The following is a 57,671-nucleotide window of genomic DNA, read 5'->3' on the forward strand; positions in this document are numbered from 1 at the left end:
GGCTGCTTTAGCTGCTTATGCCATTGAGCCATTAAAGCTGTCTGCAATTAAATTGCTTGCAAATTGCGCATAGAAAAACCCATTACTGGGGTTTTTGAAAATACTATGTCAGAATGTCGCTTTACAAACGAAGTGATCAGTTCAATTTTCAATTGAAGTGCCGTCACTGATTACTTTGCCGACACTTCCAAGACTTTTTAGCTTTCATAAGGGTCAAGCCAGACTAATTGAGGAATGCTTTATTATTTTAAACTCAATGTTGCTTGGGATATTGACTTTTCAACCAGCTTTTCTGAGGATGTTTTCAAGCCTAAAGTTTCTTGAATTAATATAACTAATTTCGCAATAAAGTAAAACAACCATTTATCATTATAATTATGCGACGATAAGGCTTTTCTTTGGCCTCCAGCGGTCATATATTCTGCAGTATCGTTCAATATTTCTTTTTTATAATTTTTAGCAGCCATAATTGGTTGGAGTTTATCATTCAAAAATTCAGTCAAAATACTACGGCACTCTTCCTCTGTTAAAGTATCGATATGGGCTTGAAGATGTTTGGCTTTTTCAGAGATGCTATAACTGACAGGCATATATTTCTTTAAATCGTCTCTTGAGTGAGTTAATATTAATTTCTCAGTGAATTTTAATAGATGTTCTATTACTACTTTTCTTGCTGTTATTTTTGTACAGTCATTATTTTTCTCTTCATGCGTCACAAAAAAGGGATGACTATTTAGAATAGAATCATAGGATTTGCTAAGTTTTCCTATCTCGTGATAAAAATTGTTTACTATCTCTTTTAAACATTCTTTCCCAGTTAAAGAGGACATAAGTGGTTCCTTCTCTAATAGATTGATAACATCAGTATAAGACAAAAAAATTAACATAATATTATGTTGATTTTATGAAAACATTATGTGTTTTGCCGCAAAAAACCATTAACACGAATTGCCGATGAAAGTCGGGGTGTTCTTGTTAAGGCTACGTCTGGATGCTTCCAATTAGCCTTAAGTTTTTCTTGACCCCGCAAAACCTACGCTCGCTTTTATTTTCCTTTATCTTCAATAGCTTATATAATTATTCGTGTGGAACTCTCAGGGACAGGCTGCGTTACATAAAGCTAATTGGAATCGACGACTTTTGTTGGCAATTCGGTACTTTGAATTTTTTGTCCGGCACAAAGACGTTCAGAGTAATAAAATCATAGATTAGCGTGACTACACGAATGAAAAGTAAAAAAATAAGCCAGTCTTTTATTTAACCTGTCAAGCTACCTTTTTTGCTCTAAAGGGTTGAATATAAGCTTCTTCAAAGGAGGCTAACCTTTTTTCCAGCTGCACTTGAAGTTTGGCTTTTTCGTTTTCTTTTATAAAGTGTTGACAACTTGTGGAGTTAAAATCCTGACAAACACTAAGGGGAATAGCTTTTAAAGTATCGGCCCATATACTTTTTCCTGCTAAAAAGCTATAAGTCAGGCTATTACGGGTAATCATCTTTAAGGTTGGGTAGTCAACACCATGATTGAGGGCAGCATCGACATACTGATGGGTTAAATCAGTTCTCAAGATGCCCTCATCGTCAGTTGACAGGACAACGGGAACTTTGTGAGCTAAATAATAAGTTAAGGGATGATTCTTTCCAGAAATATTCAGAATAGCTTTGTTGCTAATTAAATTAATTTCTACAGCAATTTGCTTTTTTGCCATATTCGCCAGTAATTCTTCAGCGTTGTCTTCAAATGCAATAGCAACGCCGTGGCCTATGCGTTGGGCTTGTCCTGTATGAATGGCATTATGAATATGAAAACGCAGGTTTTCAGGAATCACATCGGAGGGAGCCAGTTCACCTGCGTGCAAGGCTATATGAACAGTGGGATAAGCCTGGTGCAAAAAATTAAAAATTTGCATTTGTTTATCATAGTCGCGCAAAGCAATAATCCCATCCTCCGGCTGAACCAGATTAACACCAATAATATCCGGTGAGCGTGAAGCGGCTGCAAACCCATTTAAGGCTTGCGCAAAGACTTTCTCCAGAGGCTGTTCACGTAAAATATAATATTGGAATTTGACGGTTAGTTCGCACACTGCTTGTTGATTATTTTTTTCACAATCAAGATCCTGGCGGGCCTGTTTTAAAATGCGAGTCGCTTCATCAATTGTGAGTTGAATGTTATCCTGGAATGCGTTGTTAGTTAACAATTGTTGCTGAATCGCAGTAAAATTAGAAGGAATCACAGGTTGAGTTACAGAAAACAAGGTGGATTGAGCATTATCAGGCAGGATCATAATTTCCAGATAAAGTTCATTCTGATTCGCTGCACGTTGCATAATTTCAGCGAGAAGCGCTGGTCTGTAATCAATGATAACAGGCATAAATTTATTAAAACTTGCAAAAAAATGATCATGTCCTGATTCTTGTCCTGGAACAAAATTTTTCATCGACCAGGCGCGAATAGCTTCATTATAAAATGAAGGATATTGGGTTAATTCGCGGGCTTTTATTCCTGAACAATGTTCGACTGTTTTTGTAATGGCCCATGTTTTTTTGTCCAGACAATAATCATCTTGTGCTGCAAGTGCTAACATCGTTTCAGGATAGGCGCCTCCTGCTAGATGGTAGTGCAATTCACCCCCTTTAGGCATCTTTTTTAAAAAAGCATATAAGGCATTGGGATTCGTTTTAATACCATTAAAATAGCCAGTAACCGTTGAATAGGCAATTGATTGCCCGATAAGAAGAGCGAACAGGAGTCCTGTTTTGAAACGATACATAAAGTTCCAGAAGGTGTTAATTGCTGATATTATCCCATATTCATTAACCAAGACCTAGTTTTTTGCTGTAATGATGATAAATGCGAGAAACGTTTACTATTTATTTTTTATTTTGTTAAGCATTAATCAATCTATAGGTAGAAATTTTTATGCATATTTTAGAAAATGCTTTAAAGGAAACAATTATAAAAAATGATTCGGCGGTTGAAGACTTGATTGGACTTATTGGGCGCTCTTCTTCAATAACACTTTCTGCGACAGATGATGAAAATAAAAGCTTTCTTTATTGGGCATTATATTGTGATAATTTAAAAGCTTTTAAATTATTATTTACCCAGCTTAAAAATGATGAGGTAATATTTTCGCAAACTACCACAAATGAAACTTTATTTTCACTGGCTTCTGCTAAAAACAACATTGATTTACTGGATGAATTATTTACTTTGCAACCAAATGAAATAGCAGAGAAAAAGTTATGGTTATTGGTAAATAATGAAGGAAAGACACCACTCGATATTGCAATTCAAAATAATCACAAAGCTGCTACTCGATATTTACTACAAAAAATTAAAGAAGAACCTGATTATCTTAATATTATTAACCAGGTCAATAAAGAGGGTATGCGTGCATTGGACATGGCTCTTGAATCAGGTCATGTGGAGCTAGTCGAACTATTGCTTCAATATGGGGCTGATCCTTTTTTAGAAGATAGCCAAAATTGTGTTTCTTTGGCACGCTTTAAGAAATTACCTGATGGTAAAGGAAATGAACTTCTTATTGATTTGGTAAAAACGGGTGCTTTTATAGGAAAAAATATATCTAAAATTATAGCTGATGAACTGATTGCTCTTAGTGCCTTAGCTGATTTAGCGTTAATTGGGGTAACAGTCGAGAATAAACCTATAGCACACTATGAAAACGTAGGGCAATTAAGTGCTGTGCTCACTAATTTATCAGATGTTACCCGGCATTTTAATACCTTTGGCGAACATTTAAAGAACAAACTAATTGATTATTTTAAATCTAAACCGATTCACAATATGAGTGGTGCAGAGAAAGTTAGTCTTTATAACTTTCTTGCAGCATGTGGCAACTTAAGAGATGCATTAATTTTTTATATTGAAACGAATGTTTCAACCAAAGCTTTTTTTAATAAGCTTTCAGATGAAAAACTTCCTGAGGACATTTTAAGACTAATACCTCATTATTCAACCGCTTTATTAAAAGAGAGCAAAATCACTCCTGATGAATATGCTTTAGTCACGCAGAAGGAATTGGTTAATACACCACTATATTTGCAATTACAACAGGATCGAGCGTGTATTAATAAGTTGAGAGAAGACATTCAGCAATTTGCTAATCAACTGCAACAAACATTTCAGAGAAGTGTATCTTTAATCGCACTCAGTAGCGCACCCATATTACTAGGTTTAGCAGGAATGGGCATTCTATTAACATGGAGTCTCCTGAAAATGCTGAAAAATCAGGATTTAAAGAATGAAATTAATAAAAAGTGCTCCTATTCATTTACTCAGTGCGGAATCGCCCTTAAAAATTACGATGATCAGTTTTCCCACAGTGCCGAGTTCTTGGCACCGTTTGCAATAGTAGGAATAATAATAATGCTTACGGGATTAGGGCTATTTGGACATTTTCTTTATTCTACCAATAATGGATTAAAAAGAAGACTCAATAAAACCGAGCGTGCTGCATTAACCCATTTATTGGAACAACTTAATAGCATGTATACGGAATTAGAAGGTATTAATTTTGATCAAGGGTTCATTATTGAAAATCTACAACGTTTAACAAATAGCGTTGCATTACTTAGAAAGAATAAGCCAATTGATATAATTATTAATACCTTATCAAACACTTCAAATACACTGAATACGTTACAAGCAGAGATTAATAAAACCAATAAGCCAATTAGAGAATATAACGCTAATCGATTATTTGCAGCCTCCTCGCAATCACAAAGCCAGCGATTCTTTGCCCAAAAAGACAATGATTATTTAGCAAATGATAGTATGCCTTTACGTGAATTGGCCAACAGGGAAATAGTTATCTCTGTTAATGACGAGGATGATTCTGAAGAAGAGGTATTGCTGCGCTCTTATCGCTAAACAGATCGTGTTGAATTTGCTATTTTTCCTACGTGCCACGGACTACTGTGGCGCGCAGGATTTTGCGAGTGCCAGGTGAACTTAAGGCAGAGCAGACAGGTTTAGCGTTTTGCCACCGCCAAACCTTTTAAGATAGTCAATGCAGCATATAATTGATAGTCTTCATGCAGCAAGGCGTCATCGTCTTTAACTGCATGATTGGATGCTTTTGCATCGCTATTCTTATTATCCAAATGACCATTTAGACTCGCTTCGCTGAAACCGGCAAAGGCGTCTGTTTTGATGGCCGTTTTAGGAACATCTATTTCTTCTACTACGATGTCAGGTGTTATACCTTTGGCCTGAATCGATGTTCCAGAAGGTGTATAGTACAAGGCGGTTGTTAATTTGATGCCACGTTTATCATCTAATGGTAACACGGTTTGTACTGAACCTTTGCCAAAGCTTTGAGTACCAAGAATCAACGCTCGCTTATTGTCTTTTAGCGCCCCAGCAACAATTTCTGATGCAGAAGCTGATCCATTATTAATGAGTACCACCATCGGTGCATTATTCAAAATATCGTGAGTATTGGTTGATAAAGCAGTGAATTTGGAGCCTGGTAAACGTCCTTGAGTATAGACGATCGTTTCAGGTTTACCGTTTTTATCATTGGCAAGAAACGCATCCGAAACCTGAATGGCAGAATCCAAAAGACCACCAGGATTATTGCGTAAATCCAGAATAAGTCCTTTAAGATCACGACCTGATTGTTGTTTTAACTGAGCAATTGCTTTTTCCATATCCTGACCTGTCATCGCCTGAAACTGGGTCAAGCGAATGTAACCATACCCGTCGTCAAGCAATCGGCTCTTAACACTTTTAATCATGATTTTTTCACGCACCAGAGAAAAAGTAAGTGGTTTATTTTCACCTTTGCGCAAGATGGTTAAATCCAGCGTTGTGCCAACTTTACCTCGCATCATGTCAACAGCATCTTTCAGAGTGATACCTTGAACTGACTGAGAGCCGAGTTTGATAATATAATCGCCTGCCTTGATACCTGCTTTGAACGCGGGTGTATCTACCAAAGGAGTTACTACTTTAACGACGCCATCTTCCATAGTAACCTCAATACCAAGCCCACCAAATTCGCCGCTGGTTGAGGTTTGCAGTTCTTTAAAGGCATCCTCATCAAGATAAGTAGAATGAGGATCTAAACCACTTAGCATCCCGCGTATTGCATTGTCGAATAATTCTTTATCATCAACGGGCTTAACGTAATATTTTTTAATTTCACCAATCGCGTTAGAAAAGCGCTGTACATCTTCCATCGGAATTTGTTTGGTTTCCGCAGCTTGTGTGCCAGAATCTTCAGTCACGGAACTTTCTGTGGTAAATGCTTGTGCCGGGAACATTAAAGCGGTGGATAGCAATGTTACCATAACGCTAAAATAAAACCGTTTCTTGTGCATGCTGTTCTCCTTTGGTAAGTTTAGCGCGCAGCAAGCACGCTACCTCCCGTATCGTTTTCTATCTAGCAATATAAGTGCCAGAGGTGTTTAAGAAAGCCAATTGAGTGGAGGAATCGCTTTACCACGATGTCTTACTTCGAAGTATAGTCCGTTTTGTTTTAATCCGCCGCTATGGCCCACTGCGGCAATTTGCTCACCTTGAAGGACGGTTGCTCCTTTGGGTTTAAATAAAGATTGGTTGTGAGCATACAACGTCATAAAACCCTGGCCATGATCCAGTATTAATAACAAACCGTAACCATTTAACCAGTCACTAAAGACCACTTTTCCAGAATAAATAGCGGTCACAGGCGTTCCTTCAGCGGCAAAAAATGTCACGCCTTGATTCATTTTTTGTAAATTATCCTTTTTAGTATTTACCGGGTGTGGCAATTTTCGCTGCATTTGTGTAAACGATTGATTTGTATGAATAATACTTTGTGCGGCTAACGTTTTTAGTAATTGCGCAAGTTTTTTCTTATTGCGTTCATAGTCAGATAACGTGTGCTCTTTTGTTTGAATTTCATTATTAAGCGATTGAATCAAAGCCTTATGATACCGTTTGTTTTGTTCAAGCGCCTGTTGATGTTTATTCAGTTGTCGTTGTAATTGTTGCTGTTCATTCAATTCTTTTTTCAATGTTTCTTGATCAATCGTGAGATTCCGTTTGGTGTGGTCAATTTTGTCAATGATTTGTTGTCGGGAGCGAATTAAATACTGGTGAAAAGTTAATAAACGACTAATAGTGTAGGGATTATCCTGGTTTAATAACCATTTGAGAGGTTGATATTCTCCTGTTTTGTAACGGATGCGTACATGCTCGGCAAGCAACTGTTGTTGTGCGATAAGTTTCCTGTTTAATTCATTAATATGTTTCTGAACGTTTTGGATTTTCTTTTTTTTCTCATCCATGATTTGTTGTATCAACTGCAAATGATGGATGCCTTTTCCAATCTGTTTTTCCGTTTCAGCGAGTTCCTGATTTAACAAACCGCGCTTATCATTTGCGTTTAGCAATATTTTTTTTAATTGGGTAATTTGTCCATCCAGTTGTTTTAATTGGCTTTGGGTCTGAATTAAAGAAGGATTGTCAGCCCAGCTTATTGAAGAGAAAAACAATAGTACCAGGCTGATATATAGACCCGAACTGAATGAATGAACTGATTGCAAGGTCATGTATTTTTTACCAATAAGGATTTTCCAGTCATTTCAGCAGGTTGCTTAATATCAAGCAAAGCCAACAGGGTTGGAGCTACATCAATTAAACTGCCTGTTTCGCTATTGAAATGCCAACCACTTCCTATATATAAAAAGGGCACTGGTTGACAAGTATGAGCTGTATGAGCCTGATGCGTCAATTCATCATACATTGTCTCCGCGTTCCCATGATCTGCTGTAATCAATAAAGCGCCATGGGCGCTCGTTAACGCGTGCCCTACTTCACTCATACAGGCGTCCAGACATTCAATAGCTTTTATTGTCGCCGCAAAATTGCCGCTGTGGCCAACCATATCCGCATTGGCATAATTACAAATAATGACATCAAAAGCCTTACTGTGAATGGCGTCTACCAATGCCTGCGTCAGTTCAGGAGCACTCATTTCAGGACGTAAATCATAAGTAGCTACCGAAGGAGAGGGAATAAGAATTCGCTCTTCGTTGGGAAAAATCTGTTCGGAGCCTCCATTAAAGAAAAAAGTAACGTGGGCATACTTCTCTGTTTCAGCAATGCGCAATTGCCGAAGCCCTTTCCTGGCAAGAATTTCGCCCAGTGTATTCTGTAAATACAAAGGGGGAAAGGCATTTTCAGTCATTAAATCTTTTGCATACTGAGTCATGCTGACAAAATGAGCAAGAGAGGGTTGTTGAGGACGGCTAAAACCATTAAACGTTTTATCAATAAAGGCTTTCGTAAGTTGACGGGCGCGATCAGAGCGATAATTAAAGAAGAAGAGGGAGTCGCCTTCTGCAATGGCTTTGCCTTTACCAATGAGGGAAGGAGGTATAAATTCATCTGTCTTGTTTTCAGTATAAAAAAATTGAATGGCTTCCTCAGCCGTATTGAAATGATAGTCGCTCTTTGCTTCGGTTAATAAATAATACACCGGGGCGACCCGCTCCCAACGTTTATCGCGATCCATGGCAAAATAACGACCAGTAATGGACGCTATGGTTGCTCCCGGGTAATGTTTTAGATGCTGATTAAGTTTTTCTATACTGTGTAACGCACTTTGTGGCGGCGTATCACGGCCATCCAAAAAGAGATGCAGGTAGAGGCGATTAAAATTTTTCTTCGCGCACAGGGCGAGAAAGGCAAACAAATGATCTTCATGGCTGTGTACGCCACCGGCCGAAAGAAGCCCCATGATGTGGAGGTTTTTACCACTTGCCAGCATGTCATTAATGAGTGTATTTAATACCGGATTTTGGTTAAACTCACCTCTGATAATAGCGTCATTGATGCGGGTAAAATCCTGATTGATAATTCGGCCTGCCCCGATATGCATATGGCCTACTTCTGAATTGCCCATTTGTTCCTCGGGCAGACCTACCTGTTTTCCTGATGCGTCCAGAAGAATATGAGGGCGAGTACGCCACCATTCATCCCATTGAGGAGTATGAGCGGCGCTAATCGCATCATAGGGGCTGTTTTTCTGGTAGCCCCAGCCATCCAGGATGAGTAAGACGAGTGGCTTTTTGTTATTCATTGATGATCTCGAGCGATAAAATTCGATTATATACTTAATCAAACCAAAGTAGCGAAATCAAGTTTGAAAAAGCTTACGTTGCCTGTAAGCCAGTTTACGCGATGAATTACACCAAACTGTCTTGCAGTACTTAATATTTTTTCTTAAAGAGGTTAGACTATCTGCCATTTTATGATGTGGATGGATGCGTTGGACGAAATATTACCCCAGCATATTGCTATCGTAATGGATGGAAATGGCCGTTGGGCACAAAGTCGGGGCTTATTGCGCGTTGAAGGTCACCGTGCAGGAATTAACCCGGTAAAAACCGTGATTCGTTGCTGTCTCGAATGCCAGATTCCTGTACTCAGTTTGTTTGCTTTTAGTAGTGAAAACTGGTCCAGACCCGAAAAAGAAGTTGAGTTTCTTATGCAGCTTTTTATAGAAGCATTAGGAAAGGAAGTGCAAGAGCTGCATCAGCACGGGGTTCGTTTACGTTTTACTGGTAATAGAATTACTTTACCTCAACAGTTATGTGAGCAGATGCAACGTGCTGAAACGCTTACTGCCAGCAATAATAGTCTGATTTTGAATGTTGTGGTTAATTATGGCGGCAAATGGGATCTTGTTCAGGCAACCAGAACCCTGATAAAACAGGTTTGTTCGGGGGAGTTAGCTCTGGACGCCGTTGATGAAGCAGTTTTGTCGCAAGCACTTAGTACGTATGGTTTGCCCGATCCGGATTTATTTATTCGTACCAGTGGCGAACAACGGATTAGTAATTTTTTTCTTTGGCAGCTTGCCTACACTGAATTGTATTTTTCCGAAGTACCGTGGCCTGATTTCAATGCGACCGAGTTTCATAAGGCACTAGCTAATTATAGCCGACGTGAAAGGCGCTACGGTAAAACTTCTCAGCAACTAAGCGAGATCCCTGATGTTTAAACAACGGTTATTAACGACCTTAATATTGGTCCCTCTTGTTTTATTTGCCATTTATTATGCCAGTGACTGGTTTTTTACCAGCGTAATTCTGTTATTGTTATTTGCCTGTGCAATTGAATGGTCAGGTTTGATTCCTGTCAGGCAATTGGGACTGAAAGTAATTTTTATTATCAGTATATTCCTGTCATTCTGGCTAACGTATGATAATAGTCATTTTAACTATTGGTTAATTACGGGGATGTTAATCTGGGGGCTAATCTTTATTGCAATACTTGGCTTTCCTGTTTCACAACGGATATGGGGATATTCCTTTATTATTACAGGTGCTGGCCTTTTATTATTACCTTTATTTGCGCAATGCCTATTGCTGATTTATCATCAACCCCAGGGACCTGATTTAATCGTTTATCTCTTGTTTTTGGTTTGGGCTGCTGATATTGGCGCTTATCTGGTCGGGAGACAATGGGGAAAACATAAACTAATACCTTGGGTCAGTCCCGGAAAAACGGTAGAAGGAGCGCTTGGAGGTTTTATTCTGGCGTTGTTAATTGCTCTGGGCGGGTATTTTTATTTTCGGCCAGATGCCTCTCTTGGCTGGTTTTTGCTTGCTGTGATTACTACGTTGTTTTCCATGATGGGTGATTTATTCATTAGCATGCTTAAAAGAAGATCTAAAATTAAAGATACTGGCCATTTATTGCCTGGACATGGTGGTGTACTCGATCGTTTAGACAGTTTAATTGCTGCCTCATTTCTATTTTATTGTGGCCTCGCTTTTCTGGCTTTAGGATTATAATTATGCTTGCAACCCTGCTTTATTTTTTTCTTGCTCTGTTATTGTTGATAACAGTTCATGAATATGGACATTTTCTGGTCGCTCGTTTGTGCGGGGTGAAGGTTCTGCGTTTTTCCTTTGGCTTTGGTAAAATATTGGCTCGCTGGCATGATAAAAAAGGCACGGAATACGCCTGGTCACTGTTTCCCTTGGGCGGGTATGTGAAAATGCTGGATGAGACTGAGGGAGATGTTCCCTTAACCGAGCGGCACCTGGCTTTTAATAACAAATCCGTGTGGGTGCGTATTGCTATTGTGATTGCCGGTCCCTTATTTAACTTTCTGTTTGCCTTTTTAGTATTATGGCTGGTTTTGGTAATTGGCATTCAGTCTCTGGCTCCAATTGTTGACAATGTAAAACCAGGTAGTATTTCCGCTTTGGCGGGTTTAAAACCCAAACAGGAAATTATTGCCATAAATGGCAAAAAAATAACAAGCTGGCGTGATTTTCAATTTGCTCTAATGCCTTTTCTTGGTAGCAGTGAATCGGTGAATCTCGTGGTCCAATCGCTGGAAAACAAACAAAAAACAACGCTTTTTCTACCACTTTCCAATTGGAAACTGGATGTAAAAAAACCCGACCCGCTAAATAGTCTGGGAATAATACCCTTTATCCCTGCGATCCCCCCTGTAATTGGTGAAGTAATCCAGGATTCGCCAGCGCAAGCAGAAAACTTGCAGAAAGGTGATGTGATTACACAAATGAACGGAAAGCCTCTCCATGACTGGCTGGATTTGGTGGAATATGTAAAACTCCATCCGGATGAACAGTTGACGCTTGTTATTAACCGACAGGGGCAAATCATGACTTTTCATTTACATATGGGTACCAAACCTGGTACGAATGAAGGGTTTCTGGGGTTACGTTCTCAAAAGGTAGATTGGCCACATCAATGGTTACGACTGGAACGTCAAGACCCGCTCCAGGCCATAGGTACTGCGTTTAAACAAGTGGTTGACCTGAGCGGCGCTACTTTTTCCTTAATTGGTCGTTTTATTACGGGCAAACTGGCATTACAGACCATTAGTGGTCCTGTTGGTATCGCCCAGGGAGCAGGCGAATCTGCACGTAGTGGCTTAGCTTATTATTTATCTTTTTTAGCTTTGGTTAGTATTAGTTTAGGGGTATTGAATTTATTGCCCATTCCAATGCTTGACGGGGGACATTTACTTTATTGCCTTATCGAAATCATTCAGGGACGGCCTCTTTCGGAACCCGTGAAATCATTGGGTATTTATTTAGGATTAACTTTATTAATGGGATTAATGGTATTGGCTCTGAGTAACGATATATCACGTTTAACAAATTAGAATAACTATCAACCTGCTTGGCCAGGAGTTCAAGAGGAATAGAGAAGACGCTTATAGTTCAATTTGGTCAAAGAGATGTGACCACTTTATACAATTTCTTGACAGGGATAGCCTCTTCCTATAAAAGGATTGCAATTTTTTTTATTCTTGCTGGAGTTTCTGGCTCCTCAAGACGAGGATTATCCCGTAGTAGTGCTGGACGTAAAACAATAATGAAGAAAGTCAGTAAAAAATTTGTGTTAGGAATTTGCTGTTCAACAGCATTGATTTTTTCAATGCAGGTGCGCGCAGCAAATGATTTTATAGTACGAGACATTAAAGTAACCGGACTGCATAGAGTTAGTGTCGGTACGGTATTAAATTATCTACCTGTTCAAGTGGGAGAGGAAGTAGGTCCTTCTTCTACGGCCCAGATTATTCGAACCTTGTACGACACCGGTTTTTTTCAATCGGTAGAACTTGAAAGACAAGGAAATACCCTGATTGTTAATGTGGTTGAAAGGGCAACTATCGGTTCTATTACCGTGGTGGGTAATAAAGAAATTCCCAGCGATAAAATGAAGGAATTGCTGAAGCAATTAGGTTTGGTTAAAGGACGCGTTTTTCAACGTTCTTCATTAGAGTATCTGGAGAAGGAATTAAAACAGGCCTATAATGCGCGTGGAAAGTATAATGCTCATGTCGAAACCAGTGTAACTCAGTTAACTGAAAACCGTGTGGCAATTAATGCGACGATTTCTGAAGGTCGGGTTTCACGTATTAAAGAAATTAAATTTATTGGTAACCACGATTTCTCCAGTAGTGAATTAATGCCTGAAATGTCGTTGTCAACCACGAATGTTTTTACCTATTTTTCTAAAAAAGATCAGTATTCCAAAGCGTCGATGGACGCTTCTCTGGAAGCGTTGCGTTCTTTTTATCTTGATCGCGGCTATTTAAAATTTAATATTGTGTCCTCGCAAGTATTGTTATCACCTGATAAAAAAGATGTCTTTATTAATATCCATGTGGAAGAAGGCCCACAATACCGTTTTGCAGGTTATTCAGTGGTGGGCAACACTGTTTTACCTAAAGAACGAATTGATTCACTGATTCAGGTGAGGCAAGGCGATATTTTCTCACGTAAAAAAGTAACGGAAAGTATTTCTGCGGTAGGATTGGCATTAGGTGATGTTGGTTATGGTTTCCCTGCTATTAATGCTGAACCTCGTATTGATGAAAAGGATAAAACGGTATGGATAACTTTTATGGTTGAACCTGGTCGGCATGTGTATGTTCGACGTGTTAATTTTCATGGCAATACTAAAACGGGCGATTATGTATTGCGTAATGTTATCCGTCAGGATGAAGGTTCGCTGTTGTCGCTGCATAACATCAAAGAATCTGAAAGACAAATGCGTCTTTTAGGCTATTTAAAAAATGTTAATATAAAAACCACTCCGGTACCGGGTACAAATAATCAGGTTGATCTGGATGTTGAAGTGGAAGAGGCGCCTTCTGCTGAAGCTTCAGCTTCATTAGGATATGGTACCAATGGTCCTCAATTCAATGCTTCTTTTAATCAGCATAATTTTATGGGTACAGGTCGTTCCGTAGGACTGGGTTTCAATGCCAGTTATTGGGGACAGGATTATTCGTTTAATTATTATAATCCTTTTTATACCAAAACAGGTGTGGGACGGGGCTTGTCGCTTTATTATTCGAGGATTGATCCAAAGCGGTTCAAGGATCTCAGTGCGTATTCGGCTGATCGTTTTGGGGGCGATGTAAGCTATAGTATCCTCCTCAGTGAATATAGCAGTATGCAACTCGGGTATGGCTACCAGGATCTGCGTATTAAATCGGCGGGTATTGTGCAGCAGATTCAAAACTTTGTTACTGTCTATGGTCGCGATTTTCATCAGGTTCGCCTGACTTCGGGCTGGAGCCGTAATACTTATGATCAATTGCCTTATCCCAACAGAGGTTGGAATCAACAGGCTAGCGCCATGGTTGCTTTGCCCGCATCATCCCGTTCTTTATCGTATTACAAAGCCTCTTATATGACACGATTTTATCAGCCTCTGACTCATGGCTTTATTTTTACTGTTCTGGGTAATATTGGTTATGGTGATTCTTTCAATGATAAGGGTTTACCTTTTTTTGAAAATTTTTATGCGGGCGGTATAGCGTCTCCTGGCCAGGTACGCGGGTTTGATAGTTTTACCTTAGGTCCCAAAGATAATAATTATAATGCGTTAGGTGGAAACTTTTTAGCAAATGGAAGCCTGGGGCTTGTCTTGCCTTATCCTTTAAGTCGCGACACTATTCGAACAACTATTTTTACAGATTTTGGTAATGTTTTTGATCGCGGTATTCCTTTTCTTTTTAGAGGAACTGATGCAGGACCTATTCGTTATTCTGCGGGTGTTTCTTTTGAATGGCGTTCACCCTTTGGGCCATTGGCATTTAGTTTGGCCAAGCCTTTAAATAAACAGCCTTTTGATGAAGAGCAACTATTTCAATTTACCTTATCATCCGGGTTTTAATGAGTCTAATAGGTTAATTGAGGATTTTTGATTAGCAGTTAATGAAATTATCGCAACCGATAATGAAGTATGTTAGCATCAAAGACTTTTAACTAGGAGAGTAACAAATGAAGCGTCTGAGTGGGATTTTAATTGCATTTGTATTAAGTGCATGCGGTTTTAATGCAGTTGCTTATAATGCAGTTACAGAGGGAGTGAAAATCGGTGTAGTAGATTTGCAGAAAATTATGCAAACCTCTCCTCAAATGAAAGCAATACAACAGAAATTGGAAAAAGATTTTAAACCTCGTCGTGACAAGCTGGTAGCTATGGAAGAAGGCTTAAAACAAGATATGGAAAAATTCAAGCGTGACAGTGCGGTTATGAGTGACACGCAAAAGAAAGATTTAGAAAAAAAAATTATGACTACTCAGCAAACATTTGAAAGAGAAGGTCAGCAATATCAGCAGGAACTGAGCACAGCCCACAATGAAGCGATGGAAGATCTGTATGGCAAAATCCGTAAAGCGATTGCTAATGTTGCTCAAACTGATAAATATGACATTGTTCTTCAGAAAGATGCGGCTCCTTTCAGTTCAGATAAGCTGGATATAACTGATAGCGTGATAAAACAAATTAGTTGATTCATGAGGAAAATATATACCCTCGCTGAATTGACACATCATCTGAATGGAGAATTGCACGGTGATGCGATGCATTCCATTCAGGCAGTCGCCTCCCTAGGGTGTGCTGGTAGCAATGAATTAGCTTATTTTGATAATCCTGCATTGATAGGATTATTAACGAATACTAAAGCCGGGGCTGTGTTACTAACAGCCAACCATGTTGAGTTTTGTCCAGTTAATTCGCTTGTTGTTACTAATCCTTTAGCCAGCATGGCAACTGTTGCAGAAATGCTGAATCAACCTGCTGTACAGACAGGAGGGATTCATTCCCAGGCATCTGTCGCTCCTTCTGCAACGCTTGGAAGACAAGTTGCTGTGGGAATTAATACAATTATTGGTGAAGGAGTCTGCCTTGGTGACAAAGTCACTATTGCTGAAAATTGTGTCATTGATGCGGGAGTAATAATAGGCGATCAAACGGTAATCGCCAGTGGAGCTTGTATCCAGAAAGGTTCTCGAATAGGTAATAAAGTAATGATCGGCAGTGGGGCTGTCGTTGGCGCTCCACCTTTTAATAGTGAAAAAATACAGGGACAATGGCATGCGGGTTGGGCATTAGGCGGAGTATTCATTGAAAACAATGTTCGTATAGGTGCCAATACAGTAATAAGTAAAGGTGCTTTAGGTGATACTGTAATTAGTGAAGGTGTCCATATCGATGATTTGGTGCAAATAGCCCATGAGGTCATTATTGGCGCTCACACGGCTATTGCCAGTTGTGCTACACTGGGCGCTTATGCCAGGATTGGGTCTCATTGTATTATTGGTGGTGCCAGTTGTGTAACTGCTCATGTAACTCTTGCCGATGATGTGGTGATTACGGCTATGTCTACAGTCAATAAGAGCATAGCCAGAGCAGGGATTTATTCCTCCGGTACGGCGATAAGTGAGCATCAGAGATGGCGTCGCAATGTAGCGCGTTTTCGCCGGCTTGATGATTATATTATGCGAATTATAAGATTGGAGAGGGAAAAACAGGTTAACCAATAGGTTGAATTTCTTGTAGATTAAAGCAGAAACTATCCGAAGAGCAAATAATAATTGCAGGTTGATGAATTTAGTGGGAATTAACGTATGAGTGAATCGCTTGACATAATTAAAATTCTTAATTTATTACCCCATAGATATCCATTTATTCTGGTTGACCGGGTTTTGGATTATAAGGCATTTGATTATTTAGTCGCTATTAAAAATGTAACTATTAACGAACCTTTTTTTACGGGTCATTTTCCTGGAAATCCAATTATGCCGGGTGTGTTGATGCTTGAAGCATTGGCTCAGACAGGGGCTATTTTATCTAATTTATCGCGCTCACCCAAAGAAGGGTATGAGTTTTTATATTTTTTTGCCGGCATTGATAATGCAAAATTTAAGCAGGTAGTAACACCTGGTGATCAATTGCGCCTGGAAGTGAAACTGGTAGGTCAAAAACGTGATTTTTGGCGCATGCATGGTGAAGTTTTCGTTGGCGATAAGCTTGCCTGCTCTGCGGATTTAATGAGTGCAGCAAAGGAAACAAAAAGTGATAGATGAGCGTGCAATGATCCACCCTTCGGCTAAATTGGCTGCTGGAGTAACGGTAGGTGCGGGTAGTGTAATAGGCGCAGATGTGGAAATTGGAGAGAATACCTGGATTGCTCCCCATGTGGTTATTCAGGGACCGACCGTTATAGGAAAAAACAATAAAATTTTTCAATTTTCTTCAATAGGCGATGAACCGCAGGATATCACTTATAAAGGTGAACCTACTCGTTTGGAAATTGGTGACAATAATATCATTCGAGAATATTGCATGATAAACCGAGGCACAGTAAAAGGAGGCGGCCTTACTCGTATCGGTAATAATAATTATTTGATGGCTTACTCTCATATTGGTCATGATTGTATGATTGGTAACCAGATTATTATGATTAATTATTCAGCCTTATCGGGTCATGTTACTGTGAATGATTATGCAACGATTGGAGGATACGCTGCCGTCCACCAATTCTGTCATGTTGGAGCCTATGCTTTTATTGCACGAGCGACTTATGTAAGTAAAGATGTATTACCTTATGTCATGATTGCAGGTCATGCAACTTCTGCTTGTGGACTTAATACAGTAGGCTTACGCCGCCGAGGATTTTCTGCCCCCACCATCGATCAATTACGACGGGCCTACAAAATTATTTTTCGCAAGGGTTTAACGGTCCAACAGGCAATTGCTGAACTGGAAGTCATGCAAGCGGATTGTCCTGAAATAATTCTTATGATTGATGCCTTAAACCAATCAACTCGAGGTATTGTAAGATAAGGGTGCTACGTTTAGTTAACTGTTAACGATCCAACTTATCGTGGTTTGTCTGAGGTATGTGGCATGCTGCCAGCCTTTTGCTGCCGTGGACAGCCACGGCACGCAGACTTTGTGGGTGCCAAGTGAAACTTAAGGCTGATTGAAAGACCGAAAGTTTGTGCGTCTAAGGTCAATACCTACGTCCGCAGCTTGACTGCGGAATCCAGAACATACGTTAATTCCGGGTTCCTCGAACAACCCTGTAGGACTTGGATAATGCAGAATCGCTCTTAAGTCAACCCCCTTATCTGCCTCACTTTCATCTTCACGTTTAAATTAGTCTATATTTATAAGAACTGTATTTAGTTTTATAAATATTAATTCTGAAAAATTATTAATGTACTTTCACGCACTGAAGAGGAGTTAAATAATGAAGAAAATGGAGCTACTCAGACTTGCTACCCCTAGTGACCTGGATGTGAAAGATCGTCGTGCTATTGCACGAGTCATTAATCCTCTCGTAGCGGATTCTTTTGCTTTGTTTGTTAAAACAAAAAACTTTCATTGGCATATGTCAGGAAGTCATTATCGCGATTATCATCTTTTATTGGACGAGCATGCTGAGCAACTTTTTGCTATGATTGATGTTCTGGCAGAACGCGTTCGTAAACTGGGCGAAAAAACCATTCATTCTATTGGCCAGATTAAAGAACTACAAAGTATACAAGATGTTAATGATACGTTGTCTGCGGATGAAATGTTAGATGATCTTTTGCAAGAGAATAAAGGTTTTCTACTCCGCATGCGAGCTGCTCATGAAGTGTGTAGTAACGGGAACGATGTGGCAACAACAAGTATCCTGGAAAACTATATTGATGAAACAGAAAGACGGATCTGGTTCTTGTTTGAGACATTAGCCAAGTAATAGAAAACCTCTTATTTTAATGAAAGAGGATCTATATTAACCTTGCTCTCAATTTTCAACAAAATATTGAGAGCAGTTCGTATAATTAAGAAAAATCCTTGTAGAATCATCATTTTATGCCTCTATTTATTGACTATTTTCAGCTTTAAGTTTTACTTGACTTTTAATGATGCCTACGTCCGTGGCTTGTTCGCGTTACCTGGGGATTTTGGCAGGAAATCTGCCTTTTCCTGTCGTGGACAATCCACCCACATGGATTTTGCAAGTGTCAAGTGAAACTTAAGGCTAATTGGACGAGTCGGCATTCATAGGGATTTTTAATAAGACATTGGATGCCGACTTTCGTCGGCAATTCGGTACTCTTTGAATTGTTTGTCAAGTACAAAGTCAATGCTGCTATAATAGCTGTTTTTATTATTAGAATAAGACTTATGTTTGTTAATTTATTGAATAAATTTGATCAGTTAATGGAAAAGGAAGTGAATAGCTATTTAGCTGTTGCTAATACGTTATTAGTACAAAAACAGCTTAGGCAGGCTCGGCATGCGTTATCTCTCGCGCACAAGGGTTTTATGAAAATAGTACTAATAGTCATACGCTTAGAGGAAAAACTTCCTAAAGATAAGGTTCTCTCTGTATTGTGGGAGGAAATTAAAAAGAGAGTTACCGAAGGTGAACATAATTTTTTGACGATTCAGGAAAATTTTAATTTTTCAGGCGCTCGGTATTTATTAAATAAATATCGGCTCGCTGTTAAAAATAACCGGATGGATGAAGCGACTTGTTATGGAAAAAAAATAAAGAATTATATGAACTGGGTGGTAGAAAACCATCAGTCAGCGATTAGTGAAGGACTGGAAGCTAGTATTAGGTATAGGGATTTTTATGAACAATACAAACAAATTGAAAAAAAACACATAAAAAAGATCACCGAGAATCTGCATTTTAAACCATTAAATTGTTCACTCCTTAACAGTGCATTTTTTCCATTACAATCACAGGGAAAACGTCTTAATCAAGCAGGAGATTCTTTGAATACTTTTCAGAAGAGTTTCTAGTTTCCAATAAGATATCACATCATTTAAATTTGGTCGGAGTGACAGGAATTGAACCTGCGACCCCTGCCTCCCGAAGGCAGTGCTCTACCAGACTGAGCTACACTCCGATTAATGATTGCGAATAAGAGCAAAATGCGCGAGATCTTCTAATGCTTTTTTGTATATTGTATCGGGCAATACGTGTAAAGCTGTTAGAGCCTGATCAACTTCCCGGGCTGCATAATTGCGGGTGAATTCAATAGATTGTGTGGCTTCAATTATTTCAAGTATATCGGCCAGGTTATGTAAACTTCCGTTTTTTAGACTGGTTTTAATTAACTGCTGTTGTGCTGTTGTACCGTGCTTCATTGCATGAAGTAAGGGAAGAGTTGCTTTTCCATCCGCCAAATCATCACCTATGTTTTTGCCAGTTGTCTTTGCATCGGAGCAATAGTCTAAAGCATCGTCAATTAACTGAAATGCATTACCTAAGTGAAGCCCATAAGCATATAGGTTTTTTTCTATTGTTTTATTACTGTGGCTTAAGAGGGCACCAATTGAAGCCGAAGCTGCAAATAGTAAAGCTGTCTTGGCACGAATGACCTCAAAATAATCCTCAATATTTAACGAATCGTTATGTCGATGGGTTAATTGCTTTACTTCACCGCAACTTATTTGATGAGAGGTATCTGCTAATAGATGAAGGATCGGTGTATGGTTTACATTTACCATTAATTGTACCGATTGAGTAAAAAGGTAGTCACCTACTAAAATACTTGCCTTCGACCCCCAGATTTCATTGGCAGTTTCACGCCCACGTCTTAGAGTAGATTCATCAACAACATCATCATGTAACAGAGTAGCAGTATGAAAGAACTCTACCATTGCGGCCAGTGTGATATGATCTTTTCCCTGATAATTACAGGCATGGCTGGCTAAAAGTACTAGGAGAGGACGCAAACGCTTGCCACCGCTTTGAACAATATGATGAGCCAAATCATCAATCAGACCAACCTGAGATTGAATTTTGTCAACAATCAGAGCATTAACTGCATCAAAATCGTCACTAACCAGCGCCTTTAAACGCTCAACCGTCATTTTTTATCCCCGAATTAATATCTTTCAGAATTAAAATACTGTTCTGAATAGTACATGCATGCTAAGGGTGGGGCGAGTTAATGTCAAGATTGCTTGCCAGTGATTTAATAAAAGAGAGTCTGATTAAGAAAAATTATGACGTTATTTATCCTCAGCAAGTTCCTTGTAATGTTTTTAACTCGGTTGATTTATACATTAAAACGAAAATGCATGACATCACCATCACAAACTACGTAGTCTTTTCCTTCCAGGCGTAACTTTCCTGCTTCTTTTGCGCCCTGCTCTCCACGATGAGTGATAAACGCATCATAAGCGATGACTTCAGCACGGATAAAACCCTTTTCAAAATCAGTATGAATGACTGAAGCTGCTTGAGGTGCAGTAGCGCCTTTGCGTATAGTCCAGGCTCGTACTTCTTTAACACCGGCAGTAAAATAAGTTTGTAGCCCTAAAAGTTCATAACCAGCACGGATAACTCGATGCAAACCTGGCTCTTCCAGTCCCAAATCCAGCATAAACTCCAGTCGATCGGCGTCATCCAACTCGACAAGTTCTGCTTCTGTGGCAGCACAAAGGGCAACAATAGATGCATTTTCCTTTTTAGCCAGTGCAGTTACTTTGTCTAGTAGAGGATTGTCTTTATAACCATTATCGTCTACGTTTGCGATATAAAGTACAGGCTTTGCGGTTAGAAGAAATAAATGCCGAATAATTAATTCTTCTTCTTGAGTAAGTGGTAGAGTCCGTACTGGCGAACCTGCATCCAGATGGATTTTAACTTTTTCAAGTGTTTGTTTTTCAAACAAGGCTTCTTTATTACCACTTTTACTATTTTTATTGGCCTTGTTTAAGGCTTTTTCAACACTATCCATGTCGGCTAATGCTAATTCGGTATTAATGACTTCAATATCACTGAGCGGGTCAACGCGTCCTTCAACATGAATCACATCGGAATTATCGAAACAGCGAACAACATGCGCAATAGCATCGGTTTCTCTGATGTTAGCTAAAAATTGATTACCAAGTCCTTCGCCGCTGGATGCACCTTTTACGAGTCCGGCAATGTCAACAAACTGCATGGTTGCAGGGACTGCTTGCTGTGGTTTTACAATCTCACTGAGTGCATTAAGACGAGGATCAGGTACAGTAACGATGCCTATATTTGGTTCAATCGTGCAAAAGGGATAATTGGCGGCCTCAATGCCTGCTTTGGTTAATGCATTGAATAATGTGGATTTTCCCACATTTGGTAAACCGACTATTCCACATTTAAATCCCATAAGTCACCTCTTAACCATTTAATAAATTCATAGCCGCCGCAATATTTCCTGTTAATAGAGTAGGGAGGATTGCGATACCTCGATCGATGGCATCAAACATTAATTGTTTATCTTGTTGAGAGGGTTTCCCTAACACAAAATTTAAAACCAGATCTTTATGCCCCGGGTGCCCAATGCCAATGCGTAAACGATGAAAATCCGAACTGCCTAATTGGCTAATAATATCTCGCAGACCATTGTGTCCTCCATGGCCACCACCCGTTTTTATTTTTATACGGCCAGGAGGTAAATCAAGCTCATCATGTGCTACCAGAATTTCATCAGGGTTAATACGGTAAAATTGGCTTACTTCTCGGACTGGCAAACCGCTATGATTCATAAAAGTCAATGGCAATAACGTTTTGCAAACCTGTCTGTTAATATCGAAACTGGCTATTTCACTATGCAATTTCTTATCTATTTTAAAGTGCGCATTATAGTGTTGAGTTAATGTTTCTATAAACCATCCGCCAGCATTGTGCCTTGTATATTCATAAGCAGAACCAGGATTGCGCAGCCCAATAATAAGTTTAATTGCCATAATATACGAGAAGTTAATAAGACATCATTCAAAAACAATCGGGTTGTAAAAAATCAGAAGAACAAGACACTGCTTGAAAGCTACCATTCAGAACAGTGAACTTGTTCCTTCATTAAAAAAAGTTATTGAAATAAGTTTAGTCTTATTCAGTGTCTTTTTCTTCTTCAACAGGTTCAGGCGTTGAAGTTGCAGACTCTTCTTCAGTCATACCAGTTTTTGGCGTATGAATACTAACAACGGGTAAATTATGGCTATCATCTTTTAAATCTACAGTTAATTGTACACCCTTTGGCAGTTTCAGATCAGAGAGATGTACTACATCCCCGATGTCCACATGAGCCATATCAACTTCAATAAATTCGGGTAGATTTTTTACCTGGCAACGTACTTCAACCTGGGTCATGGCATGATTGATGATTCCGCCCGCTTTAACCCCTTTTGCTGTATCTTCATTAATAAAATGAACAGGAATATTTTTTATCAGCACGTCTTTTGCAGAAACCCGTTGCAGATCCATATGCAGGATAACCGGCTTATAAGGGTGGCGTTGCAAGTCTTTTAAAATAACGTGTTCAATTTTGCCATCAAGATGTAAATCAAATACGCTCGAATAAATACTCTCGCTTTCCAGCGCTTTAACTACTTTATTATGCAGTAAGTGAATTGATAGCGGTTTTTTATCGCCGCCATATAAAACAGCAGGCACTTTATTTTCAAGACGACGCAGGCGGCGGCTCGCACCTTTCCCTATATCTTGTCTTGTTTGAGCTTCTAAAACGATTGTTGACATGAGTAGTCTCCATAAAAAAGTAAAACCCTTCGCTTCGCCCGCGACCAGGACAAAGATCCAACATTGGAAAGGGTGGGGCAGTATACAACAGAGTCTATTGACATTTCTACTATTTTGTTCAGATAGCTTAACGTACTTCTTTCATTAGGGGTAGAATGAGCGATAAAATGGAGGTTTTTGAGTGCAAACTGATAAATGTCAATAGGTTTAATTAAAATCAACTTGAAGTCATTGCTGTAATTTCATAGAATACGTCACTTTATTGAATTTGTGAAGCCATCAGGCGAGTTGGAGAATAGCTATGTATGCTGTAATTAAGACGGGCGGTAAGCAATACCGCGTAAAAAAAGGCGATGTTATCAAATTGGAACTGCTGTCCGATGATGTTGGCAATGAAGTAACATTCTCTGAAGTACTTATGCTTGCTGATGGTGACAAGATTACTTGCGGTACGCCTCTTATTGACAAGGCAATTGTCAAAGCAGAGATTATGGAGCATGGTCGTCATAAAAAAGTTAAAATTATTAAATTTCGTCGTCGTAAGCACCACATGAAACAAATGGGTCATCGACAATATTATACGCAGGTAAAAATTACTGCGATTGGTAAGTAAGAGGGGAAAGAAATGGCTCATAAGAAAGCAGGTGGTAGTACTCGTAACGGCCGCGACTCGAATCCCAAGTATCTTGGTGTAAAGCGATATGGTGGCCAAATAGTTGGCGCAGGTGAAATTCTTGTTCGTCAACGCGGTACTCAATTTCATGCCGGTGAAGGAGTTGGTTGTGGTCGAGATCATACTCTTTATGCGTTGGTTGCTGGTATTGTAAAGTTCACTATCAAAGGTGCAAAAAAACGCAGATACGTTACAATTACTGCAGTAGAAAGAGAAAGTTAATTTAATTTGTCCGATCATGGCCCCGTTATTCGGGGCTTTTTTGTAAGTGCTCAGCCTCTTTCAGGAAATAGTTCCAGATGAATTTGAGTAGTGAATGACGTCAACTTAAAGCCAATGACTGTGTTTTGCAGTTTGATCGGAGGCTTATTTATAAAGGATAGCCTTTAAGTGGATGTCATACTCGTTCTATTTTCCCGTGAAACCTGAGCGGTTACTTTTTTTGCCTGAGTGATATAAATCATGAAATTCGTCGATGAAGCGGTCATTAAAGTAGAAGCTGGGAATGGTGGAGCTGGCTGTTTAAGTTTTAGACGCGAGAAATTTGTGCCTCGCGGGGGTCCCGATGGCGGTGATGGGGGCGATGGAGGAAGTGTTTTTCTTGAGGCCAATTCCGATCTTAATACTTTGGTTGATTTTCGTTATCAGCGCCATTATAAAGCGGAGAATGGTCAACCAGGTATGGGGGGTAATTGCACGGGTAAAAAAGGTGATGATTTAATTATCCAGGTTCCGGTGGGTACCATGGTTTATGATATAGATTCAGATGAGTTGCTGGGTGATATCAATCAAGCGGGAGAGCGTTTGCTGATTGCTCAAGGTGGTTTTCATGGTTTAGGAAACACGCGTTATAAAAGCAGTATCAATCGTGCGCCCCGTCAGACCAGCCCAGGTACACCAGGAGAATCACGTCAAATACGGCTTGAGTTACGTGTGTTAGCTGATGTGGGCTTGCTGGGTTTGCCAAATGCCGGAAAATCAACCTTGATTCGTGCCGTCTCCAGTGCCAAACCTAAAGTTGCTGATTATCCTTTTACAACCTTGCATCCTGGTTTGGGGGTTGTCAGTGTTTCTTCACATAAAAGCTTTGTGATGGCGGACATTCCGGGATTAATCGAAGGAGCTGCAAGTGGTGCGGGTCTTGGTCATCGCTTTTTAAAACATTTATCGCGTACCTGTGTATTATTACACGTGGTCGATATGGCACCTCTGGATGGCACTGATCCTGTCGATTCAGCAAAGGCAATTATTCATGAACTGGAAGTTTATGATCCTGAATTACTTGATAAACCACGTTGGCTCGTATTGAATAAAATGGACATGTTGCCCGATGAAAAGACAAGGCAGGATGCTGCACAGGCCATTGTGAGTGGTTTACAATGGCAAGGTAAAGTATTTATTATTTCTGCTATTAGTGGAGAAGGTACACAACAGCTTTGCTTCTCATTGATGCAGCTGATTGATGAGATGAAAGAGGCGGAAGCTTAACCATTCCGCAGCAGAATATATAACAAGAGGGCTACGATAAGGAATCTTGTGGGTTTCTTTGCCCTCACTATTACTATTACGATATTCAATTGTTATTTCAGTTAATCCTCTTTTACCTGATTGCAGCCAATACTCATTAAGACCACGAAGATGAAAGAGAAGAGAGGGTCGATTATCATTATAAAATTTTACCCAGGGAAAACTGGCAGGTTTTTGAATGAGTGTTTGCAAAATGCCACCAGTGACTTCATCAATAATTGTAACGGGTTTTTTCAATTCAAGAATAGTTTCATATAAACGTTCAGAGGCTTTTTGCTCCGGACTTGCAATGATATAAGGAGCTATTACCGGTTCAAGAAGTTGCTGTACAGTTTGGCATAAATCTTTTTTACAACTCACCTTACATTCAATATAGGGGATGTCCAGACGATAACCTGTTTTACAATTCAGACCTGCTGATGTCAGGGTTTCATCAATTTGCTGAGCTATCTGACTTTCTGCGATACCAAATAGACGCCATTTTAGTAATTGCTTCTCACTGTGCTGTAATGTTCGCAATAAAGGGAGAGCATGGTTATTAAACATAGGCAAACATTCACGCGGAGGGCCAGGGAGCAAAATAAATAATTTATTTTGTTGGCGGTAATAGCAACCTGTGGCAGTGCCATTAGGGTTGGGGAGAAGAGTTGTTCCCACAGGGAAAAGTGCTTGTTGTCGATTACCCGCATTCAACTCTTTTTCAGTGAGTTGCAGATAGTTTTGCACATGTTGGAGTGCCTGTGGAAATTCAACGAGTTCGATATTAAGAAAACGTCCTAAAGCAAAACGGGTTCGATCATCTGATGTGGGACCCAGCCCGCCTGTAATAATGATGATGTCATGATTGCTGGCAAGAAAACGAATGCATTCATAAAGCTCATTTTCCTTATCGCTACAAACAAGCTGCAAACCTAATGGTAAGCCTTCGGAACCGAGTATCTGAGCCAGATTATAACTATTCGTATTAAGCGTATCGCCATGAATAATTTCATCACCGGTGGCAAGCAATGCTACAGTCATTGATTTCTTCCAAGGTTATAAAACTCAAAATGTTAATATACGGCTGAACAGGCAAAAATTGAAGGCCCCATAAAGCAATAACGGGTTGAAAGCCTGTAAGAAAACGCCCATCAGCAAGGGTCAGGGGATTTTGTTTTACCAGAATCAGGTAACCATCGGTAAACCAGTTGAAAAGGGAGAAATTATAGGATAATTGGGGTGATTGGGTGACATAAGAAGGCAATTCAGCTGAAGTGAAAAGTGGAAAGATTGCAATAGGAGTCACTTTACTTTTCTGCGTTAAAGGCGTGTTAATGGTCATAATACGTAATAAATGATTATCTTTTGCAGCGACACGCCAGTGAGTCGAACTGTATGACATGGGAAATGCACGCAAGGAAGTAATCGGCCAGTGTTGTTTTTTATTATAAGCTTGCGCCGTTGAAACCGCACGGTGGTGTTGTACTGTATTAAAAATTAGAAATAACCCGGCAAGAAGAAGCCCGATGATAGCTCCCCGCGGTTCCTTATGAAAAAAAGTCCAGCTAACACCTAAAACGAGCGGAACAGTAAAAAAAGGGTTAATGATTGCTATTATATCCCAACTAATTCGCCTGTCAGAAAAAGGCCAGAGCAACAGTGTGCCATAGTTAGTACACGCATCAAGCAAACCGTGTGTTGCATAGCCAATCATTGCAGCCAGTAAAGTAATTTTCCATGTATGCCGAAAACGCTTAAACAGTAATAAAAATAAACCAACCAGCAAGCCACCTGGCAGAATAAAACTTAAAGAGTGAGTAAAATGACGATGATAAAGTAGCGTTGCCAGGGGATTGGAATTATCGCGAATAAAAATATCCAGATCGGGCGCCAGCGCGGCCAGGGCACCAACCAGCCAGGCGTTGGATTGATCCTGTTTATATAATACAATTTGCGCACAGGCAGCACCTAAAGCAGCATGAGTAATAGGATCCATACACTACACTCGGTTAGTAATTATTGAGGTTTTGATAAACAAAATACATGATCTAAGGCTTTATTCGAATAGATAAAATAGCTGAAAGTCATTATTTCTCCTTATCTTGGTAATGAGCAAGCAATATTTAAAGCTCTGGAATCAATTCCTTACAATGCCGCATGGCGCGCTGATGCTCGGGTGGCAGCGTCCAATAATCACCATATTGTTGTCTTAAAATGACATCAGACCGGTTTATAATATTAAACTGACCCGTTTCAAAGGGCGCGCGTTTTAAAGGGTAAATATCGTCATAATGTAAAAGATTTTGACCCACGCAGTTATAACCTCTGCCAAGATAAGGACTATTACTTGAGTTTGCTTTGTGAGTGATGCCCTGAAGCCAACGTTCTAATAGGGATTTGGATAAAAAATGTCCTAAAAATCGATAAAAAGCACTATGATGGCCGGTTGCCGTAGCGCTGTATTTTGTACTTAATAAACGAGAGAGTTTTTTAGCAACGAATTTATAGAATTTTCGCTGATTGATAGGAGCTGGCATGCTATCGTAAACAAAGACATCAATAAATATCCCTTGAACATAAGATTCGTTACCTGACTCATGTTTTTCAATATAACGACTGCTGCGATCTCTTATTTTAAGGGGAGTTGCTAAATTGTAATAACCAGGGTCAGTGTGGGCTGTTTGTAACCACATGTTCTCTGGCAATTCAGAAGGAGCAACACGAAGAAAAGTTTCATAGCTCGCTCGAGGCATGGCAATATCCATGTCGTCATCCCAGGGAATAAACCCTTGGTGACGAATAGCGCCTAAAAGAGTGCCTGCATCAAGCCAATAATCTAAGTCATGTTTGAGGCAAATTGCATCGACAACCTCGAGCATTGCCAACATTTTTAGCTGAGCCTGCCTTAATCTGCCATCTTGTTGAGCAGTGGCGGCTAAATAATGATTAATAGAGTTTTGCTGACTCACTTAAAACCCGTTATAAGAACGATGCGTTATACTATACCTTATTTAATAAATAGAATCTGCTTATAGGAGATCATTTCCCAAGGTGAACCTTATTCAGGATTTGCTCTGATATTAGCATTATGGGAAACGGGGTATATTTCTTTAAGAGAGGCAATGGTATTATCCAGACTTTTTCTATCCTGTATATTGCTCTTTTTTAATATCCCATAAATAGCATTGGTCTGATTGTCAGCTCAATACCAGTTTTAAAGAGTTGACGAGATAAAAGTTTAGTATCCATTAGTTTAAGACCAATAAAATATCATTTAGATTATAATTTTATCATTTTTTTTTGGCAATATCAAAGGATATGGAATAAATAGATTTTACTGAAAAGTTTTATTGAAAATTAAGACTCGTTTTGAGCATAGTAAACAACAATTTATTGTGAAAAAGATTTTTATTAATTTTGAAAATATACTTCCTGAATAATAGCCGCTACTGAAATAATGGTTTAAGGCTAAATACTTGTCTATCTATTCTTAAAACAGGAAATTTTATTAAGAAATAGGGAATGGGTTTTTAAGTGGGATATTGCAACCAGACAGGCATTACTTTTTCTAAATAGGTCATGAATTTCCATAAACCTACCTGCCACTCCAAGGTGCCGTATGGGTCGGCTTTCAGTTCAGGATAGGCAATGCCCAATCCAAATAAACCAGGGCCAATAATACCTGTTTGGGGATTATAATTAATAGATTCATAATCTCCAATAACAATATTGTTTCGCCGTTCAAAACCCACGGCATAAATTACTTTATTACATTCAGGAAGAAAACGGGCAATATTGGCCTCATTGACTGTATAACGTACAAGATTGTCCGGTAAAATACCATCTATATGCTGTCTTGCCCAACTCGCTGTTTGACCTTTAAGTCCGGTGTTATCAAATAGAATCCATTCACCCATATCAATAGCATAGCGACAAGGCGAACGATAAAAATTAATTATTTTTTTTACGCCTGACTCTACAAGATAACGAAGAATAATCATTGCTGAGTGAGAAGAACCGAAAACGCCATAGGTTTCCCCAGGATCAGCAATGTTTGCCAGCCGTTCCTTATCAATAGCAACCTCAAAAGGTACGACATTCACACCAGGGTAATTGAGACTGGATGGCACAGCTCCCGTTGCCAGAATAACATTTTTTGCTTGATAATTTTGTTCGCCAGTACATAAAGACCAGGCGCGTTGCGATAAAAGCAGGGTATGAACGGTGGTTTGCTGCGTCACTACTTTTTGCTGTAATTGCGTGGTGATCCATTGCAAAGGAGTAACAATTTCACTTAAAGTACAGGTCTTGTCGGGTGACAAATGATTTAATGGAAAATCGATAGAAGACTCTTTATAAGAAAAAGAACGAGCCGCCTGTAAAAAATCAATGAAGCGCCGTACTGTGGTGTTACTTGAAACATGAAACCACAACTGACCTAAATCACCAACATGAAAATGAGGGTCGAGCCATAAAATGTCAGCGGGTGGAATGTTCCAATCCAACAACTTTCCTACTGCCGCAATCCCGGCAGGTCCTGCGCCAATAACCGCCCATTGGAATAATTTTTGATCCATTTAATTTTATTGTGCTCAATGATAACGCCTATTTTAAAACTGAGAGCAGGTTTTAACAAGACGATTCGTACATGACACTAGGATGAAACAGGATTAATCGCTTTTTGTTCACTGCGCGTTTGCAGAAAATCAGTTAATGCTAACAGGTCATTCGATTGTTCGCCAAAAAAAAGAAGGGCTTTTTTTGCCTGATGGAAATGTTGATGAATAAGTGCGAGTAAGTCTGACTCATTATAAAACCGTGTAAAGGTAATTTTTTGATTCGCCAGATCAGAAGAGCGGCCTTTACCTAGCAAGTCAATTTTAGTATAGCGATCAAGATAATCATCCTGTATTTGAAAAACAAGACCCAGATGGGTAGCATACGTACACAAGCTCCTTGCTGCTTCTTGCTCGGGTTTACTGGCAGCAAGTACCATATTAATGCAGGCTAAAATTAATTTTCCTGTTTTGAGAGAGTGAATCGCTTTCAATTGCGATTCACTAATGGCTGGATTTATCAATTCAGAAAGATCAAGGCTCTGGCCACTGACCATACCTGCGGGGCCACAAGCATTAACCAGTTCGCGTGTTACTGCAATAGTCCGGGAGGCATCCAGATGCTGAGGCAAGTGCAAGAGCAATAACTCAATAGCCAAAGCCTGCATCCCATCGCCGGCTAAAATGGCAGTGGCCTCATCAAAGGCTTTGTGACAAGTGAGTTTACCACGGCGCAGATCATCATTATCCATAGCGGGCAGGTCGTCATGAACTAATGAATAACAATGGATCAGTTCAACAGCAGCCGCAATAATATCAAGGCAAGGAAGTGCTACGTCCAAAAGCTTGCCACACAAATAAACTAACAACGGGCGCAAGCGTTTTCCTCCTGGAAATAACGTATAATTAATAGCCTGTCTTATACGTTCAGCAGGAATAGTCGCTTCCGTTATTAAACGTTGTAAAACGGATTCATGATGAGCAATGTAATGAACGATAGTTGAATTAGTCATGTAATAAGTCATTACTCTCTGAGTCTGCTGTAGCGAGTATTTCGATTTTCTTTTCAGCACGCTTTAAAACGTCCTGACATTGACGGGCAAGCGTTATACCTTTTTCAAATTGTTTCAGTGAGTCTTCCAGGGGTAATTCGCCTTTCTCCAGCAGCATGACTATTTCTTCAAGTTCAGTCATGGATTTTTCAAAAGAAACTGACTTTGTCATTAGTAATCCTGATTTTAAATGTCAGAGTATACTGCTTAATTGTAAATTTGTCTTGCCTTAAGCCTGTTGACAAGGGCAAGGCTTCCTCCTAAGCTCAAGCTTTTAATTCTTCGGCTAATGAAAACAAAAACTCGATTTATTTGTAATCAATGTGCAGCTATTTTTTCCCAGTGGTCAGGTCACTGTACTCAATGCAGTGCCTGGAATTCTATCAGCGAAGAAGGTATTGTTGCGACTGGTCGAGGTGCGCGCGTAGGAAGTTATGCGAATCAACGCTCAAGCATTACCGCAGTCGATGATGTCGTGCTTCATAATGAAGCGCGTATGGATTGTGGATTGTCAGAATTAAACCGTGTTTTGGGTGGTGGACTTGTTGAAGGTTCGGTTGTTCTGATTGGTGGGGATCCAGGGATTGGTAAATCAACGTTATTGCTTCAGACTCTGGCCAATTTATCGCAAGCTCAAAACGTGTTATATGTGACCGGAGAAGAATCATTACAACAGGTAGCAATGCGCGCCAAACGTTTGCAGTTACCTACTACAAACTTGCGTTTACTGGCTGAAACACAGGTAGAAACCATCATTGCGCATGCTCAAAAAGACACGCCACGTATTATGGTTATTGATTCCATACAAACTATTTTTACAGAGACACTCAGTTCGGCGCCTGGCGGAGTAGGGCAGGTTCGTGAAGCGGCCGCTCAATTAGTCCGTTTCGCCAAAACGACTCAGACAGCTGTGTTTTTGGTCGGTCATGTAACGAAAGAAGGCGCTTTAGCCGGTCCTCGAGTTTTGGAGCACATGGTAGATAGTGTCTTGTATTTTGAAGGGCAGAGCGATAGTCGTTTTCGTGTGATTCGCGCCATAAAAAATCGTTTTGGGGCGGTTAATGAACTCGGTGTATTTGCGATGACAGACCGTGGTTTAAAAGAGGTGGCTAACCCATCAGCTATTTTTTTATCACGCCAACCAGAACCGACTCCTGGAAGTGCTGTAATGGTAACCTGGGAAGGCTCAAGACCTATGTTGGTTGAAGTCCAGGCATTAGTTGATGAAGCGCATGGCCAGCAAGCAAAGCGAGTGACCGCCGGGCTTGAACATAATCGCCTTGCTATCTTGTTGGCAGTGTTGCATCGCCATGGCGGTGTGGCAACGTTTGATCAGGATGTTTTTATTAATGTAGTAGGGGGGGTAAAAGTCACGGAAACGGGAAGCGATCTGGCTTTATTAGCGGCAGTGATATCCAGCTTGCGAAATCGTATTTTTGATCCGGAAACAATTATTTTTGGTGAAGTGGGGCTGGCAGGGGAAATACGGCCGGTGCAAAGTGGCCAAGAGCGCTTGCGAGAAGCAATCAAACACGGGTTTAAACGGGCTATTGTTCCTTTTGCCAATGCTCCAAAGCAGGGTGTTTTAGACATGCAGATAGAAGCAGTAAAGCATTTACATGAGGTATTGGAAAAAGTATAACGGCTAATGCTGTTCAAAATAATCGGGTGGAACACCATAAATAGAACAGGCCAGGGGCTTGCATGATTTCTTTTCCCATTCAGGATTATCAAGTACCTTCTTGGCATCTTTATAACCTGTTTCAAGACGGAGATTAACGGCTGAACGGACAAAATTATAATCTTTAAATGAATGTGCAAAAGGTGTCCCGCGGTAAATGATATGAACAACGCTAAAACGTTTTTCATGACCCAATTGCAAGATTTCTTGTATTTTCGGATCTTTTCTGGCTTCAGGCGTTAAATGTTGACCTAAAATAGTAATCGCTGTTTGTAAATTTTGGCGACTGGTGTAAACATTGGTTAACCGCCGTGAGTGACTGGCATAGCGAATATCTTTTTGCCGCTCTTCCAATTGATCCATGGTGTGGGGTAACGGGCCTTTTAAACTGAAACAATCAATGACAAAACAAAGGGTGTCCTGCTCTGGCAAGGCATCAAGCACGGTCACCAACGGTGTATTGGCGTAAATACCTCCATCCCAATAGTACTCTCCATCAATTTTAATAGCAGGAAAACCAGGGGGCAGTGCGCCACTCGCCATAACGTGTTCCGGAGTAATGGTTATCATTTGATTGTTAAAAAATATCATCTCGCCAGAAGCAACGTTTACTGCACCTAAACAAAGCGTCACTTCTTTTGAGTTAATACGATCAAAATCAATAAGTTTTTCCAACGTATTGCGTAATTCCGATGTATCGTAATAGCTTAAACGATCGGGTGTATCGTAAGTAAAACTGGTAGGGGGGAAAGGGCGTGGCTTAAAAAAACCATCCAGTCCAAAAAATAGAGCATGTAAAGCCCCCATACGATTGTGCATATGGTGAGTGATATCAAACGCATCCAGAGTGACAAATAAATCATTCCATAACCTGGGTACGATGGTATCCCAAAATTCCATTAATTTACTTACCTGATTTTCAGGTGCATTACCGGCAATAATAGCGCTGTTAATTGCACCGATTGATACACCTGCCAAATAATCAGGTTGATAACCCCGTTCATGAATGGCACGAAACGCGCCGACTTGATAAGCGCCTAATGCCCCTCCACCCTGGAATACACAGGCAATCCGTTCATAAGTCTGTTTCGCTTGAGTTGGTTTTTCAGGTTTATTGATTAAACATAACGCTTTTTTATGACATTTTGGATGCTTGTTGATTGGTTTTTTTGTTGCCATGCCCTCTGGTTCCAAGTGTTGTGTTTTTATAAGTATATATCTTTCCGATAGTTTTGCAGTTTAAACAAGATATCTATAAAAGTTTACTTTGATTAAATTGGTTGCAGGAAGGGAAACTGATGCTTAATTAATAAGTATTTAGTATTATTTATGCGATATTTTCTTCCTTTTTAAATCCTATGCAAACTGAAAAAACAATTTCTTCTATTCCCCATTAAAAAACGATAAAGAAGTGGCTCTCGCAGCACTTGCTGACAATGGATGGCTGCTTGAACACGCCTCAGGCGAATTAAAAGCCGATGTTGGGGTTGTTTTTACCGCACTAAAAGAAGATGGCGAGGCGCTAAAGTTTGTAGCACCTGAGTTAGTAGAAAACCCAATCATTCAACTTTTTGCGCAACGAAAACTTGGATACCATACGGCATTAAATCTAACCCAATTCACTTTATCCAGCACAGAGCCAGAAAAAGTGGCTCCTATTAAAGAGCAGGCAACACGTGTACTTAATAATACGTTAGCAATTAAAGCATTTGTTGATGAAATGAATAATATCGACGTATTGAATCGTCCGGTCGAGCAAAGCACAGGCAAGTTTTATCGAATTAGTTAAAAAAAGATCAACCCTTTCTGATGTCGCAGAGCAATGGTTATCAACCCCGATTTCGCGAATGCTTTCAGACATAGGCGGCAACAGCGGCCATTAATGTGAATCCAATAATAACAAAGCTAAAATCGCCTAAATTACAGCAACGTTTAACCATCACACACCGCTCAAGGCCATGTAAGGTCCCTAAATAGAGAAAAGTCCCGGCAGAAGCGGCAATTAGAATCGGATCAAATAAGGAGTTTGTTTCCACACCCTGATTGAAGTACCAACCAATAAAAATACCTATCGGTGTCATTAAGCTAAAGGTGAAGAAGAACCAAAAACTTTGTGAGGGACTTAGCGAGCTTTTATTAAGTTGTACTGCAATAGCAAAACTCTCGGCCCACTTATGGGTAATAATAGCAAGAAACAGCATAATTATCATTGAATTGTTGTGGTTTAATCCTAATGCTGCCCCTAACATAATGGAATGAATAGAGAGCATGGCCCACGCCATAATAGCAAAAGCCGGATGAGTTGCATTCTGATGGTGGTAGAGTTCTTTTCCTAAATGCTCAAACCATAAAAAAAACAAAAACACAGCCCCGGTAACAATATAGGCGAGGGGATAATGATAACCTTTTGCATTAAATAACAGGTTAGATTCCGGTAACATATGCAAGAGTGCTGCGCCCAGGAAAATGCCCGTTGCCAGTGTTTCGCCAATGGGAAAATCCACATGTTTATCGCTACTAACCCGTTTTTTGAAAGGGTACCAGCCTGCAAGCAGAATCACCAGAAAAGTGACAAGGGCAAAAACTATTTTTAAGGTGGTCGTACTCATAAGGTTTCTCTTCTTATCTTATGAAATCTAATAGAATAGATAAGCGTTCATGGGGGTCTTCTTTGGTAGACCTTGTTACATGACTATGTCTTTCCCGCAGGCGGGAAACCATCCATCGATTAGCATAATGCTTAATTTGTAGATTCCCGCCTGCGCGGAAAAAACATAGGAGTAAATAATTTCTTAACCTGTGAACACTTACTATAATATTGCTGGTTGGCAATCAAAGAAGTGAATAATATTTTCCCACATGCTATTTAGCAAGTATTTTTTCTATTTGATTATTTTGCCATAGACAATATGTTGCATTGGAGAGGGATTTAACCAGATCATTCCTGATAAAGAATACCCCATTGGTTTAATAAGCGTATCTGTCTGATGTTGTGGGAATGTTGTAAAAGATCCTGGCGAATGTGCTCATTGAGTTCTTGCATTTGTGAGAAATCTCCATCGCACTCCAGATCAATAAGTATTTTGCCATCCAGATAGTGGAGTGTCCAACGTTGCAGAGCAGGACAGGTTTTTTGCCAGGATAGAAGTAGTTCTTGTTCTATACGTTTACGATTGGGCAGATGAAGAGAGGGGCAAAATAATTCGTCATCTTCGGGATCAACATGAACAGTGACGTCTTTAACTGCGGGAATCTGGCTGACAAGCGCTTTATCCACGTGTTGGGCAATATAGTGTCCTTCAGATACGGATATAAAAGGCGACACCAGAAGATGGACATCCACCAGGATATCCCCACCCATTAAACGACTGCGTAATTGATGAATTTTTTTTACACCATCCACGGATTGAATAACCCGTTCGATTTGCGCTAATACATCGGGTTCTACGGCTGTGTCAACCAATTCCTTGACGCTATTCCAGCCATAATTCAGTCCCATTTTAATAATCAGGCAACCGACAATAATTGCTGCCAAAGCGTCAAGATAGGCGAAGCCAAATAAACTGCCCAGTAAACCCAGAGAAACGACAATTGAGGATGCTGCATCTGAGCGGTGATGCCAGGCATTGGCAATAACCAAAGCCGATTGAATACGTTGTCCTATATAGCGAGTATAATGAAATAAAAGTTCATTCGCAGCAATGGATAACAAAGCAATAGGGAAAGCAATCCAGCCGGGCTTATCAACGGCGGCATGAACGAGTTCATGAATTGAATCCCAGGCAATTCCGGCGCCAGCGAGAATCAATAGAACCGCCAATAGCAATGTTGCTGCTGTTTCAATGCGTTGATGCCCATAAGGATGATCCGCATCAGCGTCCTGACTGCCATATTTTGATGCGTAAACAACCATAATGTCAGTGATTAAGTCAGAAAAGGAATGTATGCCATCGGCAAACAAGGCATGAGAATGATAAATTATTCCTCCTGCCAGCTTAATACCCCCTAAAAGCGCATTAACTACTGCACCAAGTAAGGTAATTTTTTTGGCTTGCCAGTAACGCTCCTGTTGTGACATGGGCTATCCTTTTTTCAATTGCATCGTAATGTGGATTTCTTCATCAATTTCTTTTAATTCAATAAGCTTATGACCATTAATACGACACCAACAGGGTAAATCATGTTGTGCGCCTGGATCTGTCGCTATAATAGTTAATGTATCGCCATGTTGTAAATTCTTAACCCTGTTTTGTGTTTTAATGACAGGCATAGGGCACAACAGACGGCGTGCGTCTAATTCATAATGGGCCATATTCTACCTCACAAATACCAATCTTGCGGAATCTCTTCCGCGCGCATGGGGGGGCTTTTTAAAATGTGAGATTCACCATCAGGATAGTGTAAATCAACCTCAACTTCTGCTTCTTCCCGCCCCGAACAAAAACGTCCTGCGATCTGTGCGCAAGTTATAATATCCTCGGCGTTCGGTTGGCCTTCAATTAAAATCATCGGGCCACGATGTTCGCGTACTTGCATATGAATAAACTGCTTGCGATAGCCCATGAGAAAATTACTTTCGGCTTCGTCACGGGCAATAATCATTTTATAATAAGGCTTGGGACGTAAATGCCTGCCCGCTTTTAATAGAATGATATCTTCCATATCGTAGTCTCGTGAATTACGATGATCCCACATATCACGTAAACGGCGAGTATAGTTTTCATCGGTTAAAACACAACAGCCGCCCGAAGGTTGAGCAAACTCTTCAATGGACAGAGCAGTAGCCAGCCCTAATTGTGGTTTTCGGTTACGTCCCTGAAAATCATAAAGAGCCTCACGATTGACCCAACCTTCGCGTTCTGGTAGGGTGGGAGGCAAGAGTTTAGCGCATAAGGGACGTAACAGGCGATCTTCGGCTCCGGATTCTTTAGCGATGACAGGCATTGTGACTTTGCGTTGCGATTTGGGACGTTGACCAATGACTTCACCTGTAATGATAAAATCGAATCCTTGTTCCTGCATCCATTGATAAGCCTGCTGTACCATGAATATTTTACAATCCAGACAAGGATTTGCATGTTTGCCATAACCATGTTTCGGGTTTAATAACACTTCTTTATAGGGTTCAACAATATCAATAATGTGCAGAGGAATACCTAATTGCTCAGCTACCCATAAGGCATCATTTCGTAAAGGTTTTTCATTTTTTCGATTACGAATCGCTGAAGTATGGCCAGAATGACAAAAACCAGTATAAAAATTAATTCCTTCCACGTGAATGCCTTGTTCCTGGATAATTTTTACAGCCAGCATGGAATCCAAACCACCAGAAACCAGGGCAACTGCTTTGCGTTTTGTCATAAGAAAATCCTGATAATAAAATGACCAGTATTTTAATCATTCCTTTTCCTGGGTCAAGTGAGTCGATACAAGCAATGCTCCTCAATGCTGCAACCGGGTTTATAGCCTCTCATTTCACAAGGAGAAGCATTCAATTTACATCCTGTACACAGCTTTATCCACATATTTTGTGGATAAAATAATTTGGCAAAAAGTATAGAAAGCCAAGTATCATAAGCCTTGTATGAAATAATAAATAAAAAAAGTTTATTTTAATTCTATGAAAAGAAAAGTTATCCACAAGTAGATAATTTAGATAATTAGAGAAATAACCTGACCATCTTATCAAATAAAAAATGAAAAAACAGTCTTGACTTAAAAGTTTTTTATTATTTGTTGCTATCTCGCCACAGAATTACAATGTTAACCTTGAAGAAATTGCTCATAATTCCCTAACCAACGATTGGCAATCACTTGAGCCGTGGAAATGTTCGTGGGTATCAGTTTTTTTGCCATAGAAGCGACCAACGGTAAAAGTGCCTGATCACGTTGCAAATTGGCAATTTTAAATTGGCGATAGCCCGTTTGCCGAGTTCCCAAAATTTCTCCGGAACCACGTAACTGCAAGTCTTTTTCGGCGATAACAAAGCCGTCACACGTTGCTCGCATGACACGTAATCGTTCTGCTCCTGATGGTGATAAGGGTGCCTGATAAAGCAGGAGACAATGAGATTGAGTATTACCTCTTCCAACCCGTCCTCGTAACTGATGTAACTGAGACAAACCCAGGCGTTCGGCATTTTCTATGATCATTAAACTGGCGTTAGGTACATCGACTCCTACTTCAATAACCGTGGTTGCAACTAACAGATCGATTTCCCCTTGTTTAAAACCCGCCATTGTTGCCTCTTTTTCTATCGCTTTCATTCGACCATGAATTATACCGACGCGAACCTTTGGTAACAGTGCCTGCAAATTAGTGGCAGTGGCCGTTGCGGCCATGCATTGTAATTTTTCCGATTCTTCAATTAACGTACATACCCAATAAGCTTGCCGTCCACTGGCAATGGCTGCCTGGAGTCTGGCGATAACAGGTTCTCGTTTCTCCTGATTGATTACCGCAGTAGTGACAGGCGTTCTTCCCGGAGGTAGTTCGTCAATGATCGACAAATCCAAATGAGCAAACTGGGTCATTGCCAACGTTCGTGGAATAGGTGTTGCGGTCATTAATAATTGATGAGGAATCAACGTTGCCTGTTGTCCTTTTTGTTGTAGAAGCAAGCGTTGTTCTACACCAAAGCGGTGCTGTTCATCGATGATAACCAAACCCAAATTGGCGAACGAGACACTTTCCTGAAATAGCGCATGAGTGCCAATGAGCAACTGACATTCCTGACTCGCCAACAGCCGCAGGGTTTCTCTGCGTTCTTTCGTTTTCATTTTGCCGCTGAGCCTGCGACAGACGATACCTGAAGGACTTAACCAGCGTTGAAAATTAGTGGCATGTTGTTCACTTAATAAGTCGGTAGGTGCCATGAAGGCGACTTGATAACCACTGGCGATGGCCTGGAGAGCAGCCAGCGCGGCTACCACCGTTTTGCCAGAACCCACATCGCCTTGCACCAGGCGCAACATGGGTTTTTTTTGTGTCAAATCATGGGCTATTTCATTACTCACTCGTTGCTGGGCCGTAGTCAATGCAAAAGGCAATTGTTTGATAAAATTTTCGCAAAGAGGATTAGTCTGTGGAATACCTGGCGCATGCAAGTGACTACGATGCTCCCTGGCGAACTGCATACTAAGACGTTGCGCTAATAATTCATCAAAAACCAATCGTTTAAGAGCAGGATGGTTACCTTCTTCCAGCGCTTGCAGTGAGGTGTCGGGCGGGGGATTATGAAGAAAATGGAGTGCTTCTGCCAACGAGTAAAACTTATATTTCTGCAAGTCCTCTGGCTTCATCCATTCTAACTCCTGTAAAGTGGTCTGACAGGTTGCTAAAGCAAGTTTAACCATTTGTCGGAGGCGAGTCTGAGTTAAATTTCGAGTGGCAGGATAAATAGGCGTTAATGTTTCATCGACAATGCAAGGTTCTTCATTGACGAGTATTTGATATTCAGGATGAATCATTTCAAAACTATTGGCAAATTCACGTACTTCGCCAAAAACCCGTATCATCGCGCTTTCATTGAGGGTTTTAATCTGTTGCTTGTTAAAATGAAAAAAACGTAGTCTCAAGAGCGCAGTTTTGTCTTCCACATAGCAATAGAGCATTGGGCGTTTGCCATATTTGATCTCTGTTTTACATACTCGACCGGTAATAACCGCCCAATCGTTGACTCGTAAATCGCAGATAGGAGTGATGCGTGTTCTATCCTGATAGCGATAAGGAAGATGAAATAACAAATCGGCCAATGTATTGATTCCACATTGACTTAATTTAGCGCCAAGGACGGGACCTATACCTGGCAGAATGTGACAAGGTTGTTGAAGCACTGTTGGATCTTTAAGAAAAAAACTGATAATAGCAGAAAAATAGGATAGAGTTGATTGGTAAAAAAAAATCAGAGAGGGACGAATGAATCGCACCATTACCTTCACAGCCGGTTTGATTTTAGTGTGGATTATTGGTTATCTGCTTATTATTGGCCGAAGTTTGCTTATTCCCATAGTGATTGCCGTTTTTATTTGGCATTTACTTAATACAATTAATAATTCGGTGCAGCACATGCCATTTATTGGAGAGCGTTTACCCGGCTGGTTAAGTAAAATTTTAGCCTTTCTGGTGGTAGCTGGCCTTATTAAAATTTTGATTGATATCATTACCAACAATGTCAGTGACGTTATTGCTGCTTCACCGCGCTATCAGGAGAATTTAACGCCGCTTTTTAATAATATTGATCAACGTTTTCATATCAGGGCGCTTGCAACAGTGGATGAATTTGTTAAAAATTTTAGCGTGCAACGTATTTTAGTTAATATTTATTCTGTTTTTTCTTCCATAACAGGTTCGGCTGTTTTAATTATCTTATATATAGGTTTTTTATTTGTCGAACAGCATTTTTTCAGGCAAAAACTGAACGCCTTGTTTCCTCAGCCAGGTCATCGTCAGTTGGTCAATAATATCATCACCCACATTGTGAACGACACACAAACCTATTTGGGTATAAAGACCCTCTTAAGTTTAATTACTGCTACTGCGAGTTGGGTAATTATGAAGCTGGTAGGGCTTGATTTTGCCGAATTTTGGGCGTTGTTAATTTTTTTCTTAAATTTTATACCCAATATCGGTGCGATTATCGCCACTGTTTTTCCTGCATTACTTGCCTTGGTTCAATTTCAAAACTGGTGGCCTTTTATTGTGATTACTTCAGGTATCGTTATCATTCAGTTTGTGATTGGTAATCTGGTGGAACCCCGTTTTTTAGGTAAGTCGCTCAATCTGAGTGCATTGGTTATTCTCTTTGCTTTGGCATTATGGGGCGCTATTTGGGGAATTTTAGGTATGTTTCTCGCTGTCCCTATTACAGTGATGATGATGATTATCTTTGCCCATTTCGATGCGACTCGACCGATAGCGATTCTTTTGTCGCAGGATGGCTATATTAAAAACGCGTATGAAACCTTATAAATGATAATGAGAGACATGATGTTACTATTTAAAAAATTAAAAAAATTTTATAAAGCATCTCCTGAAAATAAACGGCAAATTCATGTTTTTTTGGGATTTCTTGTTATTCCAGTCATAGGAATGACTCTTTTATATCTTTATGTGGTCTTTTTTTGGTTATAAATATCTTAACTTTTTTAGATGATTTATCACAAACATTCCAGGAAGAGGTACAAAAATTTAGATGCGTTTACCCTGGGGCAATAATTGGGTTATTTGAGAAAAAAGATAATATTGTGTTACAATGTGCCAGTTGATAAGAGAGCTGGTAATTCAGTTCATTCCTCTAAAAGAGGGACGAGTGTGTGATGAGGTCTGATTCTCTTACAACGGAATGGAAGAGTATGAAGCGAATTTAAAGAGACATTTTTCTGGAACGATGTGTTTCTTTAAAATAATTAAGTCCTAACTTAACACTTTTAAAAGGGTCTTTTAATGAAAAAACTAGCATTAGTAATAGGTTGTGTTATTCCTTTCTTGTCATTTGCGGGTAACTTGAACAGCATTAATACAGCAGATACTTTTCAGGAGCTATGTGCCAAGGAAAAAGATCCGGTTAAACGACAACACTATTGCCACATGCTGGATAGACATAGTGAATCACAATCACACCTTGCTGATTTTCATAAAGATACTGTGACTGTGTAAGCTCTTTTTTAAGTATTTTCGATTATTTTTTTACATTATGTCATACGTCCCGCTTAAAGCGGGATTTTTTTGATTTTTATATACTCCCTCTGAGTTGATTTAGAGGAACGTGATGTAAAGTCTCATACATTAAAATTCTCCACGTTTTTAATTTCAGGTTTCTGATACTGCATTATAAAAAGAGGAGTTTCTTCGAGTACAGAAATAATATGATATTGATTTTTTTGTAAGCGGTAGAATTTTGCCAGCAGTTTAATATTCATAAGTACGATACAGGCCAGTGCAATCATGATAAGACAAGGAGAGCTTGGCAAGTGGGTTCTTCGAACAAGATAATCAGACAATAAAGGAGGTAATCCGGAAGCAAGGCTTGCTGCGATAGAAAACACGATTGACAAAACTGTGCAGCGAATTTGCAAGGGAAATAACTCAGTCAATAAAACAGAAGACACACTATAATAACAGGCGCAGGGAATAGAAATAGCTAATTGCATTAATAGATAATAATTTGCATTACCGTAATTAACGGCTTCCATTAAAGGATAAGATAAAACAAGAATACCAGTGGTTGCCCATGCCAACATTTTCAAGCGATCTTTTTTATCAGAGAACCAGCCAAAGACGGGAATGAGTGCGGTCACAAAAACTAAAGAACAAGTGTTTGCTGTAGTAATGAAAGAGTGCGATAACAGTGAATAATGCGTTGCATGCAAAGGGATGTAAAGATAAAAGAAAAATCCTGTGGCAACGGATAAAAAACTGGCGAAAAACGTGTAATTAAACATAAAGGGATATCGCTTTACAAAATCAAGGGATTGACGATAAATAGCCTGGGTCGATGGCTTTGCCCGTCCAGCATAGTGAATTACATAAGCCAGGCTTTCTGGCATCGTATAACGGACATAAACACCGACAATGGTGGTAAGAATCGCCAATAAAAAAGGAATTCGCCAAAGCCAATTCTCGCTTATAAAAAAAACGTTGCCTAAAATATGAGTGCATCCTATGACAATACAGGCAAGCAGATAACCTGCTTTTACACCAACGGAAGACCAGCAACCACGAAAACCTCGTTGCGTATTATCACCGCTTTCTACTAAAAAGGAGGCCGAATTTAAAAACTCAGAGCCTAAAGCCATGGTTTGGATGATACGTAACGTTAATAATAAACCCGCGGCAAAAAAACCAATTTGCTGGAAACCTGGGATTAAGCCAATAAGTGCCGTTGATAAACCCATAATGAGGATAGAGATCATCAGGACATTTTTCCTGCCATATAAATCAGAGAATAAACCAAGAAAAAAGGCACCTATTGGCTTGGCAAGATAAGCCAGGAACAAGAGTGCTAACATGACAGTATAATTTCCCTGTTTATTTCCTAACAAGAAACGTGCGAGTTCTGCGGAAAGAAAATAGCAGAGGGAGGTATCATAGGCTTCAACCACATTACCCATAAAACCACCTAAAATAATTTTAGTCTGGTACTTCATATTTAACCTGTGTTTGCAAGAGCTTATTGGTAATAAGCGTTCAAGGTCCATTCAAAAAACGAGTGTATTGGCACATACTGTGCACAAATACAACTATTCGCCACGATTCAAGCCTCCTCTGAACAGGCACTATAGTGCATAAAAAGAGGGCTTAACATATTGCTGCAATATTGGCCAATTTTATAAAAATTCTCATGCTGATTGGCAAATAGTTCCTCGGTATGTTTGCAAGAACGATTGCTTGCCAGCGAATAAATAAAAAAATCATCTTCCCATTTTGCAGCTAAGGAATAACCTATAGAATAACGATGTTTGAGTTGTTTTATGTAATAAAGTTCATCGTAACGTTCAGTGGCATATAAGGTTTGCCAGTTGGCCTGAGAACAATGACCAAACCAGTCAGGATGGTACGTTTTATCAAAAAGCCAAAGATTACTGTTAAATAAATTAAATTCGATAGCAGGAGTTGAAGAAAAAGTCAGTATTCCCGTTCTTTTATTTATTTGAGTAATAGCAATATGATTAATTTCATAGAGTCCCAGAACATCTCTAAAGACACTGGACACTTTTGATTTAAAGGCAAAGAGTGCTTCCAAAAATTGTGTATGCGGTACTGTACAGCGAATTTCCATAAGTATTTCTCAACTAATTCCCTATTTAATGGCTAAAGTGTTTTACAGACGATAGGGCCAAATCGATAATTTTTTTAGATTGTTCTTCATTCGTGTTGATATGACTAATGTCAGTAATCAGCTCCATTAGAAAACCGGGAATTTCTTCCTCAAGATGCGATGCATTATATAGACTCCTGGCGCGGGTGAAAATATAGTGAAGCAAATTCCTGGATATAATAATTTTGTCTTCAGAGATGCCAGTGTCGTTGTAACTGTCACCAAATAACAGCCACCCGGGTGAAACGTTTAATTTTGCTGCAATTTCGACTAGTTTGACTGGCTCAGGGATCGCTTCACCACGCAGATATTTTCGACATATTTGAACTGAATAACCGGTTATTTCAGCTAATTTATGAATACAAACGCCTGAAAGAGAACGCTGAGAGTTAAAACCGGCAGCAATCATAGCGTCTCGTAAACGGTAAGCAAACTGTTTTGTCAAGTCAACTTTTTCCATAAGGACGCTAAAAAACTATTAAGGTATATAAGAATTGTAACAAAGGGTTTTCTATCCTGCAAATTTCCCTTATTTTGGAAACTTTAAGTTTCTAATTGAAATAAATTGTTGACATTAGAAACCAATATGCAATAATAGTTCATGAAGCGATGGAAAAAGTTTCAAATAAGTCCAGCAAGGAAATGGTGAAATAATGGAACAGAATTTCACAAAAATCCTTAAGTAAGAAGGTGGTCTAACCATAGGAGGCAACCTCGCATATTTGGCTTGAATTGACATCAATCAATTCAAGCCTCTCTTAATTAAGGCAAACGGCGATTACCAGACTTTGTAATGGGAGACTTTTCTAACAGAACTTCATGTAAATTTCTAATAGCAGTTGCTTTGTAATATCAGCTTTTATATAATCAACGCCGTTCTTAAACATAGGCGAATAATAGGCACGTAGCTCAGTGGTAGAGCACCACCTTGACATGGTGGTGGTCGGTGGTTCGATCCCACTCGTGCCTACCAATCTAATCCTGCTGTGCAGGGGCTTTTTGTAAGTACCCACCTCCCTTTGAATCTAAATTCAGGATATAACTGAGCGATGATCAGGGGACGTTGAGCTATTAGTTATTTTCATGAAATAGTTGGTGTGGGTGCTTGCTGGCGTTGTATTCATCAGCGCAAAGCAAGATTTTTACCCAACGACTAACAGGTAGCCTGTCTGAATTTGTAATGTGCCTGAAGGATAAAAGGATAGTAATGCCAAATATTAAATTACCTGACGGAAGTGTCAAACATTTTGAGCGCCCTATAACTGTTCATGAGGTGGCGCAAAGCATTAGTCCCGGATTAGCCAAAGCTGCTCTTGTGGGGCGTGTTGATGGGCAGTTGGTAGATGTTAGTTATTTGCTCTCACGCGATTGTGAGTTGGTTATTCTTACGGAAAAACAAGCGGAAAACCAAACCATTATTCTCGATGTGATTCGTCATTCTACCGCTCATTTGTTGGCTCAGGCTGTCAAGTGTCTGTTTCCCGGCGCACAAATTACCATAGGTCCTGTTGTAGAAGACGGTTTTTATTATGATTTTGCTTTTAGTCGATCATTTACACCTGAAGATTTAGAGCAAATAGAAGAAAAAATGCACGAATTGGCAAATGCTGATTATCCTGTCAGTCGACGAGAAATGCCTCGCGAAGAAGCAATCGATTATTTCAGGAGTCTTGGAGAAGAATATAAAGCCAGGATTATTGCAGACATTCCTCAAGGAGAGATTATTTCTCTCTACAAACAAGGTGATTTTGAAGATCTTTGCCGTGGTCCTCATGTCCCTTCTACTGGCCGACTCAAAGCGTTTAAGTTAACTAAATTAGCCGGTGCTTATTGGCGCGGTGATGCACGCAATGAAATGTTGCAACGTATTTATGGAACTGCCTGGATAGATAAAAAAGCGCTGAATGACTATCTTCACCGCCTGGAAGAAGCGGAAAAACGTGATCACCGTAAACTGGGAAAAGCGCTGGATTTATTTCACTTTCAGGACATTGCGCCAGGTATGGTTTTTTGGCATCCTAATGGATGGATTGTGTATCAACTACTTGAGCAGTATATGCGCACCAGGTTGGCTGATTTTGGTTATCAGGAAATTAAAACACCTCAGTTGGTCGACAAGGTTTTATGGGAAAAATCGGGGCACTGGGAAAATTTTCGGGATGAAATGTTTATTACCGAGACAGAAAGCCGTCAGTACGCGGTTAAACCAATGAATTGTCCGTGCCACGTGCAAATTTATAATCAGGGTCTGCGTAGCTATCGGGAGCTTCCTTTACGCTTTTCTGAGTTTGGTAATTGTCATCGTTGTGAGCCATCCGGTTCTTTGCATGGACTGATGCGGGTTCGCAATATGGTGCAGGATGATGCGCACATTTTTTGTACTGAAGAGCAAATTCAGTCTGAAGTGGCGATGATGCTGGAATTAGTACAATCCGTGTATGCTGATTTTGGTTTTTCCGAGATTAAATACCGTCTGGCTTTACGTCCGGAAAAACGGGTAGGTAACGATGCCGTTTGGGACAAGGCAGAGACAGCCTTAAAAGATGCGATGCGAAGCAGACAAATTGACTGGATTGATGCCCCGGGTGAAGGAGCGTTCTATGGTCCTAAAATTGAATGTTCATTGGCCGATTGTTTAGGCCGAATCTGGCAATGTGGTACTATTCAGGTTGATTTTTCCATGCCTGACAGGTTGGAAGCCCAATATGTGGCAGAGGATGGCAGTAAAAAAACCCCTGTAATGTTACACCGTGCTATTTTAGGTTCTTTTGAGCGATTCATGGGAATTTTAATTGAGCATTATGCAGGACGATTCCCTCTCTGGTTAGCTCCAATACAAGCCGTAGTATTAACCATTAGTGAAAAACAGCATGATTTTGCGGCAAAAATGACTACTATTTTACAAAAACAGGGCATTCGAGCGAATTTTGACTTGAGAAATGAGAAGATAGGCTTTAAAATTCGCGAACATACTTTGCAAAAAGTTCCTTATTTATTAATTATTGGCGATAAGGAAGTTGAGAGCAATTCGGTTGCTGTGCGAACACGCGAAGGCACTGATTTGGGGATAAGAACGATTGATGCAATTTGCAACCTTTTGCATCAGGAAATAGCTGCAAAAAGGTCGCTTTTAAACCACTTGGAGGATTAAGCTATTAGTGCACCAAATAAGCGTGATAGTGATCGCGCGCGGATTAACGAACAGATCAATGTACCTGAAGTACGCTTAATTGATGTCGATGGCAATCAGGTGGGGATTGTATCAACGCAGGAAGCTTTACGTGCGGCAAGGGAAAGTGGTTATGAGTTGGTGGAAATTTCACCCTCTGCTAAGCCTCCTGTATGTCGTATTATGGATTATGGCAAATTTCTCTTTGAATTGAGTAAAAAACAGGCTGAAGCAAGAAAAAAGCAAAAGCAAATTCAAGTCAAGGAACTAAAATTCCGTCCAACAACGGAAGATGGAGATTATCAGGTCAAGCTACGCAACCTGATCCGTTTCCTGAATCATGGCGACAAAGTCAAGATAACACTGCGTTTTCGCGGTCGAGAAATGGCTCATCAGGATATTGGTATGCGCATCATGGAGCGTTTGTTGCAGGATACTGCAGAATATGCAGTGGTTGAACAGCAAGCAAAACGTGAGGGCCGCCAGTTGCTGATGGTTTTAGCGCCAAAGAAAAAATAGTAAATATATCATTGATTGTTTGTTGATCTATTGACGTATTTCAAGGGTAGTTGTTGAGATCCCTGAGTTGGTTTGATAATTTGATTCGATAATGTATTAGCTGTTCGAGCCTGTGCCAGGCAGTGAACATAACAGGAAATCGATGAAAAATTGAGAATTGGCCCTGAGAAAGCTGATTGAAACGCTACATTATTACTTAGTAGCAGAACAAATGCGGAGTAACATGTTATGCCAAAATTAAAGTCACATCGTGGAGCTGCAAAACGCTTCCGGAAGACAGCAAGTGGTGCTATCAAGCGTCGTGGCGCTTATAGAAACCATATCCTCACCAAGAAATCACCGAAGCAAAAACGTCATTTACGTGTTGCTTCAGGTACTTTGAAGCAATGTGATGCGCGTCTGGCTGCGCGTATGTTGCACGGTAGTTAAGGGGAGGATTGAACAATGCCAAGAGTTAAACGTGGTGTGACAGCTAAAGCTCGTCATAAGAAAATTTTAGAGCAGGCGAAGGGTTATTACGGCGCCCGTAGTCGGACTTATCGTGTTGCCAAGCAGGCAGTTATTAAAGCAGGTCAATACGCTTATCGTGATCGCCGTCAGAAAAAACGTCAGTTTCGTGCACTATGGATTACACGTATCAATGCCCAGGCACGTGAGTGTGGTCTGTCTTATAGCCGTCTCATTGACGGTTTGAAAAAGGCTGAGATTGAATTGGATCGTAAAGTACTGGCTGATATGGCAGTATATGATAAACAGGCTTTTGCAACAATTGCCGAAAAAGCGAAAGCAGCCTTGGCTTAAGTTGGATTTTGGAAGACTTCAGGAGGCTTTGCAGCCTCCTTTTTTATGTGTGAGTTAAGCATGCAAGATATTATTCTGTTGCAGCAACAAGCTGCTGATGCCATTTCACAAGCACAAGATATTGCTACTTTGGAAGCGATTCGTGTTGATTATTTGGGCAAAAAAGGACGATTGACTGAAATTCTTAAAGGTTTGGCAGGATTGCCAGCAGACGAAAGACCTAAAGCGGGTCAGTTGATTAATCAAGCCAAACGTGAAGTCAGTACCCAACTTGAAGAAAAGATGTTGTTTCTTAAAGAAATACAACTCCAGCAAAAATTGGCGGCAGAACGTATTGATGTAACATTAACTGGTCGGGACTCCAAATCCGGTTCGTTGCATCCTGTCACTCAGGTTAAACAGTACATCAATAGTTATTTTAGTCGTTTAGGATTTGATATAGTTGAAGGCCCTGAGATTGAAACAGAATTTTATAATTTCGAAGCGCTTAATATTCCTGATCATCATCCTGCACGTGCCATGCATGATACGTTCTATTTTGGTGATGGACATCTGTTGCGTACACACACATCACCTGTCCAGATACGAACAATGGAACAACGTAAACCTCCCCTGCGTTTAATTGCCCCCGGTCGGGTTTATCGTTGCGATTCTGATGTCACTCATACGCCCATGTTTCATCAGGTTGAAGGTTTATTAATCGACAAAACAGCAACGCTTGCTGGATTAAAAGGGTTATTAAATGAGTTTTTTGCTCATTTTTTTGGTCGAGAATTGGCTTTACGTTTCAGGCCGTCTTATTTCCCATTTACTGAACCCTCAGCAGAAGTCGATATTGAATGTACCCAGTGCATGGGGAAAGGTTGTCGTTCCTGCAAGTTTACAGGCTGGCTGGAAGTCCTGGGCTGTGGCATGGTTCATCCCAATGTATTAAAAGCAGTTGCTATCTCACCAGAGGAATATCAGGGCTGGGCGTTTGGTATGGGAATGGACAGGCTCGCCATGTTGTACTTTGGTATTGATGATTTACGCATGATGTTTGAAAATGATTTGACTTTTCTAAAACAATTTTAAATCAGTAAACCGGGATTAATTTCCGATTGTTTTTGTCAGCCCTGTAAAACAGGGCCAATCCGTTTGTAGTTTGAATGATTATTGCTGATATCAGACAGGTATTTTACGATGAAAGTTAGTGCGTTGTGGTTACGTGAATGGGTAAATCCCTCTTTAAATGAGCAGCAATTGGCTGAACTTTTAACAATGGCTGGGTTGGAAGTGGATGCGGTGAGTCCGGTTGCAGGTGATTTTAGTCAAGTCATTGTCGCTGAGGTTCTTGGCACAACACCACATCCTCAGGCGGACAAATTGACTTTATGTGAAGTAGATACGGGTAAGGGTAATCCAATAAAAGTGGTTTGTGGCGCGTCTAATGTGCGAGCCGGGCTAAAGGTCGCTCTCGCTCAGGTCGGTGCTCAGCTTCCCGGAGATCTGCTAATTAAAGAATCGATGTTACGAGGAGAGTTGTCACAGGGCATGCTTTGTTCAGTTGCTGAATTAGGGCTGGCTGATGTGTCTGATGGTATTATGGAATTGGAAGAAGATGCCCCTGTGGGAACTGACTTACGAAGCTACCTGGCGCTTAATGATCAGGTATTGGATATTGATTTAACACCGAATCGAGCTGATTGCTTTAGTGTTTCAGGTATTGCACGAGAGGTTGCTGTATTAACCCAATCCTCGCTTAAACCGCTGCCCAATAAGGCTAATGAGCCGGTAATTGACGAAGCCTTGACAATTAATATACAGGCATCAGAAGCTTGTCCCCAATATAGTGGCCGTATTATTCGTGGTCTTAATCCTGAAGCTCATACGCCGATATGGATGATCGAACGTTTACGGCGAGCAGGTCTTCGTTCCATACATCCAGTGGTAGACGTGACTAATTATGTCATGTTAGAGCTAGGGCAGCCCATGCACGCTTTTGATTTACAGCGTATTAAAAACAACCTCACTGTACGTTTTGCCCAGCCTGATGAAACGTTGAAGTTGCTTGATGGACAAACGATCGGTTTAAATGAATCGGTTCTGGTAATTGCTGATCATGAAAAAGTCCTGGCGATGGCTGGTGTCATGGGAGGGGAAGAAAGTGCGGTACAGGAGGGTACTACCGACATATTTCTGGAAAGCGCTTTTTTTAACCCTGTAACCATTGCGGGTGTTGCAAGAAATTATGGAATAGTCAGTGATTCATCTCAGCGTTTTGAACGAGGTGTTGATCCCGCTTTACAAGCGGTAGCTTTGGAGCGAGCTACTACCTTGCTGGTTGATATTGCAGGAGGGGCGGTTGGTCCGATATCTTTAATTTCAGAACCTTCTTTTTTACCTCCAGAGCGAAGTCTGTTATTTAATCCAGAAAAAGTGAAGCAAATAACAGGGTTAACAGTAGCAGAAAGCACCATGATTGAGATGTTGCAAGGTCTCGGCATGCGTGTTGATAAAAGTAACAAACTCTGGAAAGTCAGTGTACCTTCTTACCGGTTTGATATTCATTTTGATGTGGATCTGGTCGAAGAAATCAGCCGTTTGTATGGCTATGATAAAATGAAAGGCGATAAACAGGTCGCTGAAATTCAAGCTGGCACAATTAATCCTTTGGAAGCGCTTGCTACTCAAGTGAGCCACGTGTTTACTGCGCGTGGGTATCATGAAACCATTAGTTATAGTTTTGTCGACCCGGAATTACAACAACTGTTATACCCTGACAGACAAGCCATGCAATTGCTCAATCCTATTTCGTCTGAATTAGCACAGATGAGAACAGGAATGTGGCCTGGTTTGCTGGCATCCATGATTTATAATATTCATCGTCAGCAAACTGCTATCAAATTTTTTGAGGCCGGTGTCATTTTTGATTGGCAAAAGGGTTGTTTGCAAGAGCATTCATGTATTGCAGGATTACTGACGGGCGAGCAAGGGGCATTAAACTGGAGTGAAAAAACCAGAAAATTTGATTTTTATGATTTAAAAGGCGATTTGGAAGCGCTGTTCTCTACCTTACACTTAAGTAGCATCCGTTTTATACCTGCTGAGCATTCTGCGCTGCATCCTGGCAAATCCGCGGCTATCACGCTTCATGATCAACACATTGGCTGGTGTGGAGTATTACATCCCCGCCTGGCTGATGCACTTGATATACAGGACGAAGTCATGCTTTTTGAATTACGACTTAATGCATTCATTGAGAAATCCCCGGTACGGTACCAGCCTATTTCAAAATTTCCACAAATACGACGAGATTTATCACTGCTTGTAGCGAATGAAGTAACGGCTGCTCAAATTGAAGCGCTTGTTCGTAAAGTAGTAAATGCTGATTGGTTAAAAGCGTTTGATGTTTTTGATTTATATACGGGAGAAACTATCCCCGCCGGTAAAAAAAGTCTGGCTGTTGCATTGACTTTGCAAGACGATAGACGAACTCTCGTTGACACCGAGATTAATGCGATAATTGATGCTATAATTAAAAAACTAAAAGAAGAATTTGCTATTACATTGAGGGATTAATCGTGAACGCACTAAGTAAAGCAAGGATAGCGGATACCTTATGTGAAGAGTTGAATCTGGCTAAACCAGATGCCCGAGAAATGGTCGAGCAATTTTTTGAAACGTTAAGATACGCGCTGGAAAATGGTCAACATTTAAAATTATCGGGTTTTGGTAATTTTACCCTGCGAGATAAGCCCGAACGTCCAGGAAGAAATCCTAAAACGGGTAAAGAAATACCGGTTGTTGCTCGACGCGTAGTGACGTTTAAACCGGGGCTTAAATTAAAAACCAAAATCGAAGAGCGAGGTAAGTAAGCTTTTGGCGCATTACACAAAACATATCTTTTTATGTACTAATCAGAAGGCTCCTGGTAAACAGTGTTGTGCCAATACTGGTGGCGAGTCTTTTTTCAATTATATGAAAATGAAATTGGTAGAACTTGGACTACATGGTTCAGGTAAAATAAGAATGAGTAAATCAGGCTGCCTCGGACGCTGTAGCGAAGGCCCCTGTATTGTGATTTATCCCGAAGCAGTGTGGTATAATTATAAAAGCATGGCGGATATTGATGAAATTATAACCAGTCATTTGGTCGCGGGTCACATCGTTGAGCGTTTATTAATTCCTAATTAACCCTCATTTTTTAATTAATCTGCAAAAGCTGGCAAGAATTTATCGTATTTTACTTGTAGGTTATTTCAGTTTTAGTTAAAATCGCCCGTCCATGATAGAAAGATTGTGCTTGTTGCACTCATTATTAATGGGTGGTAATCAGTACTAAATTAAGGCGGTACGGAGTTATTTAATGAAAACATTTAGCGCCAAGACACACGAAGTCAAGCGTGACTGGTTTGTGATTGATGCCAGCGACAAAATTTTAGGTCGTCTTGCTACAGAGATTGCTCGTCGTTTACGGGGCAAACATAAGGCTGAGTATACCCCTCATGTTGATACAGGTGATTATATCATTGTAACTAATGCAGAGAAGGTAACGGTTACTGGCCGTAAATTTAAAGAAAAGATGTATTACCGTCATTCTGGTTTTCCAGGTGGTATTAAATCAATTTCTTTCGATAAGTTACAAGAAAAAAATCCTGTGCGTATTATCGAATTGGCGGTAAAGGGTATGCTTCCAAAGAATCCTTTAGGTAGAGAAATGTATCGTAAGCTAAAGGTATATGCTGGTAATGAGCATCCACATACCGCGCAGCAACCCAAGCAACTTGAGATTGAGGAATAAACTATTATGGCTGAAAAACAGCAATACTATGGCACCGGTCGTAGAAAAAGCTCGACGGCTCGAGTGTTTTTGCGCCCCGGTAAAGGCGATATAAAGATTAATAATCGTGCTTTGGAAGATTATTTTGGCCGTGAGACTTCTTGTATGGTTGTCCGTCAGCCTTTGGAAACTGTAGACGTCATGGGTAAATTTGATGTATATGCTACGGTAATCGGTGGCGGCATTTCTGGCCAGGCCGGTGCTATTCGTTTAGGCATCGCTCGTGCATTGGTTGCTTATGACGAACATGATCTGGTGGAAGACGTAGAACCTAATCCTGAGTCTTACCGCAGAAAATTGCGTGCACGTGGTTTACTCACGCGTGATTCACGTCGTGTAGAAAGGAAAAAGGTTGGTTTGCACAAAGCACGCCGTGCAACACAATACTCCAAACGTTAATTGCTATCTTTGTCAATATTAATGACTGCGTTCTGCTCATAAGGTTCATAACGTAGTCATTCTAAACGTTGATGACTCTTGATGTTATTCCCATCGGTCGAAACTCATTCAGAGCTAGACAGCCTTTCACCTTGGTAATCGTAAGTGTTCACGGAATAGGTAATTAAGAAGTATAACGTCAATGTCTTTCCCAGGCAGGCGGGAAATTATCTACAAATCAGACACAGTGCTAATTTTATGGGATGGATTCCCGCCTGCACGCGAAAAAGACAAGTCATGAACAAAGTCTGGAAGAGAAATTTGCATATCCTGTGAACGCTTACTGGTAATCTTGCTTGAACGATACGTTATATCTCGTTTCTCTTTCAGGAACTTCAAGTTTTTTATACTTTGCTTAATATCAACTACGCAGTGAGACCCCTCGCTGCGTTCGAGATATGTGTGAGTTACATTATTTACAAGCTATTCTTATTGATGTATTCACCTTGAATTAATAAAAATTAAATCCCAAAATAGGCGTTGCCTGGTTTTTACTGGATCGCGTAGTAATCTGTTGGGCTATATTCAATCCCTTGTCATCGGTTAAACGTACGTCCATAAAAATAAGGGTATATTTTTCCTGGTTCACTTGCTGAATGACAGAGCTGGCATCAGAAACGATATCCACCTGACAACCGGCTCGTTCAAAGACGCGATGGAGGATTTTAGCTGTTGGCTCGGTTTCAACGATTAGTACACGTTTTGCCTCTAGAGAAGGAAGTATATCGATGGTGAACTCATCGTCCAGTTCATTGAGCAAGCGTAGTCGTTCTTCTCGATGAATATCAAGCGAGAGATTAAGCATGCCTAAAACTTCTTGTTCCTTGTTCAGAATGGGGGATTTTAAACTCAAACTATTGACGACTTGACCCCCTGAAATAATATCTTCATCAATAATTCGTGTCTGCCCTTGAGACATCACTAACGTATCGTAACGTGAAAAACGGGGATGAGAGGCGAGTAATTGCAGGTCTGTTTTGCCCAGTACGTCACGACCACACTGACAACCTAACCGTTGAGCGTGGTAGTCGTTACAGCCTAAATAAACACCTTCGGTATTTTTCCAGTAAAAATAACCCGGCATATAACTTAGCAATGTTGTTAAAACCTCTTCAGAGGTCAATTGTTGTTGGATAGTCTTGCTTACCATCTTGTTTTCCTTGTTGAAAAATAAAAGAAACAAGGATGTACTCGCCACTGCTTTAAGGGGAAATATTAAAGACGCAGAGGGGGCTGAGCACAACCTGTGTGTTCATTCAATTGATTTGGGGACGCCATACGGCATCCCCTCCTCAACCCCCTCTGATTAGAATAATGTCCTCATTTTCCGTCTTCTCACTATTTCTCGCAAAGACCGACTCATGCCCAATGCCCACAAAAGCTCATGGTTGAACGAGGGTTTGCAACGGGCATAAGTCAACGGATCCAATTGTATGGATAAAAACAATTGAACTATCGTAACGAAGTGAAGAGTGATAAGACAGTGAAAATGGTTTTGCGCAGACGCGCAATATAGATTATCCTGTTCCTCAACCATGAGTAACCTCCTGGACTTAGGTTATTTGTGGCAGAACCTAAAGGTGTTGGTAGCACCTTTAACGTTCCGTGCAGGCAGGGTAACCCGCCTGCATGTTTATCTTACGCCAGATGAATTTTAAAAAGCAATTAATTTTTTAATAGACTGGGGCAAAATCCTGCTTTGCCTGTAATATACACCTATCGACAGGAGATCCTTCACTATGCTCAGGGTGACGGTAATTTGAGCGAAAATTACAGAAGTTTTTCTTTGAGATGGTGCGATCTTGCTGTGTTGTCACTACAGTGGGCTTAAAAAAGGTAGAGAACTAGTGATAGATAATAAATCATCCAATGATGACATCAATGCGGATAAAGAAGTCATTGACGAGCAACGACGCCAGTTCTTATTAACTGCAACCAAAGTACTTGGTGGTGTGAGTGCTGCTTGTATGCTGACTCCGCTGGTTTCTTCCTGGTTACCCAGTGCAAAGGCGCGAGCCGGTGGTGCGCCCGTACAAGTGGATTTAAGTCAGCTTGAACCTGGTCAACAGGTTACCGTGGAGTGGCGAGGAAAACCCGTATGGATAATTCGACGCACCAGGGAAATGCTACAACACCTTGCAGGACACGAGCAAACACTACGCGATCCTGATTCTCTTGTTGACCAACAGCCTGCTTATGCTAAAAATCGTTATCGTTCTATCAATCCCGAGTATCTGGTGTTAATTGGTATCTGCACCCATTTAGGCTGTGTGCCGAAATATACACCGGTAAAAGAGGAATTGGGTTCGAATTGGCCAGGAGGTTTTTATTGCCCTTGTCATGGCTCCAGTTTTGATTTGGCGGGTCGTGTATTTAAAGGCGTTCCAGCACCGATTAATCTGGAAGTTCCTCCTTATCGATTCATTAATGAAAAAACTATTGTGATTGGGGAAGAGGAGAAAGAAGTATGAGTTCACTCATCCATTGGCTAGATGCGCGTTTTCCTTCATTAAAAACATGGAAGGATCATGTTAGCGAATATTATGTCCCCAGGAACCTGAATTTTTTGTATTTTTTCGGTTCTTTAGCCCTGGTGGTCTTAGCCATGCAGTTAATTACCGGTCTGTGGTTAACCATGTTTTATACGCCCACTGCCACCCAGGCATTCAATTCAATTGAATACATTATGCGGGACGTCAATTACGGCTGGTTATTACGCTATGCTCATTCCACCGGCGCGTCGGCTTTTTTTATCGTAATCTATTTTCACATGTTTAAGGCCCTGTTATATGGTTCTTATCAAAAACCCAGGGAATTGCTTTGGCTTTTAGGAATGGCATTGTTTATTCTATTACTGGCGGAAGCCTTTTTTGGCTATCTCCTGCCCTGGGGGCAAATGTCTTATTGGGGCGCTCAGGTTATTACTTCTCTTTTCAGCGCGATTCCTTATGTTGGAGATAGCATCGTTGTCTGGATACGAGGCGATTATAACGTAGCCAATGCAACGCTTCAGCGTTTTTTTGCCTTGCATGTTATTGGTGTGCCTCTGCTACTCTTATTCTTTGTTTTTCTTCATATTATTGCCTTGCATAAGGTCGGTTCCAATAATCCCGAAGGAATAGAAATCAAGCAATATCTTGATGTACAGGGAAAGCCACTGGATGGTCTTCCATTCCATCCTTATTTTACCAGTAAGGATTTGGTGGGAGTGCTTGTTTTTTTAATTTTATTTTTTTCGGTGGTATTTTTCTTTCCAGAAATGGGAGGGTATTTTTTAGAGCATGAAAATTTTG

At 40.3% G+C, this 57,671-nt stretch carries 56 protein-coding genes and 2 tRNA genes (1 of these 58 running past the window's edge); 32 read left to right on the forward strand and 26 right to left on the reverse strand.

Annotation, left to right across the window (positions count from 1 at the left end; genetic code table 11):
- Positions 1-242 precede the first annotated feature (242 nt).
- Together T345_RS0104665 and T345_RS0104670 are read right to left on the reverse strand one after the other, a co-directional pair.
- A complete protein-coding gene (locus tag T345_RS0104665) occupies positions 243-830 on the reverse strand; it encodes a hypothetical protein (RefSeq protein ID WP_028388312.1) in 588 nt (195 codons plus the stop codon).
- A gap of 435 nt (positions 831-1,265) precedes the next feature.
- The gene (locus T345_RS0104670; protein WP_051555137.1) at positions 1,266-2,771 is read right to left on the reverse strand and encodes an adenosine deaminase family protein; all 1,506 of its coding nucleotides are present in this window, start codon (positions 2,769-2,771) and stop codon (positions 1,266-1,268) included.
- A 149-nt stretch (positions 2,772-2,920) separates the two neighbouring features.
- On the opposite strand from T345_RS0104670, the gene T345_RS0104675 reads away from it, so the two are divergent.
- A complete protein-coding gene (locus T345_RS0104675) occupies positions 2,921-4,897 on the forward strand; it encodes an ankyrin repeat domain-containing protein (protein ID WP_028388314.1) in 1,977 nt (658 codons plus the stop codon).
- Between the two features lie 101 nt (positions 4,898-4,998).
- Here the strand turns inward: T345_RS0104675 and T345_RS0104680 are convergent, their stop codons facing one another.
- The 3 genes from T345_RS0104680 to gpmI all read right to left on the reverse strand — a co-directional run bounded on the left by T345_RS0104680 (position 4,999) and on the right by gpmI (position 9,098).
- A complete protein-coding gene (locus T345_RS0104680) occupies positions 4,999-6,351 on the reverse strand; it encodes a S41 family peptidase (protein WP_028388315.1) in 1,353 nt (450 codons plus the stop codon).
- Between the two features lie 87 nt (positions 6,352-6,438).
- The gene (locus T345_RS0104685) at positions 6,439-7,566 is read right to left on the reverse strand and encodes a murein hydrolase activator EnvC family protein (protein WP_028388316.1); all 1,128 of its coding nucleotides are present in this window, start codon (positions 7,564-7,566) and stop codon (positions 6,439-6,441) included.
- Positions 7,563-9,098, reverse strand: coding sequence for a 2,3-bisphosphoglycerate-independent phosphoglycerate mutase (gene gpmI, locus T345_RS0104690; RefSeq protein WP_028388317.1), 1,536 nt, complete (start codon positions 9,096-9,098; stop codon positions 7,563-7,565). The genes T345_RS0104685 and gpmI overlap by 4 nt, the downstream gene beginning before the upstream one ends.
- A gap of 225 nt (positions 9,099-9,323) precedes the next feature.
- Here gpmI and uppS point away from each other — a divergent pair, with 225 nt between their 5' ends.
- The 10 genes from uppS to T345_RS0104740 all read left to right on the forward strand — a co-directional run bounded on the left by uppS (position 9,324) and on the right by T345_RS0104740 (position 19,615).
- The gene (gene uppS, locus T345_RS0104695; RefSeq protein WP_423202099.1) at positions 9,324-10,022 is read left to right on the forward strand and encodes a polyprenyl diphosphate synthase; all 699 of its coding nucleotides are present in this window, start codon (positions 9,324-9,326) and stop codon (positions 10,020-10,022) included.
- A complete protein-coding gene (locus tag T345_RS0104700; RefSeq protein WP_028388319.1) occupies positions 10,015-10,818 on the forward strand; it encodes a phosphatidate cytidylyltransferase in 804 nt (267 codons plus the stop codon). Before uppS ends, T345_RS0104700 begins: the two co-directional genes overlap by 8 nt.
- 2 nt (positions 10,819-10,820) lie before the next feature.
- On the forward strand, positions 10,821-12,167 hold the full coding sequence (rseP, locus tag T345_RS0104705; RefSeq protein ID WP_028388320.1) for an RIP metalloprotease RseP: 1,347 nt from the start codon (positions 10,821-10,823) through the stop codon (positions 12,165-12,167).
- Between the two features lie 212 nt (positions 12,168-12,379).
- Entirely contained in the window at positions 12,380-14,695 is a 2,316-nt protein-coding gene (bamA, locus tag T345_RS0104710; RefSeq protein WP_028388321.1) for an outer membrane protein assembly factor BamA, read from the forward strand.
- Between the two features lie 107 nt (positions 14,696-14,802).
- Positions 14,803-15,318 (forward strand): OmpH/Skp family outer membrane protein, encoded by a 516-nt coding sequence (locus tag T345_RS0104715; RefSeq protein ID WP_028388322.1) that lies wholly within the window; start codon positions 14,803-14,805, stop codon positions 15,316-15,318.
- 3 nt (positions 15,319-15,321) lie between these two features.
- Positions 15,322-16,350 (forward strand): UDP-3-O-(3-hydroxymyristoyl)glucosamine N-acyltransferase, encoded by a 1,029-nt coding sequence (lpxD, locus tag T345_RS0104720; protein ID WP_131777760.1) that lies wholly within the window; start codon positions 15,322-15,324, stop codon positions 16,348-16,350.
- 84 nt (positions 16,351-16,434) lie between these two features.
- Entirely contained in the window at positions 16,435-16,893 is a 459-nt protein-coding gene (gene fabZ, locus T345_RS0104725) for a 3-hydroxyacyl-ACP dehydratase FabZ (RefSeq protein ID WP_028388324.1), read from the forward strand.
- Positions 16,883-17,653 (forward strand): acyl-ACP--UDP-N-acetylglucosamine O-acyltransferase, encoded by a 771-nt coding sequence (lpxA, locus tag T345_RS0104730; protein ID WP_028388325.1) that lies wholly within the window; start codon positions 16,883-16,885, stop codon positions 17,651-17,653. Before fabZ ends, lpxA begins: the two co-directional genes overlap by 11 nt.
- Positions 17,654-18,062: 409 nt before the next feature.
- Complete coding sequence (locus T345_RS0104735; protein WP_028388326.1) at positions 18,063-18,557, forward strand: Dps family protein; 495 nt, start codon at positions 18,063-18,065, stop codon at positions 18,555-18,557.
- Positions 18,558-18,889: 332 nt separating this feature from the next.
- The gene (locus tag T345_RS0104740; protein ID WP_028388327.1) at positions 18,890-19,615 is read left to right on the forward strand and encodes a hypothetical protein; all 726 of its coding nucleotides are present in this window, start codon (positions 18,890-18,892) and stop codon (positions 19,613-19,615) included.
- A gap of 30 nt (positions 19,616-19,645) precedes the next feature.
- On the opposite strand, the gene T345_RS0104745 is transcribed toward T345_RS0104740, so the two are convergent.
- The 5 genes from T345_RS0104745 to T345_RS0104765 form a co-directional block, all read right to left on the reverse strand.
- Positions 19,646-19,722, reverse strand: a tRNA-Pro gene (locus T345_RS0104745).
- 1 nt (position 19,723) lies between these two features.
- Positions 19,724-20,692: a polyprenyl synthetase family protein gene (locus T345_RS0104750; RefSeq protein WP_028388328.1), complete on the reverse strand. Its 969-nt coding sequence runs from the start codon at positions 20,690-20,692 to the stop codon at positions 19,724-19,726.
- A gap of 188 nt (positions 20,693-20,880) precedes the next feature.
- Positions 20,881-21,972, reverse strand: a complete 1,092-nt coding sequence (gene ychF, locus T345_RS0104755; RefSeq protein WP_028388329.1) for a redox-regulated ATPase YchF — start codon at positions 21,970-21,972, stop codon at positions 20,881-20,883.
- A 10-nt stretch (positions 21,973-21,982) separates the two neighbouring features.
- Positions 21,983-22,552 carry an aminoacyl-tRNA hydrolase gene (pth, locus tag T345_RS0104760; protein ID WP_028388330.1) on the reverse strand — a complete coding sequence of 190 codons (570 nt, stop codon included), beginning with the start codon at positions 22,550-22,552 and terminating at the stop codon, positions 21,983-21,985.
- Positions 22,553-22,694: 142 nt separating this feature from the next.
- Positions 22,695-23,342 (reverse strand): 50S ribosomal protein L25/general stress protein Ctc, encoded by a 648-nt coding sequence (locus T345_RS0104765; protein WP_028388331.1) that lies wholly within the window; start codon positions 23,340-23,342, stop codon positions 22,695-22,697.
- Positions 23,343-23,643: 301 nt separating this feature from the next.
- Here T345_RS0104765 and rplU point away from each other — a divergent pair, with 301 nt between their 5' ends.
- From rplU to cgtA, 3 genes are all read left to right on the forward strand, one after another.
- Complete coding sequence (gene rplU, locus T345_RS0104770) at positions 23,644-23,955, forward strand: 50S ribosomal protein L21 (RefSeq protein WP_028388332.1); 312 nt, start codon at positions 23,644-23,646, stop codon at positions 23,953-23,955.
- Positions 23,956-23,967: 12 nt separating this feature from the next.
- Positions 23,968-24,237, forward strand: a complete 270-nt coding sequence (gene rpmA, locus T345_RS0104775) for a 50S ribosomal protein L27 (protein WP_028388333.1) — start codon at positions 23,968-23,970, stop codon at positions 24,235-24,237.
- A gap of 240 nt (positions 24,238-24,477) precedes the next feature.
- Positions 24,478-25,503, forward strand: a complete 1,026-nt coding sequence (gene cgtA, locus T345_RS0104780) for an Obg family GTPase CgtA (RefSeq protein WP_028388334.1) — start codon at positions 24,478-24,480, stop codon at positions 25,501-25,503.
- Here the strand turns inward: cgtA and T345_RS0104785 are convergent.
- The 6 genes from T345_RS0104785 to T345_RS0104810 all read right to left on the reverse strand — a co-directional run bounded on the left by T345_RS0104785 (position 25,459) and on the right by T345_RS0104810 (position 31,301).
- Positions 25,459-26,562, reverse strand: a complete 1,104-nt coding sequence (locus tag T345_RS0104785) for a competence/damage-inducible protein A (protein ID WP_028388335.1) — start codon at positions 26,560-26,562, stop codon at positions 25,459-25,461. The two genes, cgtA and T345_RS0104785, sit on opposite strands and share 45 nt — an antisense overlap.
- On the reverse strand, positions 26,534-27,517 hold the full coding sequence (locus T345_RS0104790) for a metal-dependent hydrolase (RefSeq protein ID WP_028388336.1): 984 nt from the start codon (positions 27,515-27,517) through the stop codon (positions 26,534-26,536). Before T345_RS0104790 ends, T345_RS0104785 begins: the two co-directional genes overlap by 29 nt.
- Positions 27,518-27,644: 127 nt before the next feature.
- Complete coding sequence (locus T345_RS0104795) at positions 27,645-28,490, reverse strand: LicD family protein (protein WP_028388337.1); 846 nt, start codon at positions 28,488-28,490, stop codon at positions 27,645-27,647.
- 561 nt (positions 28,491-29,051) lie between these two features.
- Entirely contained in the window at positions 29,052-30,098 is a 1,047-nt protein-coding gene (locus T345_RS0104800; protein WP_028388338.1) for an FAD-dependent oxidoreductase, read from the reverse strand.
- Between the two features lie 77 nt (positions 30,099-30,175).
- Complete coding sequence (locus T345_RS0104805; RefSeq protein ID WP_035918154.1) at positions 30,176-31,090, reverse strand: polyprenyl synthetase family protein; 915 nt, start codon at positions 31,088-31,090, stop codon at positions 30,176-30,178.
- Positions 31,083-31,301, reverse strand: coding sequence for an exodeoxyribonuclease VII small subunit (locus tag T345_RS0104810; RefSeq protein WP_028388340.1), 219 nt, complete (start codon positions 31,299-31,301; stop codon positions 31,083-31,085). The genes T345_RS0104805 and T345_RS0104810 overlap by 8 nt, the downstream gene beginning before the upstream one ends.
- A gap of 117 nt (positions 31,302-31,418) precedes the next feature.
- Here T345_RS0104810 and radA point away from each other — a divergent pair, with 117 nt between their 5' ends.
- Entirely contained in the window at positions 31,419-32,771 is a 1,353-nt protein-coding gene (gene radA, locus T345_RS0104815) for a DNA repair protein RadA (protein ID WP_028388341.1), read from the forward strand.
- A gap of 3 nt (positions 32,772-32,774) precedes the next feature.
- Here the strand turns inward: radA and T345_RS0104820 are convergent, their stop codons facing one another.
- Entirely contained in the window at positions 32,775-33,989 is a 1,215-nt protein-coding gene (locus T345_RS0104820; RefSeq protein WP_028388342.1) for a patatin-like phospholipase family protein, read from the reverse strand.
- Between the two features lie 232 nt (positions 33,990-34,221).
- Here T345_RS0104820 and T345_RS0104825 point away from each other — a divergent pair, with 232 nt between their 5' ends.
- Positions 34,222-34,599, forward strand: coding sequence for a DUF4116 domain-containing protein (locus T345_RS0104825; protein ID WP_028388343.1), 378 nt, complete (start codon positions 34,222-34,224; stop codon positions 34,597-34,599).
- Positions 34,600-34,663: 64 nt separating this feature from the next.
- Here T345_RS0104825 and T345_RS0104830 read toward each other — a convergent pair whose 3' ends face one another.
- From T345_RS0104830 to recG, 5 genes are all read right to left on the reverse strand, one after another.
- Positions 34,664-35,419: a ZIP family metal transporter gene (locus T345_RS0104830; RefSeq protein WP_028388344.1), complete on the reverse strand. Its 756-nt coding sequence runs from the start codon at positions 35,417-35,419 to the stop codon at positions 34,664-34,666.
- A 329-nt stretch (positions 35,420-35,748) separates the two neighbouring features.
- Positions 35,749-36,888 (reverse strand): cation diffusion facilitator family transporter, encoded by a 1,140-nt coding sequence (locus T345_RS0104835; protein WP_028388345.1) that lies wholly within the window; start codon positions 36,886-36,888, stop codon positions 35,749-35,751.
- A 3-nt stretch (positions 36,889-36,891) separates the two neighbouring features.
- Positions 36,892-37,122 (reverse strand): sulfurtransferase TusA family protein, encoded by a 231-nt coding sequence (locus T345_RS15315; RefSeq protein WP_028388346.1) that lies wholly within the window; start codon positions 37,120-37,122, stop codon positions 36,892-36,894.
- Positions 37,123-37,130: 8 nt separating this feature from the next.
- The gene (locus tag T345_RS0104845; RefSeq protein WP_028388347.1) at positions 37,131-38,171 is read right to left on the reverse strand and encodes a tRNA (5-methylaminomethyl-2-thiouridylate)-methyltransferase; all 1,041 of its coding nucleotides are present in this window, start codon (positions 38,169-38,171) and stop codon (positions 37,131-37,133) included.
- Positions 38,172-38,573: 402 nt separating this feature from the next.
- Positions 38,574-40,742 carry an ATP-dependent DNA helicase RecG gene (gene recG / locus T345_RS0104850; RefSeq protein WP_084273732.1) on the reverse strand — a complete coding sequence of 723 codons (2,169 nt, stop codon included), beginning with the start codon at positions 40,740-40,742 and terminating at the stop codon, positions 38,574-38,576.
- Here recG and T345_RS0104855 point away from each other — a divergent pair.
- From T345_RS0104855 to T345_RS0104870, 3 genes are all read left to right on the forward strand, one after another.
- The gene (locus tag T345_RS0104855; RefSeq protein ID WP_028388349.1) at positions 40,729-41,781 is read left to right on the forward strand and encodes an AI-2E family transporter; all 1,053 of its coding nucleotides are present in this window, start codon (positions 40,729-40,731) and stop codon (positions 41,779-41,781) included. The genes recG and T345_RS0104855 overlap by 14 nt on opposite strands.
- A gap of 15 nt (positions 41,782-41,796) precedes the next feature.
- Entirely contained in the window at positions 41,797-41,943 is a 147-nt protein-coding gene (locus tag T345_RS14980) for a hypothetical protein (RefSeq protein ID WP_156935621.1), read from the forward strand.
- Positions 41,944-42,255: 312 nt separating this feature from the next.
- Positions 42,256-42,468: a hypothetical protein gene (locus tag T345_RS0104870; RefSeq protein WP_028388350.1), complete on the forward strand. Its 213-nt coding sequence runs from the start codon at positions 42,256-42,258 to the stop codon at positions 42,466-42,468.
- Between the two features lie 122 nt (positions 42,469-42,590).
- On the opposite strand, the gene T345_RS13590 is transcribed toward T345_RS0104870, so the two are convergent.
- The 3 genes from T345_RS13590 to T345_RS0104885 form a co-directional block, all read right to left on the reverse strand.
- Complete coding sequence (locus T345_RS13590; RefSeq protein ID WP_051555138.1) at positions 42,591-43,958, reverse strand: MFS transporter; 1,368 nt, start codon at positions 43,956-43,958, stop codon at positions 42,591-42,593.
- Between the two features lie 107 nt (positions 43,959-44,065).
- Complete coding sequence (locus T345_RS15320; RefSeq protein ID WP_035918156.1) at positions 44,066-44,590, reverse strand: hypothetical protein; 525 nt, start codon at positions 44,588-44,590, stop codon at positions 44,066-44,068.
- Between the two features lie 25 nt (positions 44,591-44,615).
- The gene (locus tag T345_RS0104885) at positions 44,616-45,089 is read right to left on the reverse strand and encodes a helix-turn-helix domain-containing protein (RefSeq protein ID WP_028388352.1); all 474 of its coding nucleotides are present in this window, start codon (positions 45,087-45,089) and stop codon (positions 44,616-44,618) included.
- A gap of 438 nt (positions 45,090-45,527) precedes the next feature.
- On the opposite strand from T345_RS0104885, the gene T345_RS0104890 reads away from it, so the two are divergent.
- From T345_RS0104890 to rpsI, 11 genes are all read left to right on the forward strand, one after another.
- A tRNA-Val gene (locus T345_RS0104890) sits at positions 45,528-45,602 on the forward strand.
- 234 nt (positions 45,603-45,836) lie between these two features.
- Positions 45,837-47,780, forward strand: coding sequence for a threonine--tRNA ligase (gene thrS, locus T345_RS0104895; protein ID WP_028388353.1), 1,944 nt, complete (start codon positions 45,837-45,839; stop codon positions 47,778-47,780).
- A 3-nt stretch (positions 47,781-47,783) separates the two neighbouring features.
- Positions 47,784-48,317: a translation initiation factor IF-3 gene (gene infC / locus T345_RS13595; RefSeq protein WP_035918158.1), complete on the forward strand. Its 534-nt coding sequence runs from the start codon at positions 47,784-47,786 to the stop codon at positions 48,315-48,317.
- Between the two features lie 228 nt (positions 48,318-48,545).
- Positions 48,546-48,746 (forward strand): 50S ribosomal protein L35, encoded by a 201-nt coding sequence (gene rpmI / locus T345_RS0104905; protein WP_028388355.1) that lies wholly within the window; start codon positions 48,546-48,548, stop codon positions 48,744-48,746.
- 15 nt (positions 48,747-48,761) lie between these two features.
- Positions 48,762-49,118 (forward strand): 50S ribosomal protein L20, encoded by a 357-nt coding sequence (rplT, locus tag T345_RS0104910; protein WP_028388356.1) that lies wholly within the window; start codon positions 48,762-48,764, stop codon positions 49,116-49,118.
- 60 nt (positions 49,119-49,178) lie between these two features.
- Positions 49,179-50,192, forward strand: coding sequence for a phenylalanine--tRNA ligase subunit alpha (gene pheS, locus T345_RS0104915; protein WP_028388357.1), 1,014 nt, complete (start codon positions 49,179-49,181; stop codon positions 50,190-50,192).
- Positions 50,193-50,300: 108 nt separating this feature from the next.
- Positions 50,301-52,679: a phenylalanine--tRNA ligase subunit beta gene (pheT, locus tag T345_RS0104920; RefSeq protein ID WP_028388358.1), complete on the forward strand. Its 2,379-nt coding sequence runs from the start codon at positions 50,301-50,303 to the stop codon at positions 52,677-52,679.
- Between the two features lie 2 nt (positions 52,680-52,681).
- Positions 52,682-52,975, forward strand: a complete 294-nt coding sequence (locus tag T345_RS0104925; protein WP_028388359.1) for an integration host factor subunit alpha — start codon at positions 52,682-52,684, stop codon at positions 52,973-52,975.
- A 4-nt stretch (positions 52,976-52,979) separates the two neighbouring features.
- Positions 52,980-53,294, forward strand: coding sequence for a (2Fe-2S) ferredoxin domain-containing protein (locus tag T345_RS0104930; protein ID WP_028388360.1), 315 nt, complete (start codon positions 52,980-52,982; stop codon positions 53,292-53,294).
- 172 nt (positions 53,295-53,466) lie between these two features.
- Positions 53,467-53,901 carry a 50S ribosomal protein L13 gene (gene rplM, locus T345_RS0104935; protein WP_028388361.1) on the forward strand — a complete coding sequence of 145 codons (435 nt, stop codon included), beginning with the start codon at positions 53,467-53,469 and terminating at the stop codon, positions 53,899-53,901.
- Between the two features lie 6 nt (positions 53,902-53,907).
- Positions 53,908-54,339 (forward strand): 30S ribosomal protein S9, encoded by a 432-nt coding sequence (gene rpsI / locus T345_RS0104940; RefSeq protein ID WP_028388362.1) that lies wholly within the window; start codon positions 53,908-53,910, stop codon positions 54,337-54,339.
- Positions 54,340-54,829: 490 nt separating this feature from the next.
- Here rpsI and T345_RS0104945 read toward each other — a convergent pair whose 3' ends face one another.
- Positions 54,830-55,528, reverse strand: a complete 699-nt coding sequence (locus tag T345_RS0104945; protein ID WP_028388363.1) for a response regulator — start codon at positions 55,526-55,528, stop codon at positions 54,830-54,832.
- Positions 55,529-56,228: 700 nt separating this feature from the next.
- Here T345_RS0104945 and petA point away from each other — a divergent pair.
- A complete protein-coding gene (petA, locus tag T345_RS0104950) occupies positions 56,229-56,849 on the forward strand; it encodes a ubiquinol-cytochrome c reductase iron-sulfur subunit (RefSeq protein WP_035918167.1) in 621 nt (206 codons plus the stop codon).
- Positions 56,846-57,671: the 5' portion of a cytochrome b gene (locus T345_RS0104955; protein ID WP_028388365.1), read on the forward strand. Its footprint extends 389 nt past the window's final position; 826 of the gene's 1,215 nt are visible here — the first part of the coding sequence; the start codon lies at positions 56,846-56,848; its stop codon lies beyond the right edge, outside the window. The genes petA and T345_RS0104955 overlap by 4 nt, the downstream gene beginning before the upstream one ends.

The sequence above is a fragment of the Legionella fairfieldensis ATCC 49588 genome, from assembly GCF_000621525.1.
Classification (GTDB): domain Bacteria; phylum Pseudomonadota; class Gammaproteobacteria; order Legionellales; family Legionellaceae; genus Tatlockia; species Tatlockia fairfieldensis.

Coding starts and splice junctions, on each gene's coding strand:
- T345_RS0104665 (WP_028388312.1), bottom strand. CDS start 830: ATGTCCTCTTTAACTGGGAAAGAATGTTTAAAAGAGATAGTAAACAAT.
- T345_RS0104670 (WP_051555137.1), bottom strand. CDS start 2,771: ATGTATCGTTTCAAAACAGGACTCCTGTTCGCTCTTCTTATCGGGCAA.
- T345_RS0104675 (WP_028388314.1), top strand. CDS start 2,921: ATGCATATTTTAGAAAATGCTTTAAAGGAAACAATTATAAAAAATGAT.
- T345_RS0104680 (WP_028388315.1), bottom strand. CDS start 6,351: ATGCACAAGAAACGGTTTTATTTTAGCGTTATGGTAACATTGCTATCC.
- T345_RS0104685 (WP_028388316.1), bottom strand. CDS start 7,566: ATGACCTTGCAATCAGTTCATTCATTCAGTTCGGGTCTATATATCAGC.
- gpmI (WP_028388317.1), bottom strand. CDS start 9,098: ATGAATAACAAAAAGCCACTCGTCTTACTCATCCTGGATGGCTGGGGC.
- uppS (WP_423202099.1), top strand. CDS start 9,324: ATGGATGGAAATGGCCGTTGGGCACAAAGTCGGGGCTTATTGCGCGTT.
- T345_RS0104700 (WP_028388319.1), top strand. CDS start 10,015: ATGTTTAAACAACGGTTATTAACGACCTTAATATTGGTCCCTCTTGTT.
- rseP (WP_028388320.1), top strand. CDS start 10,821: ATGCTTGCAACCCTGCTTTATTTTTTTCTTGCTCTGTTATTGTTGATA.
- bamA (WP_028388321.1), top strand. CDS start 12,380: ATGAAGAAAGTCAGTAAAAAATTTGTGTTAGGAATTTGCTGTTCAACA.
- T345_RS0104715 (WP_028388322.1), top strand. CDS start 14,803: ATGAAGCGTCTGAGTGGGATTTTAATTGCATTTGTATTAAGTGCATGC.
- lpxD (WP_131777760.1), top strand. CDS start 15,322: ATGAGGAAAATATATACCCTCGCTGAATTGACACATCATCTGAATGGA.
- fabZ (WP_028388324.1), top strand. CDS start 16,435: ATGAGTGAATCGCTTGACATAATTAAAATTCTTAATTTATTACCCCAT.
- T345_RS0104735 (WP_028388326.1), top strand. CDS start 18,063: ATGAAGAAAATGGAGCTACTCAGACTTGCTACCCCTAGTGACCTGGAT.
- T345_RS0104740 (WP_028388327.1), top strand. CDS start 18,890: ATGCCGACTTTCGTCGGCAATTCGGTACTCTTTGAATTGTTTGTCAAG.
- T345_RS0104750 (WP_028388328.1), bottom strand. CDS start 20,692: ATGACGGTTGAGCGTTTAAAGGCGCTGGTTAGTGACGATTTTGATGCA.
- ychF (WP_028388329.1), bottom strand. CDS start 21,972: ATGGGATTTAAATGTGGAATAGTCGGTTTACCAAATGTGGGAAAATCC.
- pth (WP_028388330.1), bottom strand. CDS start 22,552: ATGGCAATTAAACTTATTATTGGGCTGCGCAATCCTGGTTCTGCTTAT.
- T345_RS0104765 (WP_028388331.1), bottom strand. CDS start 23,342: ATGTCAACAATCGTTTTAGAAGCTCAAACAAGACAAGATATAGGGAAA.
- rplU (WP_028388332.1), top strand. CDS start 23,644: ATGTATGCTGTAATTAAGACGGGCGGTAAGCAATACCGCGTAAAAAAA.
- rpmA (WP_028388333.1), top strand. CDS start 23,968: ATGGCTCATAAGAAAGCAGGTGGTAGTACTCGTAACGGCCGCGACTCG.
- cgtA (WP_028388334.1), top strand. CDS start 24,478: ATGAAATTCGTCGATGAAGCGGTCATTAAAGTAGAAGCTGGGAATGGT.
- T345_RS0104785 (WP_028388335.1), bottom strand. CDS start 26,562: ATGACTGTAGCATTGCTTGCCACCGGTGATGAAATTATTCATGGCGAT.
- T345_RS0104790 (WP_028388336.1), bottom strand. CDS start 27,517: ATGGATCCTATTACTCATGCTGCTTTAGGTGCTGCCTGTGCGCAAATT.
- T345_RS0104800 (WP_028388338.1), bottom strand. CDS start 30,098: ATGGATCAAAAATTATTCCAATGGGCGGTTATTGGCGCAGGACCTGCC.
- T345_RS0104805 (WP_035918154.1), bottom strand. CDS start 31,090: ATGACTAATTCAACTATCGTTCATTACATTGCTCATCATGAATCCGTT.
- T345_RS0104810 (WP_028388340.1), bottom strand. CDS start 31,301: ATGACAAAGTCAGTTTCTTTTGAAAAATCCATGACTGAACTTGAAGAA.
- radA (WP_028388341.1), top strand. CDS start 31,419: ATGAAAACAAAAACTCGATTTATTTGTAATCAATGTGCAGCTATTTTT.
- T345_RS0104820 (WP_028388342.1), bottom strand. CDS start 33,989: ATGGCAACAAAAAAACCAATCAACAAGCATCCAAAATGTCATAAAAAA.
- T345_RS0104830 (WP_028388344.1), bottom strand. CDS start 35,419: ATGAGTACGACCACCTTAAAAATAGTTTTTGCCCTTGTCACTTTTCTG.
- T345_RS0104835 (WP_028388345.1), bottom strand. CDS start 36,888: ATGTCACAACAGGAGCGTTACTGGCAAGCCAAAAAAATTACCTTACTT.
- T345_RS15315 (WP_028388346.1), bottom strand. CDS start 37,122: ATGGCCCATTATGAATTAGACGCACGCCGTCTGTTGTGCCCTATGCCT.
- T345_RS0104845 (WP_028388347.1), bottom strand. CDS start 38,171: ATGACAAAACGCAAAGCAGTTGCCCTGGTTTCTGGTGGTTTGGATTCC.
- T345_RS0104855 (WP_028388349.1), top strand. CDS start 40,729: ATGAATCGCACCATTACCTTCACAGCCGGTTTGATTTTAGTGTGGATT.
- recG (WP_084273732.1), bottom strand. CDS start 40,742: ATGGTGCGATTCATTCGTCCCTCTCTGATTTTTTTTTACCAATCAACT.
- T345_RS14980 (WP_156935621.1), top strand. CDS start 41,797: ATGATGTTACTATTTAAAAAATTAAAAAAATTTTATAAAGCATCTCCT.
- T345_RS0104870 (WP_028388350.1), top strand. CDS start 42,256: ATGAAAAAACTAGCATTAGTAATAGGTTGTGTTATTCCTTTCTTGTCA.
- T345_RS13590 (WP_051555138.1), bottom strand. CDS start 43,958: ATGAAGTACCAGACTAAAATTATTTTAGGTGGTTTTATGGGTAATGTG.
- T345_RS15320 (WP_035918156.1), bottom strand. CDS start 44,590: ATGGAAATTCGCTGTACAGTACCGCATACACAATTTTTGGAAGCACTC.
- T345_RS0104885 (WP_028388352.1), bottom strand. CDS start 45,089: ATGGAAAAAGTTGACTTGACAAAACAGTTTGCTTACCGTTTACGAGAC.
- thrS (WP_028388353.1), top strand. CDS start 45,837: ATGCCAAATATTAAATTACCTGACGGAAGTGTCAAACATTTTGAGCGC.
- rpmI (WP_028388355.1), top strand. CDS start 48,546: ATGCCAAAATTAAAGTCACATCGTGGAGCTGCAAAACGCTTCCGGAAG.
- rplT (WP_028388356.1), top strand. CDS start 48,762: ATGCCAAGAGTTAAACGTGGTGTGACAGCTAAAGCTCGTCATAAGAAA.
- pheS (WP_028388357.1), top strand. CDS start 49,179: ATGCAAGATATTATTCTGTTGCAGCAACAAGCTGCTGATGCCATTTCA.
- pheT (WP_028388358.1), top strand. CDS start 50,301: ATGAAAGTTAGTGCGTTGTGGTTACGTGAATGGGTAAATCCCTCTTTA.
- rplM (WP_028388361.1), top strand. CDS start 53,467: ATGAAAACATTTAGCGCCAAGACACACGAAGTCAAGCGTGACTGGTTT.
- rpsI (WP_028388362.1), top strand. CDS start 53,908: ATGGCTGAAAAACAGCAATACTATGGCACCGGTCGTAGAAAAAGCTCG.
- T345_RS0104945 (WP_028388363.1), bottom strand. CDS start 55,528: ATGGTAAGCAAGACTATCCAACAACAATTGACCTCTGAAGAGGTTTTA.